Origin of the sequence: Streptomyces sp. WM6378, from assembly GCF_001279695.1 — a bacterium.
Taxonomy (GTDB): Bacteria; Actinomycetota; Actinomycetes; order Streptomycetales; family Streptomycetaceae; genus Streptomyces.
In genome coordinates this window covers 1-55,655 of the sequence record NZ_LGDD01000257.1, presented here as the reverse complement: position 1 = coordinate 55,655, position 55,655 = coordinate 1, and the positions used below count along the sequence as shown (strand labels likewise).

The 55,655-nt window shown below is 68.6% G+C and carries 52 protein-coding genes and 8 pseudogenes; 26 read left to right on the top strand and 34 right to left on the bottom strand.

The features are described 5' to 3' along the window. Positions 1 to 140 precede the first annotated feature (140 nt). Entirely contained in the window at positions 141 to 668 is a 528-nt protein-coding gene (locus ADK54_RS20360; protein ID WP_053727091.1) for a carboxymuconolactone decarboxylase family protein, read from the bottom strand. A gap of 120 nt (positions 669 to 788) precedes the next feature. After that, entirely contained in the window at positions 789 to 1,712 is a 924-nt protein-coding gene (locus tag ADK54_RS20355) for a S41 family peptidase (protein ID WP_053727090.1), read from the bottom strand. A 57-nt stretch (positions 1,713 to 1,769) separates the two neighbouring features. On the opposite strand from ADK54_RS20355, the gene ADK54_RS20350 reads away from it, so the two are divergent. The 3 genes from ADK54_RS20350 to ADK54_RS48565 all read left to right on the top strand — a co-directional run bounded on the left by ADK54_RS20350 (position 1,770) and on the right by ADK54_RS48565 (position 3,403). Further along, positions 1,770 to 2,312: an ArsR/SmtB family transcription factor gene (locus ADK54_RS20350; protein WP_053727089.1), complete on the top strand. Its 543-nt coding sequence runs from the start codon at positions 1,770 to 1,772 to the stop codon at positions 2,310 to 2,312. 169 nt (positions 2,313 to 2,481) lie between these two features. After that, positions 2,482 to 2,736 (top strand): helix-turn-helix domain-containing protein, encoded by a 255-nt coding sequence (locus tag ADK54_RS48570; RefSeq protein ID WP_324610182.1) that lies wholly within the window; start codon positions 2,482 to 2,484, stop codon positions 2,734 to 2,736. Positions 2,737 to 3,265: 529 nt separating this feature from the next. Beyond that, complete coding sequence (locus ADK54_RS48565; RefSeq protein ID WP_324610181.1) at positions 3,266 to 3,403, top strand: hypothetical protein; 138 nt, start codon at positions 3,266 to 3,268, stop codon at positions 3,401 to 3,403. 204 nt (positions 3,404 to 3,607) lie between these two features. On the opposite strand, the gene ADK54_RS20335 is transcribed toward ADK54_RS48565, so the two are convergent. Together ADK54_RS20335 and ADK54_RS20330 are read right to left on the bottom strand one after the other, a co-directional pair. Continuing rightward, on the bottom strand, positions 3,608 to 3,967 hold the full coding sequence (locus tag ADK54_RS20335; protein WP_053727087.1) for a nuclear transport factor 2 family protein: 360 nt from the start codon (positions 3,965 to 3,967) through the stop codon (positions 3,608 to 3,610). Between the two features lie 25 nt (positions 3,968 to 3,992). Next, positions 3,993 to 4,778: an SDR family oxidoreductase gene (locus tag ADK54_RS20330; RefSeq protein ID WP_053727086.1), complete on the bottom strand. Its 786-nt coding sequence runs from the start codon at positions 4,776 to 4,778 to the stop codon at positions 3,993 to 3,995. Positions 4,779 to 4,886: 108 nt separating this feature from the next. Here ADK54_RS20330 and ADK54_RS20325 point away from each other — a divergent pair, with 108 nt between their 5' ends. Next, positions 4,887 to 5,393, top strand: coding sequence for a winged helix-turn-helix transcriptional regulator (locus ADK54_RS20325; protein WP_199827003.1), 507 nt, complete (start codon positions 4,887 to 4,889; stop codon positions 5,391 to 5,393). Between the two features lie 2,232 nt (positions 5,394 to 7,625). Here ADK54_RS20325 and ADK54_RS20315 read toward each other — a convergent pair. Both ADK54_RS20315 and ADK54_RS20310 read right to left on the bottom strand, forming a co-directional pair. Then, on the bottom strand, positions 7,626 to 7,964 hold the full coding sequence (locus ADK54_RS20315; RefSeq protein WP_053727084.1) for a hypothetical protein: 339 nt from the start codon (positions 7,962 to 7,964) through the stop codon (positions 7,626 to 7,628). A gap of 67 nt (positions 7,965 to 8,031) precedes the next feature. Next, entirely contained in the window at positions 8,032 to 9,096 is a 1,065-nt protein-coding gene (locus ADK54_RS20310; protein ID WP_053727120.1) for an aldo/keto reductase, read from the bottom strand. A 115-nt stretch (positions 9,097 to 9,211) separates the two neighbouring features. On the opposite strand from ADK54_RS20310, the gene ADK54_RS20305 reads away from it, so the two are divergent. After that, positions 9,212 to 10,045, top strand: a complete 834-nt coding sequence (locus tag ADK54_RS20305) for a helix-turn-helix transcriptional regulator (protein ID WP_053727083.1) — start codon at positions 9,212 to 9,214, stop codon at positions 10,043 to 10,045. Between the two features lie 682 nt (positions 10,046 to 10,727). After that, positions 10,728 to 10,934 (top strand): annotated as a pseudogene (locus ADK54_RS47630) (MarR family transcriptional regulator); the annotation flags it as partial. Positions 10,935 to 11,122: 188 nt separating this feature from the next. On the opposite strand, the gene ADK54_RS20295 reads toward ADK54_RS47630, so the two are convergent. Continuing rightward, positions 11,123 to 12,730: an MFS transporter gene (locus ADK54_RS20295; protein WP_053727082.1), complete on the bottom strand. Its 1,608-nt coding sequence runs from the start codon at positions 12,728 to 12,730 to the stop codon at positions 11,123 to 11,125. Positions 12,731 to 13,422: 692 nt separating this feature from the next. On the opposite strand from ADK54_RS20295, the pseudogene ADK54_RS48840 reads away from it, so the two are divergent. From ADK54_RS48840 to ADK54_RS47620, 5 genes and pseudogenes are all read left to right on the top strand, one after another. Continuing rightward, positions 13,423 to 13,666: pseudogene (locus ADK54_RS48840) on the top strand (type III polyketide synthase); the annotation flags it as partial. 33 nt (positions 13,667 to 13,699) lie between these two features. Beyond that, positions 13,700 to 14,908 carry a cytochrome P450 gene (locus tag ADK54_RS20290; protein ID WP_053727081.1) on the top strand — a complete coding sequence of 403 codons (1,209 nt, stop codon included), beginning with the start codon at positions 13,700 to 13,702 and terminating at the stop codon, positions 14,906 to 14,908. Between the two features lie 21 nt (positions 14,909 to 14,929). After that, a complete protein-coding gene (locus ADK54_RS20285) occupies positions 14,930 to 15,481 on the top strand; it encodes a cupin domain-containing protein (protein WP_053727080.1) in 552 nt (183 codons plus the stop codon). A gap of 333 nt (positions 15,482 to 15,814) precedes the next feature. Beyond that, positions 15,815 to 16,864 (top strand): quinone oxidoreductase family protein, encoded by a 1,050-nt coding sequence (locus ADK54_RS20280; protein ID WP_063802017.1) that lies wholly within the window; start codon positions 15,815 to 15,817, stop codon positions 16,862 to 16,864. Between the two features lie 41 nt (positions 16,865 to 16,905). After that, positions 16,906 to 17,126: pseudogene (locus tag ADK54_RS47620) on the top strand (IS630 family transposase); the annotation flags it as partial. A gap of 58 nt (positions 17,127 to 17,184) precedes the next feature. Here the strand turns inward: ADK54_RS47620 and ADK54_RS47615 are convergent. Further along, positions 17,185 to 17,816, bottom strand: a pseudogene (locus ADK54_RS47615) (class I SAM-dependent methyltransferase); the annotation flags it as partial. Between the two features lie 296 nt (positions 17,817 to 18,112). Between ADK54_RS47615 and ADK54_RS20270 the strand changes: the two are divergent. Beyond that, positions 18,113 to 19,117 (top strand): DUF1259 domain-containing protein, encoded by a 1,005-nt coding sequence (locus tag ADK54_RS20270; protein ID WP_053727077.1) that lies wholly within the window; start codon positions 18,113 to 18,115, stop codon positions 19,115 to 19,117. A 494-nt stretch (positions 19,118 to 19,611) separates the two neighbouring features. Here ADK54_RS20270 and ADK54_RS47610 read toward each other — a convergent pair. The 3 genes and pseudogenes from ADK54_RS47610 to ADK54_RS20260 all read right to left on the bottom strand — a co-directional run. After that, positions 19,612 to 19,821: pseudogene (locus tag ADK54_RS47610) on the bottom strand (DDE-type integrase/transposase/recombinase); the annotation flags it as partial. Between the two features lie 256 nt (positions 19,822 to 20,077). Then, on the bottom strand, positions 20,078 to 20,383 hold the full coding sequence (locus ADK54_RS20265) for a hypothetical protein (RefSeq protein WP_053727076.1): 306 nt from the start codon (positions 20,381 to 20,383) through the stop codon (positions 20,078 to 20,080). 665 nt (positions 20,384 to 21,048) lie between these two features. After that, on the bottom strand, positions 21,049 to 21,504 hold the full coding sequence (locus ADK54_RS20260) for a VOC family protein (RefSeq protein ID WP_053727075.1): 456 nt from the start codon (positions 21,502 to 21,504) through the stop codon (positions 21,049 to 21,051). A gap of 242 nt (positions 21,505 to 21,746) precedes the next feature. Here ADK54_RS20260 and ADK54_RS20255 point away from each other — a divergent pair, with 242 nt between their 5' ends. Further along, positions 21,747 to 22,271, top strand: coding sequence for an alpha/beta fold hydrolase (locus tag ADK54_RS20255; RefSeq protein WP_053727074.1), 525 nt, complete (start codon positions 21,747 to 21,749; stop codon positions 22,269 to 22,271). Between the two features lie 87 nt (positions 22,272 to 22,358). After that, positions 22,359 to 22,526: a hypothetical protein gene (locus ADK54_RS46120; RefSeq protein ID WP_159047852.1), complete on the top strand. Its 168-nt coding sequence runs from the start codon at positions 22,359 to 22,361 to the stop codon at positions 22,524 to 22,526. A 2,150-nt stretch (positions 22,527 to 24,676) separates the two neighbouring features. Here ADK54_RS46120 and ADK54_RS20250 read toward each other — a convergent pair. From ADK54_RS20250 to ADK54_RS48835, 3 genes are all read right to left on the bottom strand, one after another. Next, the gene (locus ADK54_RS20250) at positions 24,677 to 25,594 is read right to left on the bottom strand and encodes an NADP-dependent oxidoreductase (RefSeq protein WP_053727073.1); all 918 of its coding nucleotides are present in this window, start codon (positions 25,592 to 25,594) and stop codon (positions 24,677 to 24,679) included. A 557-nt stretch (positions 25,595 to 26,151) separates the two neighbouring features. Then, positions 26,152 to 26,700 (bottom strand): hypothetical protein, encoded by a 549-nt coding sequence (locus tag ADK54_RS43595; RefSeq protein WP_267887023.1) that lies wholly within the window; start codon positions 26,698 to 26,700, stop codon positions 26,152 to 26,154. A 63-nt stretch (positions 26,701 to 26,763) separates the two neighbouring features. After that, positions 26,764 to 26,964 (bottom strand): hypothetical protein, encoded by a 201-nt coding sequence (locus ADK54_RS48835; protein ID WP_063802016.1) that lies wholly within the window; start codon positions 26,962 to 26,964, stop codon positions 26,764 to 26,766. 176 nt (positions 26,965 to 27,140) lie between these two features. Between ADK54_RS48835 and ADK54_RS20240 the strand changes: the two genes are divergently transcribed. Beyond that, positions 27,141 to 27,356, top strand: coding sequence for a hypothetical protein (locus tag ADK54_RS20240; protein WP_053727072.1), 216 nt, complete (start codon positions 27,141 to 27,143; stop codon positions 27,354 to 27,356). Between the two features lie 18 nt (positions 27,357 to 27,374). On the opposite strand, the gene ADK54_RS20235 is transcribed toward ADK54_RS20240, so the two are convergent. After that, entirely contained in the window at positions 27,375 to 27,803 is a 429-nt protein-coding gene (locus tag ADK54_RS20235; protein WP_053727071.1) for a hypothetical protein, read from the bottom strand. Between the two features lie 467 nt (positions 27,804 to 28,270). Further along, positions 28,271 to 28,420, bottom strand: coding sequence for a hypothetical protein (locus tag ADK54_RS46115; RefSeq protein ID WP_159047851.1), 150 nt, complete (start codon positions 28,418 to 28,420; stop codon positions 28,271 to 28,273). A 71-nt stretch (positions 28,421 to 28,491) separates the two neighbouring features. Between ADK54_RS46115 and ADK54_RS48830 the strand changes: the two are divergent. Then, a pseudogene (locus tag ADK54_RS48830) lies at positions 28,492 to 28,764 on the top strand (transposase); the annotation flags it as partial. Between the two features lie 89 nt (positions 28,765 to 28,853). Here ADK54_RS48830 and ADK54_RS20230 read toward each other — a convergent pair. Then, positions 28,854 to 30,443 (bottom strand): putative glycoside hydrolase, encoded by a 1,590-nt coding sequence (locus tag ADK54_RS20230; RefSeq protein WP_063802022.1) that lies wholly within the window; start codon positions 30,441 to 30,443, stop codon positions 28,854 to 28,856. A gap of 178 nt (positions 30,444 to 30,621) precedes the next feature. Here ADK54_RS20230 and ADK54_RS20225 point away from each other — a divergent pair, with 178 nt between their 5' ends. Both ADK54_RS20225 and ADK54_RS20215 read left to right on the top strand, forming a co-directional pair. Next, on the top strand, positions 30,622 to 31,659 hold the full coding sequence (locus ADK54_RS20225) for a polysaccharide deacetylase family protein (RefSeq protein ID WP_053727070.1): 1,038 nt from the start codon (positions 30,622 to 30,624) through the stop codon (positions 31,657 to 31,659). Between the two features lie 336 nt (positions 31,660 to 31,995). Further along, positions 31,996 to 32,520: a hypothetical protein gene (locus ADK54_RS20215; protein WP_053727068.1), complete on the top strand. Its 525-nt coding sequence runs from the start codon at positions 31,996 to 31,998 to the stop codon at positions 32,518 to 32,520. 290 nt (positions 32,521 to 32,810) lie between these two features. On the opposite strand, the gene ADK54_RS20210 is transcribed toward ADK54_RS20215, so the two are convergent. Then, the gene (locus ADK54_RS20210) at positions 32,811 to 33,221 is read right to left on the bottom strand and encodes a winged helix-turn-helix transcriptional regulator (RefSeq protein ID WP_053727067.1); all 411 of its coding nucleotides are present in this window, start codon (positions 33,219 to 33,221) and stop codon (positions 32,811 to 32,813) included. 100 nt (positions 33,222 to 33,321) lie between these two features. On the opposite strand from ADK54_RS20210, the gene ADK54_RS20205 reads away from it, so the two are divergent. Next, positions 33,322 to 34,179 carry an alpha/beta fold hydrolase gene (locus tag ADK54_RS20205; protein ID WP_053727066.1) on the top strand — a complete coding sequence of 286 codons (858 nt, stop codon included), beginning with the start codon at positions 33,322 to 33,324 and terminating at the stop codon, positions 34,177 to 34,179. A 202-nt stretch (positions 34,180 to 34,381) separates the two neighbouring features. On the opposite strand, the gene ADK54_RS20200 is transcribed toward ADK54_RS20205, so the two are convergent. Both ADK54_RS20200 and ADK54_RS20195 read right to left on the bottom strand, forming a co-directional pair. Next, positions 34,382 to 35,512, bottom strand: coding sequence for an NAD(P)-dependent alcohol dehydrogenase (locus ADK54_RS20200; protein ID WP_053727065.1), 1,131 nt, complete (start codon positions 35,510 to 35,512; stop codon positions 34,382 to 34,384). Positions 35,513 to 35,585: 73 nt separating this feature from the next. After that, entirely contained in the window at positions 35,586 to 36,056 is a 471-nt protein-coding gene (locus ADK54_RS20195) for a DUF4334 domain-containing protein (RefSeq protein ID WP_053727064.1), read from the bottom strand. 329 nt (positions 36,057 to 36,385) lie between these two features. Here ADK54_RS20195 and ADK54_RS48560 point away from each other — a divergent pair, with 329 nt between their 5' ends. Beyond that, complete coding sequence (locus ADK54_RS48560; RefSeq protein WP_078966492.1) at positions 36,386 to 36,964, top strand: alpha/beta hydrolase fold domain-containing protein; 579 nt, start codon at positions 36,386 to 36,388, stop codon at positions 36,962 to 36,964. A 237-nt stretch (positions 36,965 to 37,201) separates the two neighbouring features. Here ADK54_RS48560 and ADK54_RS20190 read toward each other — a convergent pair whose 3' ends face one another. The 4 genes from ADK54_RS20190 to ADK54_RS20180 form a co-directional block, all read right to left on the bottom strand. Further along, positions 37,202 to 37,702: a VOC family protein gene (locus ADK54_RS20190; RefSeq protein WP_053727063.1), complete on the bottom strand. Its 501-nt coding sequence runs from the start codon at positions 37,700 to 37,702 to the stop codon at positions 37,202 to 37,204. A 424-nt stretch (positions 37,703 to 38,126) separates the two neighbouring features. Beyond that, positions 38,127 to 38,297: a hypothetical protein gene (locus ADK54_RS46110; protein ID WP_420717340.1), complete on the bottom strand. Its 171-nt coding sequence runs from the start codon at positions 38,295 to 38,297 to the stop codon at positions 38,127 to 38,129. Positions 38,298 to 39,107: 810 nt separating this feature from the next. Further along, positions 39,108 to 39,548 (bottom strand): TetR family transcriptional regulator C-terminal domain-containing protein, encoded by a 441-nt coding sequence (locus tag ADK54_RS44970; protein ID WP_107090579.1) that lies wholly within the window; start codon positions 39,546 to 39,548, stop codon positions 39,108 to 39,110. A 210-nt stretch (positions 39,549 to 39,758) separates the two neighbouring features. Next, positions 39,759 to 40,607, bottom strand: a complete 849-nt coding sequence (locus ADK54_RS20180; protein WP_053727062.1) for a helix-turn-helix domain-containing protein — start codon at positions 40,605 to 40,607, stop codon at positions 39,759 to 39,761. A 139-nt stretch (positions 40,608 to 40,746) separates the two neighbouring features. Here ADK54_RS20180 and ADK54_RS20175 point away from each other — a divergent pair, with 139 nt between their 5' ends. The 3 genes from ADK54_RS20175 (at position 40,747) to ADK54_RS20165 (ending at position 42,643) form a co-directional block, all read left to right on the top strand. After that, positions 40,747 to 41,490, top strand: a complete 744-nt coding sequence (locus ADK54_RS20175) for an SDR family oxidoreductase (RefSeq protein ID WP_053727061.1) — start codon at positions 40,747 to 40,749, stop codon at positions 41,488 to 41,490. Between the two features lie 31 nt (positions 41,491 to 41,521). Further along, entirely contained in the window at positions 41,522 to 41,878 is a 357-nt protein-coding gene (locus ADK54_RS20170; protein WP_053727060.1) for a nuclear transport factor 2 family protein, read from the top strand. Between the two features lie 195 nt (positions 41,879 to 42,073). Then, a complete protein-coding gene (locus ADK54_RS20165; protein WP_053727059.1) occupies positions 42,074 to 42,643 on the top strand; it encodes an SET domain-containing protein in 570 nt (189 codons plus the stop codon). On the opposite strand, the gene ADK54_RS20160 is transcribed toward ADK54_RS20165, so the two are convergent. Further along, positions 42,589 to 43,887 (bottom strand): peptide ligase PGM1-related protein, encoded by a 1,299-nt coding sequence (locus tag ADK54_RS20160; protein WP_053727058.1) that lies wholly within the window; start codon positions 43,885 to 43,887, stop codon positions 42,589 to 42,591. The two genes, ADK54_RS20165 and ADK54_RS20160, sit on opposite strands and share 55 nt — an antisense overlap. A 390-nt stretch (positions 43,888 to 44,277) precedes the next feature. On the opposite strand from ADK54_RS20160, the gene ADK54_RS47600 reads away from it, so the two are divergent. Next, on the top strand, positions 44,278 to 44,928 hold the full coding sequence (locus ADK54_RS47600) for a DUF6193 family natural product biosynthesis protein (RefSeq protein WP_234392143.1): 651 nt from the start codon (positions 44,278 to 44,280) through the stop codon (positions 44,926 to 44,928). Here ADK54_RS47600 and ADK54_RS20155 read toward each other — a convergent pair. The 6 genes from ADK54_RS20155 to ADK54_RS20130 form a co-directional block, all read right to left on the bottom strand. Beyond that, entirely contained in the window at positions 44,910 to 45,098 is a 189-nt protein-coding gene (locus ADK54_RS20155) for a hypothetical protein (protein WP_053727057.1), read from the bottom strand. The genes ADK54_RS47600 and ADK54_RS20155 overlap by 19 nt on opposite strands. 454 nt (positions 45,099 to 45,552) lie before the next feature. After that, positions 45,553 to 46,197: a response regulator transcription factor gene (locus ADK54_RS20150; RefSeq protein WP_053727056.1), complete on the bottom strand. Its 645-nt coding sequence runs from the start codon at positions 46,195 to 46,197 to the stop codon at positions 45,553 to 45,555. Further along, the gene (locus ADK54_RS20145) at positions 46,149 to 47,450 is read right to left on the bottom strand and encodes a sensor histidine kinase (RefSeq protein ID WP_234392142.1); all 1,302 of its coding nucleotides are present in this window, start codon (positions 47,448 to 47,450) and stop codon (positions 46,149 to 46,151) included. Before ADK54_RS20145 ends, ADK54_RS20150 begins: the two co-directional genes overlap by 49 nt. After that, positions 47,447 to 48,271 (bottom strand): CPBP family intramembrane glutamic endopeptidase, encoded by an 825-nt coding sequence (locus ADK54_RS20140; RefSeq protein WP_053727055.1) that lies wholly within the window; start codon positions 48,269 to 48,271, stop codon positions 47,447 to 47,449. Before ADK54_RS20140 ends, ADK54_RS20145 begins: the two co-directional genes overlap by 4 nt. Before the next feature lie 324 nt (positions 48,272 to 48,595). Beyond that, positions 48,596 to 49,273, bottom strand: coding sequence for a LuxR C-terminal-related transcriptional regulator (locus tag ADK54_RS20135; protein WP_053727054.1), 678 nt, complete (start codon positions 49,271 to 49,273; stop codon positions 48,596 to 48,598). Further along, positions 49,261 to 50,505, bottom strand: coding sequence for a sensor histidine kinase (locus tag ADK54_RS20130; protein ID WP_199827002.1), 1,245 nt, complete (start codon positions 50,503 to 50,505; stop codon positions 49,261 to 49,263). Before ADK54_RS20130 ends, ADK54_RS20135 begins: the two co-directional genes overlap by 13 nt. 112 nt (positions 50,506 to 50,617) lie before the next feature. Between ADK54_RS20130 and ADK54_RS20125 the strand changes: the two genes are divergently transcribed. Then, positions 50,618 to 51,517 (top strand): CPBP family intramembrane glutamic endopeptidase, encoded by a 900-nt coding sequence (locus tag ADK54_RS20125; protein ID WP_053727053.1) that lies wholly within the window; start codon positions 50,618 to 50,620, stop codon positions 51,515 to 51,517. Between the two features lie 327 nt (positions 51,518 to 51,844). Here ADK54_RS20125 and ADK54_RS47595 read toward each other — a convergent pair. Beyond that, a pseudogene (locus ADK54_RS47595) lies at positions 51,845 to 52,077 on the bottom strand (hypothetical protein); the annotation flags it as partial. Positions 52,078 to 52,798: 721 nt separating this feature from the next. Next, positions 52,799 to 54,595 carry an alkaline phosphatase family protein gene (locus ADK54_RS20115; protein WP_159047850.1) on the bottom strand — a complete coding sequence of 599 codons (1,797 nt, stop codon included), beginning with the start codon at positions 54,593 to 54,595 and terminating at the stop codon, positions 52,799 to 52,801. 437 nt (positions 54,596 to 55,032) lie between these two features. Here ADK54_RS20115 and ADK54_RS47590 point away from each other — a divergent pair. Next, positions 55,033 to 55,194: pseudogene (locus ADK54_RS47590) on the top strand (phytanoyl-CoA dioxygenase); the annotation flags it as partial. A gap of 250 nt (positions 55,195 to 55,444) precedes the next feature. Here ADK54_RS47590 and ADK54_RS20110 read toward each other — a convergent pair. Beyond that, positions 55,445 to 55,655 (bottom strand): LLM class flavin-dependent oxidoreductase (locus tag ADK54_RS20110; RefSeq protein ID WP_159047849.1); only part of this gene is annotated, 211 nt, incomplete at its 5' end.

Here is a 55,655-nt window from a genome sequence, read left to right as displayed (position 1 = left end):
CGGGCGGGTTGGCCCGGAACACCCACGACACCAGAGCAGCAGTCGGCTTACCTGGCGAGTTCGGCCGGTTCGTCCGGTCCCGTCAGCTTCCGCTGGCGATCAGGACGACGTCCGGCTCGCGGTACGGCAGCTCGAAGACCTCACGGAGCACGAACGTAGCCCTCCGAGGTGATCCCATGCGCCGTGTTGCACCTGGCCGCCGGGTTGGCGAAACCGATGAACACGGTGAGCTCGACCAGCGCCGCCGGGCCGAGTTGGCCGAGCAGACGCGCCGACAGCTCATCGGTGACGGTCGTCGGCGTGTTCGTCATGGCCTCGGCGTACTCCATCACCTCCCGCTCCAGCGGCGTGAACACCTCCGACTCCCGCCAGCGCGGCACCTGGCTCGCCTTGGCCAGGTCCAGGTTCTGGTTCAGTGCCGCGAAGTAGTTGATGTCGAGGCACCAGCTGCAGCCGACCTGTGCGGCAACAGCCATGTGCGCGAACGTCTTGAGGCTCGCGTCGACCGCGTCCCAGGTGGCCACCTGGGCTGAGAACTCCTGGTTGGCCTCGGCGAGCTTCGGGTTGTTCCACAGCACCTCGTTGGGCTCGGGCACCGAACCGAGCTGCTTGATCAGAGGTTCGCGGAGCTCGGCGGGGAGCTCGGCCTTCGGGACGCGTAGCGCCACGGTGTTCTCCTTGGACGACGTCCGCCTGTTTGGCATGAAGACACCACCGGGTCCACGAATGTGACACCCCCGTCGCCACTGCTTATGGATCGTCAGCGCGCACGCCGACCCTTGGCCACGTCAGACAGCGGTGACCGGAAGGTCATTCAGCCGGGCGAGGGCCAGCGTGTGTGCGCGGTCGAGGGAGTCAGCAGCGGGGCAAGGGATGTCCGGCTGCACGCCGATGCCCTCCCAGTTCGTGCCGGAGACGGGGTTGATGGCACGGCCCACAGGGATGCTGGCTTCCAGGTGCGGGTGCACGGTCCAGCCCTCACGCGGGTGCGCGCCGCCGCGGGTGCGTTCGCCGACGACTACGGCGCGGCCGAGCTGCTGCAGGTCGTACGCCAGCTCCTCGGCGGCGGAGAAGGTGCTGTCACTGGACAGCACGTACAACGGCTTGCTGCCGCCGAAGCGGGCGCCGGGGACGTGCGGCAGGCTCCAGGACTGCTCGCTGCGCTCGCCAGCGCGCCAGTACATGGTGTTGAGGTGGGTGCGCTCGTCCAGTAGGTAGCTGCAGACGAAGGCGACCGTGTCCGGGTCGCCGCCCCGGTTGGCGCGCAGGTCCACGATCAGCGCCTGGGCGCGGGCAGCCAGGGTGAGCGCGGCGCTCAACGGTTCGGCGGCCCACTCCAGCGGAAACAGCATCGGCGCCAACTCCAGTACGGCGACCCCTCCGTCGAGCAATTGCACCCGGGGTGCACCGCCCAGCGAGGTGTCGAAGTCCCGGCGGACGGCGGCCAGGTTGGCCGCCCCCTGCTTGGGGGGCACCGGGTCGGTGTGGTGCTTCAGGCTCAGGTGCCGGTCGCCGTTGACGGACTGCAGGTCCGCGGTGACCAGCCGGGCGAGCTCCTCGGCGTCGTCGACGTCATAGGTGCCCTGGGCGAGCCGTCGTTGCAGGAGGCCGGTCAGCTGCTCGGCGATCTCGGGGAAGACGTAGTGCTCGGTCAGCAGCCGGGCTGTCTCGTCGATGACAGGGGCCGGTTGAAGCTTCGTCAGAATCGTCATGGCAGGAAGTAGAGCACCGCCCTTGCGGAAGCGTCAAAGAATTTAGACACTTTCGGTATGCGCGATCAGCCTTCCTACCCGCCGCCTCCTGAGGACGTCCTGGAGATCGGTGCGCCTGAGCAGTTCGCGGCGCTCTCCCACCCGTTGCGCCAGCGGTTGCTCTTCGCCCTGGGCCAACGGCCCGCCACCATCAGCCGGCTCGCGGCGCAGCTCGACGCGAAGAAGGGCAACGTGGCCCACCACCTCAAAGTGCTCCGCGAAGCAGGCCTTGTCCACATCGCCGAAACCCGCCAGGTCCGCGGCGGCACCGAGCAGTACTACCAGCGCACGGCACGCCACATGGTCGTCGCCGAACCCCAAGCGGCAGGCACCGCCGCGATGCTCGCTGCGGTCGCCCATGAGCTGGACCGCTCACCCGCCGAGACCCACCTGACACTGCGTCACCTGCGTTTGAGCCCCGCGAAGGCAAGAGAACTAGGTGAGGCCCTCGCTCAACTGGTCGACGAGGCCGAGGAAAACACGGAGGACCAGCCCGTGCATGGCGTGTTGGTAGCGCTCTATCAGCAGGCTCTGCCGACCAGCGTCACCGGTTCCGCCTAATGCTGCGACCACGTAGGTTCGCCGGTTTGGTGATCGTGACGGTTGGACGTGCGGTGACGTTCGATCCGACCGCTGGAGGCGCGGTGGCCGAGCCTGTCCGTATGCGCAGACCGACCAGGAAGGGCAGAAGCTGCGGCAGTTTGTGCGGCGTGGCAGCAGCACCCGCGCGGTGCGCTACTGGCGCGCGATGCTGCTGCTGGCGTCGGCTGGCGGGAACCGCGTGTCGGTGATTGCCCAGTGGGTGCAGGCTGACGAGGGCACCGTCCGGGATGTGATCCACCGGTTCAACGAGATCGGCCTGGCCTGCCTGGACCCTAAGTGGGCGGGAGGCCGTCCCCGCCGGCTCAGCCCTGACGACGAGAACTTCGTCATTGCGACGGCCACCAATCGCCCCACCAAGCGCGGTCATCCCTTCACCCGCTGATCACTGCGCAAACTGTCGCCTATCTGCGGAAAGCCCAGGGCCGAGCGATCCTCATCGGCCGCGAAAGCTTACGTGGCCTGCTCGCCCGCCGCGGCGTTACCTTCCAGCGCACCAACATGTGGAAGGAGTCCCCCGCCCTGGACAGCGAAGCGAAGCTGGACCGGATCGAGGAGGTCATGGTCCGTTTCCCGGCCGGCGCTGCGGGTCTTCGCCTTCGACGAGTTCGGACCGCGCGGTATCGGCCCACCGCTGGCTCAGGCTGGGCCGAACGTAAACACCCTGACCGGCTGCTCGCCACCTACCACCGCACGCACGGCGTGCGCTATTTCCACGGCTGCTACTCGCTCGGAGACGACACGCTGCGGGGCGTCAGCCGCCGCAGGAAGGGCGCTACCAATCCGCTGTCCGCGGCTGAAGTCGATCCGTGCCTCCCGGCCCGACGGCGCCCCGATCTACGTCATCCTGGACAATCTGGCCGCCCACAAAGGCCCTGGCATCCGCCGCTGGGCGAAGAACGCAAGGTCGAGTTGTGCTTCCCCCGGCCTACGCATCCTGGGCCAACCCGATCGGCGCCCACTTCGGATCACTGCGGGAGCTCACCATCGCCAACTCCAATCACCCCGACCACACCGTGCAGACCGGGGCCGTGCACGCCTACCTCCGGTGACGCAGCGCCAACGCTCGCTACCGCGATGTCTTGGCCGCCGAACGTGAGGAACGCGCCCGCATCCGCAGCGAGAAGGCATCCGCTGGGGCGGACGGCCACTGCGATTGGCGGCCTGACCTGACCTGCCAGGAAGGTGAGTCACCGAGAGCGCGGGGCGAGCGGGGCTTTTCGCCCGGGGCGGCAACGGGTGGCGCCGGCAGGGTCTCAGGGTTCGATGACGAGGCGTTCGATGAGGCCGTCGCCGAGTGTGAACTGGTAACGCAGATCGATGGTCCCGCCAGGGAAGTTGCCCTCAAGGTGGTGGGTGGCGATGTAGCGGGTTGCGTCGGTCTGCTCGGCGCCGGTGAGGTGGATGCTGTAGGTGAATTCGGTGGCCGATCGGCTCAGCCACTTCCCGATCGCCTCGATGCCCTCGTAGGTGTTGCCGTCGTCGATCACTGTGGCTTCGCGGGTGAACGCCGTGATTGCGGTTGCGGTGTCGTGGGCGCGGTGTGCTGTCAGGTAGCGGGTGATCACCTCGGGCAGGGTGTCCGTGGTGCTGGTTCGGGGCTGGTTGTCCTGCATGACGCTCCTTGGGGTGGTGGCGGGTTCAGACGGTGGGGGTGGTGCCGCCGTCGATGACGTGTTCGGCGCCGACGATGGCCGAGGCGCGGTCGGAGACGAGGAAGGCGACGAGCTCGGCGACTTCCTCGGGCCGGTTGGGACGGCCCAGCGGGATGCCGCCCAGGGAGTCCATGAGCCGGCCCAGCGCCGCTTCTTGCGTGATGTCTGCGTCGTGGGCGATCCGGGCGACGAGGTTGTCGGCAGCCGAGGTCTGGATGAAGCCGGGCGAGACGGTGTTGACGCGGACGCCGTGCGGGGCGACCTCGTTGGCCAGTCCCTTGCTGTAGGTGGTCAGGGCGGCCTTGGCGGCGGCGTAGGCAAGGGTTCCGTTCCACAGCGGCATGCGGCGCTGGATCGAGGTGACATGCACGATCACGCCCTTACCTGTGGCGATCATGTGCGGCAGGAGTGCGCGGTCCAGCCGGACGGCGGCCAACAGGTTCGTGTTCAGTTCCCTGACCCAGTCGTCCTCGCCGAGCGCGGCGAACCCTCCGGCCGGCGCCTCGGACCCGCCGAGGGTGTTGACCAGGATGTCGACACCGCCCACGCGGGCGTCCACCTCGGCGGCCACATGAGAGGCGCCCTGGGCGCTGGACAGGTCGGCGGTGATAAACGCCTTCTCCTCGACGTCGTCGGGGCGGCTGCGGGCCGTTACCAGCACGGTCGCACCGGCCTGGGCGAGACGCCGGGCGATGGCGGCTCCGGTGCCCTTGGTGCCGCCGGTGACCAGAGCGCGTCGGCCTTCGAGGGATTCGCTGATGGATGTGGTCACGGTGTGCTCCGTTCCCGGACGCGGGCACAGAAGGCGCCGCTTCCGTCATTACTGCTAAAATAGAAGCAACTAACTTCGACTTTAGCAGTAACTGAGGGGATGGCCACCATGGCAAGCCGGATCAGGCTGGAGGACCGGGAGTGCCCACTGTCCACGACGGTGGAACACGTAGGCGAGTGGTGGACGCTGCTGATCCTCCACGACGCGTTCGACGGCTACACGCGCTTCGACCAGTTCCAGGAGAGCCTGGGCATCTCCTCCAGCATGCTCACCACCCGGCTGAAAACCCTCGTCGCCGACGGACTGCTGGAGCGCCGGCCCTACCAGACCAACCCCGTACGCCACGAGTACGTCCTCACCGAACTCGGGCACTCCCTACGACCGGTGATCGTCGCCCTGGCTGCCTGGGGCAACTCCCGCCTCACACCGGCCGAACGCAGCATGATCCTCATCGACGCGCACAGCGGCGAGGAGGTCGAGCCCGTCGTCGTCGACGCCAAGACCGGCCGCCGACTCGACGACAGCGACACCTACGTCTTCACCGCGGGCCCCGCGGCCAGCGCCGCCATGCGCCACCGATATGCGACACGACCGACCACCCCCACGGAGGCGTAAGGCCGCCCCAAGCCGGCGCCGAACAGCCGCGTGCAGTACCGGACACACCTCGAACCTGATCGACCAGGTAACACCGGATCGGCGGCACCATCACGCATGCCGATTGTCCCGAGGCGTTGATAACTAGATCAAGTGAGGCGAGGAGCAACGTCGTTTTGTTCGAGTTGAGCGTGTTGATGCCGAATGTGCCCGCCAAGTCCTTGCCCTCCTTCGCATCTGTGGATCGCGGTCCGGGCGCCCGGAGTGTCAGTACGGACGGTGTGGCGCTGGCTGGCGCGGGCCCGTGAGGACCAGCTGGAACCGGTTTGCGGGCGTGGAGCCTTCGCCCTTGGTGACGTGTTGTGAGCCCGGCTCCAAGAACTGGGCGGGCCCGTGTCCGAGTTGTGCGGAGAGTTGGAACGAGCCGGTGACCGAGCCCCTTTTGAGGGACGGTTTCCGTCGTTCGCGACGTGGCATCGGACGGAACGGGATCAACTGCGCGTGGGCCGTGTGCTGGAGAACACCTAACGCCGGCGCGAATATAGGCAGATAAGTCGATCAGGACCGCTATGACCGCGCTATGACCGCGCTCTGGCCCAGCTCGCCCTGCCGGAACGGCGGACGGGACCGGACAGCAGACGGCGCTCTCGCCCACGCGGGTATCGGAGGCGGGCCACGGCAAGGCAGCGTGCCGTTCACCGGCTGGCTGCGGCTGTATGTGCCGGTCGCGGCACGAGGGGTGCTGTGTCCCTACGGGGACCCCGGCCATGGCGAGACCGTCGCGATATAGGGGGCGTTGCGGCTGCCCCCGCACCGCATGGCGGTCCGCCGGGCACTGGTGGTCGGGAAGCCGGCGCTCCCGTAGCTGCGGGCCGCGCTGCTGACCGCGTTCAGTTTCCCTCGCGAAGGCGCTCACGATAGGGGCGTTGGCGGCGCCTGGTGTGCGGGGGCTCGACGAGCGGGACGTGTCCGGTGTCGCCAAGTGGGTGCTGCTGCGGCCCGGTTCCTGATTTCCCGGCATGTGAGCCACTCAAATCACTACCGTGTGTGATGAAATACGGGCATCCAATTACCCTATGTGGTCGCTACTGTGCTGTTCCGCGCCGCGCACAGCGTCCCGTGTTCCCACGAGGAGTCCCATGTTCCGCAAGGGGATCCGCCGCAGGGGGAGGTGGACGTTCGCGGCCTGTGCCGCGCTCGTCGTCCTGTCCGCCACCGCGCCTGTCACGCTCGACCCCCACCCGGCTGGCTGGCGTCCGTTGGGCCTCCGGCGGGTCCAGGGTGCCGATCCGGTGCCGGAAGTGGTCTGGCGGCACGGCCAGTTGGGACCGTGCGGTCACCAGGGCGGCGCCCGGTCCGCCGTTTACGGGCAGCGTCCGCACCTGCGCCTCGTTTTCGACACGTTCGATTACGTCGAGCACGCGCCGTGTGCTGAGCGGGTCCCACGGCAGGACGTGGGCACCCTCCGGGTTTTCCACGGCCGGGACGCCGCTGAGGAAGCACAGGATGCGAAGGGCGGGCAAGTCCGAGCTGACGAGCACGTCCGGGGTGAGGAGACGCGTGAAGGCAAGCGTGATGGGGAGCGGGTGGGCGGGGTGCCGGCCGACGAAGGCCTGTCCGTCCGGGAGCCGGCCGCGCACCTCGCGAGCGGCCCGCGGCACCAGCGAGTCTTCCCGGCCCCGGGCGGCCGGACGACGGCGGACCTGCCGGAGCCGGGCTCGGGCCGCGTGAGACGGACCGTCAGGCCGACGGCCGGCGCACCTCACCCGACGAGTCCTCGGCGGGGCGCGGGCGGCGGCTCCGCCGGCGCGGACAGATCCGGGGCAGCCGCCGGGGTCCCGACGTGGGGCAGCCACGATGGCCGCCCGGCCTCACCCGACAGCGGCCCGAGCGCCCCGGCGAGGAGCCGCGGCGAAGGTTCGCAGAGTCGGCCGATGCGGCCGGTCTACAGGGTGCCGATGGCTCCGGCGTACAGTCCCGGCCGCTCGCCCAGCTACCCCTGGGTGGGGCAGCCCCCGGCGTGGGGCCAGGCCACGGCCACGGCGACGTCCACGGCGACGGCGTGGAGCGGACCGGTTGCGCCCCGCTGAATCGCCCCAGGGCGCCCGGCCATACGGCGCCGGATCGTCCCGGTGCCGGACGGTGCGGGGCGGCGACGCACATCGACCCCATGGACTGACTGATCATTCCTGTTCGCCGATCCCTGAAGGCCCGCGCTCGGCACGGGCCTTCAGGGATCGGCGAACAGCGGTGTTACGTCGGCGAATTGGCGTGATCGGCCGGCACCGGCTGTCTCAGGATCGCCGTGCGGGCCAAGCCCGAAGCAGCTGCCATGGCGATGGCGGAAAGGGCCAGTGCGGTCCCCGGCCCCGATTTCTGGGCCACCAGACCGCTGATCGCCGTGCCGGCGGAGCCGCCCAGGGCCATGAAAGAACCGATCCATGACTGCGTCTCGGCCGCCATGTCGGGTGGGGCGAGATCGCCGACGGTGCTGTAGGGCGCGACGAAGGTAGGCCCCGAAGCCAGTGGGTGCGGCTCGTTTTCAGTGAGGGATCCGCCCAGCTCAGCGAGGTTGCTACGGACGAGCCGCACCCAGCGCGCTCAGCGTTCGATCCTGGCCGTTTCGCCCCTGGCCCCGCCCTCGGTACTCGGACAGGGATCAGCGACGGGTTTCGATCTTCAGGTCGCCTGCGGTCACGGTGCGGATGTGGTCACTGGCGAGCAGGTCGTGCGGGTAGCCGAGGTCGATCGCGCTGACCTCGTCGAGGCGGGCCAGCTGATCGGCAGCGAAACCGACCTCCAAGGCACCCAGATTTCCCATCAACTGCTGGGGGGTGCGAGCGCCGATGACGGGTGCCGTTACGTCCGGGTTCTGCAGGGTCCAGGCCAGGGCGACCTGAGCGGGTGTGCGTTCCAGCTCCGCGGCCACCTCCCGCACGACGTCGGCGATGGCGAGGGTGCGTTCGGTGACCATGCCCAAACCGGCGTTGAAGCTCTTGCGGTTGCTTTCACCGGAGTCAGCGCCCGTCGCGGTCAGATCGGCGCGGCTGTACTTGCCGGAAAGCACGCCGCCGCCCAGCGGTGAGTACGGGGTCACCCCCAGCCCCATCGCCCGTGCCATCGGGATCAGGTCACGTTCTCCGTCTCGGTTGATGAGGCTGTATTCGATCTGTAGCGCGACCAGCGGTGACCAGCCGCGCAGGTCGGCGATCGCTTGCATGCGGGAGATCTCCCAGGCCGGAGCGTTGGACATCGCCACGTACAGGACCTTGCCCTGCCGGACCAGATCGTCCATGCCACGCAGGATCTCCTCGACCGGTGTCGTGAAGTCCCACACATGCAGGAAGAGCAGATCGATGTAGTCCGTATTCAATCGCCGCAGGCTGGTATCCACAGACGCGAGCAGGCTCTTTCGGTGAGCGCCCCCGGAGTTGGGGTCCCCGGGTCGGCGCTGCGTCGTGTATTTCGTTGCCAACACCAGGTTGTCGCGGTTGTCGCGAGTGAATTCGCCCAGCATGCGTTCGGAGCTGCCGTCGGTGTAGGTGCCGGCGGTATCGATGAAGTTGCCGCCGCGCTCGACATAGAGGTCGAACAGCTTGCGCGCATCGTCCTGCTCGGCGCCCCAGCCCCACTCTGTGCCGAAGGTCGCCGTGCCCAGGGCCAGCGGTGAGACCCGCAGCCCGGAGCGGCCCAGCAGCCGGTAGGTGTCGAGGGAGAGCGACATCATGTCCTCCTGTGCTCGTGAACGTCGTCAAGCACAGCCTGCGACCACCCAGAGCCGGGGGTAAGGGAAGGAAGTTCCTGGGAACACCAGTCCTACCCGGGCTGTTGGACCAGCCATGATCCCTGGCACGGTGGACGTGACACACGAACTGGCCGTATTCCTGCGGACCCGACGCGAACGCCTGGACCCACGGGATTTCGGCCTACCGGCGCGTCGGCAGGCCCGACGGACCCCGGGACTGCGCCGCGAAGAAGTCGCAGAACTGGCCGGGGTCAGCACTGACTACATCGTGCGGCTGGAACAGGCCCGCGGGCTGCGGCCCTCAGCGGAGGTGGTGGAGGCGCTGGCCCGGGCACTGCGCCTGACCCCCGACGAACGCGCCCACCTCTTCGGACTGGCCCGGCAGCGGCCCCGCAGTGCCGACAAGCTCGCCACCGTCGCAGAGCCGCTGCTGGCCCAGCTGGTCGCCGATCTGTCGCCGCTGCCGGCGATGCTGATGAACCACCGCTACGACATCCTGGCCTGGAACAGCGAAATGGCGAAGCTGCTACCGACCTTCGACACCTTGCCGCCGCAGCAGCGCAATGCGATGTGGCTGTGCCTGATACATCCGGAGACACGGGACTTCTACGTCGACCGCGAACGTGTCGTGCGAGAGGGGATCGCCCACCTGCGCACTGCGTGGGCCGCGCATCCAGAGGACCAGGCGTTGACCGACCTCATCACCCAATGCATCACTCACGACCAGGAGTTCGCGCGATTGTGGGCCGAGCGAGAGGTCAAGGTCAACGGCCGCGGACGCAAGACGATGCGGCATCCCGAGGCCGGTGTGATCGCAGTCCACTTCGAAACGCTGACACCGCTTCAAGATCCGGACCAGCTGTTGGTGATCTACCGCGCCGCCGACGATGAGAGCCAGTCGGCATTGGACCGGCTGTGCACACGGTGATGGCGAACCGCCCATCGTTCACCGAGACCGAACCGCCGCAACGGCGTGGCTTCGGGATCCACCGATGAGATCCGAGCCGGAAGCATGCCGATCCGCCCCACCTGCGACGACGTCAAAACCCGCCTCCAGCGACTGCTGTTCGCCAAGCTGACCACCTGACACCGGAGCCTGGCGTCTGTCGCGTGACCTGCACCTGAGCAGGGGCTCGCTACATCAAGGTCGACTCAACCCGGGTTGGGCGCGGCTCGTCCTCGGTGAAGCATCCGACCAGCTCAATGGGTCCTTACGGAGGAGCCACACCCAAAGCCAGTCCCGGAATGGCCGCTGCCGCGATGAGGATGCTCACGTACATCTGACTGGCCACTGCGACCAGGGCGGCTCCGAGAGCGAGGACGGTCAGTGTCACCGCGAAAGGTTCGGCTTCCCGCCCCAACGGGGCGGCAGCGCGCCCAGGACCACTCCGCCGATGACGCTTCCGATGGCCATGGCGCTCAGCAGGACCCCGCTCATCAGGCAGTCGACGCAACAGCAGCAGGATCGTCGCGCTGGTGGTGAGGAAGGGGGCGGCAGCCAGCCCTGCCCAGGGTGCCACCGGCTCCGCCAGGAATGCCGCCAGCATCGGCCCGGCGATGAAGCCGAGGTCGGCCAGGACGGCGTCCAGGATCCGCCTTCGTGCAGCTGGGAACGAGAGGGCTACGTGACCAGGCCTGCTGAGGCACCCGTTGGGAAGGTTCTTTCCACGCGGTTCACGCTTCGCGGCCGACGGAGCCCCGAGAAAGCGACCGTAGCGGTCCGGTCCGTCGAGGTCAGAATGCTGGCCGGCATGACCGAGACCGAGCAGTCAGGCGCGTTCCGGATCCTGCGGAGCGTGATCCATTCCCCGCGGGAATCGGCGAAGGAGAGCGCCTCCACACCCGGCTCGCCCGTGATGTCCACGTCCTCGCCGAGGACACGTACGGAGGCGAGGAAGGAGCCACGTTGACTCGTACGCGGACACTGCCCTGCAAGCTGCGCCGCCCAGCCACGGAACCGCAAGTCTCGGGGTGCGAACCCCCGTGCCGGATGCGGGCCCCGCGCTCACCCTTCGCTCCTCGCGCTCACCTTTTCCTGTTCGCGGGCGGGCGGCTCCTCAGGGGTGTGGCGCGGCAGGAAGACCAGCGTCACAATCGCACCGAGAGCGGCGACCCCGGCCGATACGGTGGCGGTGACGTGCATGGCATGGACGAACGCGTCGTGGGCGGGCTGGACCAGCGCCCTGCCCGCCGACCCCAGCTCCTGCGCGACCGCCAGGGTGGTCTCCACCGACTCGCCCGCTGTGCGCCGCAGGTTCTCGGACAGGTCGGGGACCGCCGCGAGATGGCTGTCGATGCGGCTGTGGTAGACGGTGGACAGCAGCGAGCCCAGTACGGCGACTCCCAGAGCACCGCCGACCTGCCGGAAGGTGTTGTTCACCGCGGAGGCGGAACCGGCCTTCTCGCGCGGCAGCGATGACATGATCATGACGGTGGCGGGTGGCATCACATGCGCCGTCGCCGTGCCCATCAGGAAGAACACCACCTCCAGTACCCAGATCGGCGTAGTAGTACCGAGTAGCAGGAAGCCGAGGAACGCGATCGCGTCCAGGGCCAACCCGGTGGCGCACACGGCACGTGCGCCGAACCGGGCGACGACCAGGCGGGCCCGCGGCGCGAAGGTCATTTGGGCGGCGGCGAGCGGGAGCATCAGTAGGCCGGTCTGCAGGGGGGTGTAGCCGCGCACGCTCTGGATGTAGAAGACACTGAAGAAGGTCACGCCGACCAGCCCGAAGAAGACGAAGCCGATGGCGACCACGGAGGCGGAGAAGCGCCGGTCGCGGAAGTACGCGATGTTGAATGCCGGGTGATCGCTTCGGTGCTCGTGGAGCACCCAGCCGCCCAGAACGGCGACACCGGTGACGATCGTCACCCACGACACGGGCGCGGTGAAGTCGGCGAGCTGGCCGCCCTTGATGATGCCGTACGCCAGCAGGACCAGACCGATGACGGACAGCAGCACCCCGACCGGGTCGAGCCGGCCGGGTAGGGGGTCCTTGGAGTCCGGGACGAGCGCGGCCATCGCGACCACGCCGATCACCACGATGGGCACGTTGATCAGGAACACCGATCCCCACCAGAAGTGCTGGAGCAGCACCCCGCCGACGATGGGGCCGAGCGCGATGGCGAAGCCGACCGTGCCGGTCCAAATGCCGATGGCCTTGGGCCGCTCGTCGCGGTCGAAGACGTTCGCGATGATGGCCAGCGTGCTGGGCATGACGAACGCGGCACCGAAGCCCATCAGAGCGCGGAACGCGATCAGTTCACCGGAGGAGCCGGAGATCGCGGAGAGCAGGGAGCCGATGCCGAAGGTCAGCATGCCGAAGATCAGGGTCTTCTTGCGTCCCAGCCGGTCGCCGACGAGCCCGGAGGTGAACAGCAGCCCGGCGAAGACCAGTGTGTAGGAGTTGATCGCCCACTGCAGCTGGCTCTGAGTGGCGCCGAGTCCAGTAGGGGGTGGCTGGGCGATGGTCTTCATCGCGACATAGAGGATCGAAGTGTCGAGCACGACAACGATCAGACTGAAAAGCAGCACGGCCAGGATCACCCAGCGGCGGGAATGTACCGCCTGGGGAATCTGTACGGCCGGAGACCGGGACTCGGGGGCAGACATGTTCCCACGCTAGAGTCACTTACCGACAGAAGCAGCACAGTTTCGCACCTGTCCCCCGAATGGCGGACATATCAGTCGTCACTCGTGATGCCTCCAGCACCCGTGATTCCTCACTTCAGGGAAACACCGCTCACTCACTCGACTGTGACTGAATAGGCGTCTGGGAGCGTGGGTTGTGCGGTGTGTTCACACCTGCGATGCCAAGAGGCAGAACCCGCAAGTCATTTCCTTACGGCTCCGGTGTCCACCAGCCCGGGCCGCCCCTCAACGTGCTGGTGGAGCGGTATGCGGGCTTCGGCGTGCGGGTTTCGACGGGCTGTCCTAGCGTGGAACGCGGCGCCCAACAGGACACCGTCCTTGAGGAGCAGATCCCTGGCCGTTCTGTGCAAACAGGAAATCGCGGTCCCTGATCACATCGCTCCCCTTGAGGAAACCCTCGAACTTGGCGCGGAGGATGCACCATGACCAAATCCGCGACGTGATCTCGCGCTCCGGCTGATCGAAAATACCGGAGTTCTCTAACGGCACAATGTCCAGCCTCTCGCGAGAGGTGTTGCACCATCCCGGAGTGGACGCCCGTAGTGCTGTCCACCAAGCGGAATCCAAGGCTCGTGCGGGTCACGTCCGCAAGCTGGACTTCTGCATTATCCACGCGGGCGTGCCGCCACTGCCCCGGAGCGCTGCTGCGGGCGGGCCCACGCATCCTCGCCGATCTGAGCCGCTTTCTGGGCGTCCCGCCCGAAGCCTTCCGGTTCAGCCGCGCCACGCTCACTGAGTACGGCAATAGCGCCGGTGCCGTGGTGCTCGACGCACTGGCACGGCTTGTTTGACGAGGCGTCGGCCCTCGACTCCCACGAGGAGTTGCCGGCCGGTATCGGTCCCGGCGTCACCGCTGAGATCTGCCTCGGCACTTGGCCCTTGGACCAGGCAGCTTGAGTCCGCGTCCGCACCGAGCAGGAGGTACGCATCATGAGCAGTCAAACGGATCGGCCACCGGTCCGCTTCTGGAGCGTTGACGACATCGAAGCCCTCGACTTCGACCCGGCGATGCAGGAGATGCTGGACGACGGCGGACTCGCCCGCATCCGGATGCCATACGGGGAAGGCGACGCGTGGGTGGCGACGAAGTACGAGGACGTCAGACTGGTCACCACCGACCCGCGGTTCAGCAGGGCGGAACTGGCCGGTCGCGATGTCACCCGGCTCGCCCCGCACTTCATCCCGCTCGACGACGCGGTGGGGTTCACCGACCCTCCGTACCACACGGGGCTGCGCAAGACCGTAGCGAAGATGTTCACCCGCCGGCGCGTCGAGCAACTGCGCCCACGCGCCGAGAAGATCGCCGAGGACCTTCTGGACGCGATGGAACAGGCCGGAGCGCCGGCCAATGTGATGGAGCACCTCAACACGCCCCTGTCGGTGGCCGGGATCAGCGAGCTGATGGGTGTGCCGCAGGAGGACTGGTCCCGGATCCTCGACTGGACCCTGCTGGTCATCTCGTCGGCGCAGGGCCGCCGGCGCAGCGAGCAGGCCAAGGAGGAGATCGGCGCCTACTTCGACGCGCTGGCCACCCAGAGGATGGCGGAGCCCCGCGACGACGTACTCAGTGATATGGCCGCCGCTGAGCGGGACGGCCAGCTCTCCCGAAAGGAGCTGGTGGCCTTCGCTGTGCTGATGGAGGTCAGTGGCATCAACTCGGTGCGGTTCAACAGCGCCAACATGGTCTACCTGCTGCTCACACACCCGGAGCACCATGCCAGGCTGCTGGCCGAGCCGGACTTGCTGCCACAGGCGGTGGAGGAGTTGCTGCGCTTCATCCCCCACCGCAACGCGGTGGGCATGGGCCGCATCGCCACCGAGGACGTGCAAGTCGGCGAGGTGACCGTCTGCCGCGGCGAGCCCGTCTACGCCTCGTACGTGGCGGCCAACCGCGACCCGGAGAAGTTCGACAACCCGCACAGCCTCGACTTCGACCGCGCCTTCAATCCACACCTGGCCTTCGGCAACGGACCGCACTACTGCGCCGGCCCCTGGCTGGCCCGGATGGAGATGCAGGTGATGCTCCGCGGACTGCTCGACCGCTTCCCCGACCTGCGGCTCGCCGTTCCGCCGAGTGATATCCGCTGGCGGCAAGGCGAGCTGATCCGGGGTCCGGTAGCGATCCCGGTGACCTGGTGACGAGGAACGGAGGACTTCCCGATGACCGATCTGACGACGTCGACGATGGACGGCCTGGTGCTCCCGCCGGGCGGAGGGCGGACCCTGGTGACCAGCGCCCAGGAGGTGACGATGAAGGTAACGGGCGCGCGCACCCAGGTGGGTTCCCTCTTCGAGGTGGTGGTGCCCCCCGGGTTCGACGTGGGCGCACACGCCCACGCCAACAGCGAGGAGGTGTTCTACCTCCTCGAAGGTGAGCTGGAGGTGCTCGCCTTCGAGCCGCGGGAACGCACGCCGGACAACTGGCAGCTGTGGGAGTCCCGTTCCGGCGAGGGGCCGGTGCGGGCCACCCGGGGCTCGGTGGTGCATGTGCCGCCCGGCTGTCCGCACGCCTTCGCCAACCGGACGGACCAGAACGCCAGGATGCTCGTGCAGGCGGCTCCGCCCCCGAACCACGAACGCTACTTCGAGGAGCTGCTGGAGATCCTGAACGCCGACGGCCCCCCGGACGAGGCAGCCGTATCCGCCCTGCGCAGGCGCTACGACATCCATCAACTGACCCCGTTGCGCACTCGGCTCAGCGGGCCGTCGTGATCAGGTCCCGCTCTCCGATGACGTGGTTCCAGGCGTTCAAGCTGGTGCGCTTGACGTCCGTCTTCTGACCTCGGCCGGTCCGTCCGCGCAAGTAGTGCGGGTGTATACGGCCGGGGTAGGAGGAAGCACGAATAGCGAACGCACCAGTAGGAGATCACAGCGGTTCCGCCGGGTGCGGTGGTTCATGCGCCCGACTTCACCGGTGGCGCATGCTGGCGCAGTTCAGAGAGTGCAAACGGTCATACCGGCACCTCTGCCGCCACACCATCCGGCGACACCATCCCGCCGACGGCGAACCGTCGGCGCCGCCCATCCGACGGGAGGTACGGACCGGTGAAAGCACTCGTCATAGAGGAGTTCGGCGGCCCAGAGGTGATCCACCTCGCGGAACTGGCCGATCTCGAACCTGGGCCCGGCGAGGTCCGGGTCCGGGTGTCGACGGTCGTTGTCGGCCGCACGAAGGACATCGCGACCCGGGCCGGACGTCCTCCTTTCGCGGGACAGGTGCCGGGATTCCCCCACGTACTCGGCAGTGAGCACGCCGGCGTGGTCGACGCCGTCGGTCCCGGCGCGGACCCGGCGCTGATCGGGAGACGAGTAGCCGTCTCCGCGGTACTTTCCTGCGGGAAATGCCGCGCCTGCCAAGCCCGCCGTGAGGAGGCGTGCTCGTCGTTCGGCCTGATCGGCATACACCGGCAGGGCAGCTACGCGCACTCGTGCGTGGCGCCGCAGTCCAACGTCTCGCTGCTGCCGGATGACGTCCCCTTCGCCCAGGCGGCGGCCCTGGCGGGCAACGGGCCCGTGGCCAGAGCACAACTCGAAGCCGGTCATGTCGGCCCGGGCAGCAACGTGCTGGTGATCGGTGCGGCGGGGTCGCTCGGCGCGACCGCCGCGTCGCTCGCAGGCTTTCGCGGGGCCCATGTCATCGGCGTCGACCGGCTGGCCGTCAAACCGGGCTGCATGGACGGCCTGCCACTGCGGGCGGCCCTCGACGGTGACGCGGAGGACCTCGCCAGCGCCATCCGCTTGGTGACCGGCGAGTGGGGTGTCGACTGTGTCATAGACAACCTCGGCATCCCGGCGGTCTGGCACAAGTACCGCGAAACACTGGCTGACATGGGCCGAATCATCGTGTCCGGAGCGATTTCGCACGAGCCGCTGCCCATGTCGCTGCTGCCGTTCTACCTCCACAGCCAATCGCTCATCGGGGTCCGCACCGGCAACCGCACGGAGATCACCGCCTTGTGGCGGGATGTGGCGAACGGCTTCCGCATCCCGGAGGCATTTGTGGATCCCAGACCGTGGGAATCCGTGAGTGATGCCCATCGTGCCGTCGAGGCGGGGGTCTCGCGGGGCCAGGCAGTGCTCGAAGTGGGGGACTAACCAGGCAGTGGATTCCGGGACAGACGAAAACGGACGCATAGGCGGCCTGGGCCGCGAACCCGATCGAGGCGGACGTGGCCGCTGCGACGGTTCACCCTCGCCAACTCCCGCTATCCCAACCACACCGTTCAGGTAGCGAGTTGCACGGCTGTCTGCGCTGGTGCAACCAGAACGCCCGGCATCCCGACGACGTGAACGCGCCCGCGTACGCAGTGAGAGGGGCATTCCGCTCGGCGGCCGCCCCATCGCCGGAGCGGTCTGACCGCCCTTCCGAATCCCAAGCCATTGGGCAGGTCACGGACGAGTGGCCACCAAGAGGCAAGGACAAGGAACGCTGAGCGACTGCTGATGTTGGCAAGGTGCGTATCGAGGGGGATCGTGCGACTCCAACGCACCTGGCGGCGGGCGACCCGGAGCCCAGATAGGCCGGCGAGGCGGATGGCGTCGCTGTGGTCGGGACGTACGCGAGACGTCGGCTTCACTCCGCAGTGGTGCTCGATCCGCTGGTGCTGCTCCCGGATCCAGGGCACGTCGAAGGCGGTGGTGTTCCACCAGATCGCGAGCGCACCGCCCGGAAGCAGGACGCGCAACGCCTCCGGGACCGAGCGGGCGGTGTCGGTCCACTGTCAGGACTGCGCGTAGGTGATGAGGTCGCGGGAGGCGTCCGTGAGGGGGAGGGCGTTGCCGTCACCTCTGACCCGATCGGCACATCCGGGAGCACGGTGCGGCCATGGCGTCGCCCGGCTGGACGCCGATCACATCAGCCCCGCGCTCACGCAGCAGAGCGGTGGCGATTCCGGTGCCCGCGCCGGCATCGGCGACGCGGGCACGTATCAGGGGACGGCTCGTGAGCCGATCGATGTGATCGAAGAGCACGGGCGGATACGAAGGCCCGGCTGGCCGCGTACTGGTCAGCGGCCGCGTTGAACGAAAGGGCGCGTGAGCTGGTCATCCGCCCATCAGCGCCCCCTGCCCCACTGATCACCCACCCCGTTCGTCGTTTCCGGTCACAGCGTGAGTGACGGTGTCGGGAGTCAATACAACGCGAGCATCTGGTTGTCCGGACGCGAGTGGGACAGGCACAGGAAGTGGGGAGAGGCAACTTTTGTCGGCCAGGTGGGCGAACGCGGGCGCGGGCGCACACATATCGTGCCGAACCGGGACAACATTCACGCAGTCACGCAGTGACGCAGTCATCGAGTCACGTAGGCGTAGGCGGGGACGCTTACCTGGACGAAGAAGGTTCCCATGTCTGCCATCCCACGCGGGCGCACCGGCACGCTGTCAGTCCTGGCCGCGCTCACCACATCCGCCCTCGCCCTGGCCAGTGGCGGTGCCGCCGTCGGGCACACCGCCAACAGTCATGCGGGAGCCCCGGGCCACCTGCACTGCCCCCGGCTGCAGCGCCCGATCGCTACGACGGAGGCCGACTGGCAACCCGTCGCCGAGGCGTTGGGCCGCACCGGCGCGTTGCGGGAGAACGTGGTCTACGGGATCTCGCTGCCCCGCAGGGATCTGAAGGTCACCAGCCGGGGGGTGAAGATCGGGGCGTCGCTCGCGCTCAACGGCAGCGCGGACTTCGCCCGGTACTGCGACGGCACCATGCTCATGGGCGACCTGGTGCTCACTGAGAACGAACTCCCCAAGGCCACCGAAGCCCTTCAGGAGGCGGGCATCGAACAGACCGCCCTCCACAAGCACCTGCCCGACCAGAAGCCCCCCATCTGGTGGACACACTTTCACGCCATGGGCGACGCGGTCACCCTCGCCCGCAAGCTCAAGGCAGTTCTGAAAGTCAGCGGCGACCCCATCGCGGTGCCGGCGCCGGCGGTCACCAAGCCCATCGACCTGGACACCGCCGAGATCGACGAGACACTGGGCCGCAAGGGCATCGCCGAAGGCCGGACTTACAAGTTCTTCATCGGCCGCGCGGAGACCGTCACCTCACACGGCCATGTGCTGCCCGCACCCATCGGTATCGACACGGTGATCAAGTTTCAGGCCCTCGGAAAGAAGCGGGCCGCGGTCACCGGCGACATCGTGATGACCGCACATGAAGTGCAGAACGTCCTGCGGATCCTGCGCAGGGGCGACTTCGAAATCGTCGAGCTGCACAACCACATGCTGGACGACCAGCCCCGGCTGTTCTACGTGCACTACTGGAAAGTCGGGGACGGCGTCGAGCTGGCGAGGGGCCTGCGTCCGGCCCTGGACGCCACCAACCTGGCGCCGCCGCCCACCCCGGAGTCGTGACCCACGCCGACGATGGGCTCGTGGGGCCGTTTTGAGATTTCGTCAGGGCTCGAACTGGCCCCGCAGCCGGTGCGGATACGGCCCGTACCCGCCCATTGGCGGCAACGGATCCACCAACGCCCACCGCGCAGTTCACGTCCAGCCACTCGGACGTTCCACCGGAGCATCGATCACGGCTCGGCACAGGCCCTAGGCGCTCGCGTGCTCCTCCGGTGGTGAGGTGGAGGTGGGGCGCCATGGTGGCTCTATCCCGATGAGCCTCAGACACGGGAGGCCGCGGCTCGCCAGCACGTGCAGGACCTCCAGTCTGAGGCTGCGGATTTGGCCCTCCGCTTGGAGAGGGCACGGGAGGATCTGTCGCGGTTGGAGATCACGCGGGAGACGCGGCTGCCACCATGATCGTGGACATCGGTTGTCATGCAGCGCCGGTCAGCGCAGCTGCTCTCTCTTCGAAGGCGACCAGGGCGAAGTGGCCGATCGTGGAGTGCCTGCAGGCCGCCGCGCGTGCGGACGGCCATGTCGAGGGCGTCGGTGACGAGCTCGGTGCGCATGTGACCGGCCATCGACCAGCCCAGCAGGCGACGGGAGTACACGTCGATGACCGTGGCCAGATACAGGAGCTTCCCGCCGACGAGGGGCAGGTAGGTGATGTCCCCTATCCAGGCGTGGTCGGGGGTGGACGCGGAGAAGTTCCGCCGGAGCAGACCGACTGGTCGGACTCCGTGCCCCTTGGGGGACTCTCTGACGTGATCCTGCGCCCGTTCAACGACTCTGTGCGGCCCCGGTTGTCTTGCATCCCCGTCCAGCCCCTTGCGGGCCTTGCACCGTGGTCCTGGCCATCCATAGCGGTCTGTTCGGCGTGCGCTGCGGAGCGGCGGTGGCCTGCCCACCGGCCCCAGGTGTGCGGACAGCCCCCTGCGTGGCAGGGGGCTGTGGGTCAGGCGCGGTGGTCGGCTGCCGTCAGAGGAGCTTCTGGGGGGCCTGGTACTGGTTGACGGGTGCGATGTTGCATGCGGCCTTGGGGCCGCCGAGGCCGTGTCCGCCGATGCCCTCGCCCTCCGGCAGCGGCACCAGGCAGCGTCCGTCGACGTTGACGAGCGGGGCGCCGTAGGTGTTGAGGATGCCGCCCGACTCACCGGCGATGACGGTGTTGCCGTTGCGGGTGCCGAAGTCCGAGGCACCCTGCGCCGAGGCGGGTGCGGCGACGGCCATCATTGCGGCGGCGGTGAGAACCGCTCCGGCGAGAACCTGCTTGATCACGATCATGCTCCCATTCGGTGGATCGGCGAGGGGTGACAGGGCTCGCCCTGCGGTAAGCCTGCTGCCCCTGGGCAGTGTCCTGTGGATCACGGACAGGTCGCGGCCTCCGGCACGGCACCTCGCCGCGTTGCCGAGCAATCCCCACGGCTCCTCCCTCAAGCCCTCAAAGGCCAGAGGGGACCCCATGAAGAAGCTCCAGCGCCTTGCGATGCACCGCACCAGACGCTGCGACCTGTCCGACTGTGATCCACCAGACACTCCAGGAACGAGCAGCGTGCACAACAGGTCACAAACTGCGCCCATTTAGTCTAAAAAAGACACGGCCAGGGGCTGGGGCTGGTGCGCCTGTTGTCCGCCAGCGGCCTCCCGGGCTCTCGGCGCAGCCACAAAAGGGTAGGCCGCGGCCCTACTTGAGCGGCCGTGGTTGCGCAGCCCGATCCCGGTCACCCGACAGGAGCCACACCTCAAAGCGGACGTCGTGACCGTCGGCGCCACCGGTGTGCCAGGTATGCCGGTATGGATGATGTGTAGGAGTGTCCCAACGGCAAGGCGCAGCCACTGCGTTGCCCACAGCCCAGCCCGGCGAAGCCATACGCCACCTGGGGGAGACCGCGACACGAGGTGCCGGGGGCCTGCCGACACCGTTCGAGGCTGCATCGTGTGACGAGAGCTCAGCTTCTGGACGTTTCGTCGATGGCGGGCATCGGATTCCCGCCCGGATGCCACCCGTTGAGGAAGCTGGCCTGCCTGCCGAGGTCTACGAGTTCGATCCGGGCGCCGATGCTGTCCATCTGGTGATAGGCGAACGGCCTGCCATAGGGACAGCCGGAGAAGTCCACGGGCATGCCCTCTTTCTCCAAACGCTGGGAACCGTGCCGCACATCGCTGGTCCAGAAGCCGATGTGATCGAACCTGGCTCCCCTGGACGCGTCCCAGGGGCTGCCTGACGGCCCTTCAATGAGCTCGATGAAGGGCGGCCCGCCTGCGGTGAAGACGATGCGGTAGTCCCACTCACCGAGCCGGTCGGACACGGGATCACTCCACTCGACCCCGGCCGCACGCTGGAAGTCCTGCATGGCTTGCTCGATGTCCGGGACCACGAAGCACACATGGTAGAAGGCAGTCATCCACCCATGATCGGAGCAAGTGTCAAGAGCTGTGGATCGGTTGGGTTCAGTGGCGGCTGGCCGGAATCACCGCGGTCAGGTTCTGCGCGTTGTTTGCCATCCCGCGATCAGGGCGCCCAGCGCGTCAGCCCAGATCAGCGTGCTGTCCGGCTGCCGGCCCGAGGCCGCCTCCGATGTCGCCAGTCGGAGGTCCAGCGCGGCGAGTCCCTCGCACAGGCAGCTGATCTCCGCGGAGGTGCGTCATGGCAACCACGACCGATCTGAAGACCGGCCTGGCTTACGGCATCGAGGGAACGGGCACGCCCGTCGTCCTCCTGCACGGGATGACCTTCGACCGACGTAGATGGCGGCCGATCATCGACGAGCTGGACGGCGCCGTCACGACCATCACCATCGACCTGCCGGGACACGGCGGCAGCAGTGGCGAACCGACACGGCTGGAGGGCGTCGCCGAGCAGATCCACCGACTGCTGGAGTCGCTGGCCATCGAACGCCCGGTCGTCGTCGGGCACTCGATGGGCGCCGCGGTGGCCGCGCTCTACGCGTCCACGTACCCGGCGCGCGGCATCGTCCTGGTGGACCAGGCGATGGAAGTGATCCCCTTCGCCCGGATGGTCCATCAGATCGCACCGATGCTGCGCGGACCCGCCTTCAACGAGGTCTGGCCGAACATCGAGAACAGCCTCGGGCTCGACCGCATCCCCGAGCCGACCCGCGCGCTCGTCCTCGGCACGCACAAGGTCGAGCAGGACGTCGTGCTCGGATAGTGGGATGAAGTCCTGACCACGGACCCGGCCGAGCTGCAGGCCCGGATCGACGCGAAGACGGCCGGGATCAAGGTCCCCTGCCTCGCGGTGTTCGGCCGGCTTGCCACCCACGGGGAGCGCAAGCGGCTCGACGACATGCCGGACGTAGAGATCGAGGAGTGGGTGGGCGACGGGCACTTCGTCCACCTCGTCGATCCCAGGCGATTCGCGACCAGAATTCGCACCTTCGTCGACTACTGCGACCAGGCAACCTGACCAACGAGCACGGGACCGCAGCTGAGGCGTAGCAATTGTCATTCCTGAAGGGGCGGGCTCTGTCAACGGTGGGTTTTCTGCTGGTCGTTGGTGGGTTCGGGCACAGCCGACCTGCTCGTGGCCGGCGTGAGGCCGGGCGGTATGGGTGAGCATGAGGTGATGGGTGTCGCTGTTCTCCAGCCCGCGATGCGGGTGGGCAGGGATGTACTCGACCGGCGGTCATTCCGTCGCGGCGCCGAGCCGCATGGAGCGATACGACGTGCGGCAGACGGGGCCAATCAAATCCATGGCCCCGCCGTTGAAGGGGCCAGATAATTGTCCGGCCGCGAGCCCGCCGCCACTGAGCTGTTCACGTGGAACGTCACGTAAATTACGTGACGGACGACAACTCCAGCCCGAGGCGTGCGGGCTACGGGCTGGGGTCGGCGCTGGCACCGGTGACGGGTGAAAATTCTGGGGTGTCCCGTACACCAGCCCCGTAATCTGCCTATATGGCCAGCGCTGATCGTGATCTGCTTTCCCGGACCGCCCGTAACGCCGTCCGGGGACTGATGAGCGGTCTCGTGGTAGGGGCGATCGGCGAGTACCGGGAGAACGAACACTTCGCGCAGGACCCTGACACCACGCCTGTCGAGGGTGATGTTCGCAAGCAGCTCTTCGACTCCTACGCCGGGTGTTCGAGAGCATGCTGCTCCGCCGCGACCGGGAGCGCCGAAGCAGCGAAGACGGCCTGCCTGCCGACGGGTGACCGAGCTGGGGGGGCGTTCGCGCGGGGCGGCTGCCGCCTGGATGGCGAGCTGCGGCTGCACACTGTGCGTGCTGCCCGCGCTGCCTGCGCCGGTCAATGATCCGGACCGGATCACCCGCCTCGACGTCCGTCGGCACGATCGACTCGGCGGAGCCCTCCATGAGTATCGTCATGACGAGTCCGACAGTGGTGGCCAAGCCGATGATTCCGACAATCCACTGTGCAATCGGAACCTTAGACCCTGGTCAGGTTGTCCATTCAGCTACTCATCGGGTGGGATTAAGGCTTCCGGAGTAATTCGGGCGGTGCTGGTCAGAAAGTGAAATATGAGGGGGCGCACAGCAGGGTGTTTCTGCTCACCCGTTCGAGTGGTCGGTGCATGTCTACCCGTCGAGTCGGGCAACCATGCGGTAACTCGAACAATCCGCTGGGCCAAGCCCCACTGATGGACAGTAAGGGAACCTCATGCGCCGTATCGCCGCAGTTATCCTCGGAACTGCCTGCATCGTTGGGCTCACAATCACCACCGCAATGGCTGCCCCTTCCGACGGGCCCTTCGGTGACGGCGGTGACACTGTGCTCATGCTTCCCGGCTTTCATGGCGTCCGGTAGTTCTGAAGCGCGGGCTCGATTGATGTTCAGTCGGTCGAGGATCTCCCAAGCCTTCGTGAGTGCAGGGTCGTTCGGCTCAGACTTCGACGCCTCCCGGTACTGAGCGTGCCGATAACTCCATGCGGGGTGTGACCTGCTGCGTCTGGTCTACCTCAGCCTCGGTCACCTGTTCGCCGCGATGCGTCCGCTTGGCCGGGATGCGGACGACAGGGGTACGGAGGTCCTGGTGCTGCGCTACCAACTCGCGGTGCGGGAGCGGCAGGTGGCTCACCCTGTCCCAGGCGCACCGGCCGGATCCTGCCGGCGGCGCCGCTGCGGCATGTACCCCGGGCTCGTCTCCGTCGGCCGCACCTGATCGTCTCTCTTGACACAGTGCTGCGCTGGCACCGCGACCTGCTGCGCCGCCGCTGGGTGGCACGCTGCCGGGCCGGGCGAACGGGCCGTCCGCCGACCCGCCGGTGCATCCCGATGCCGCATTCTGTGGGAAGCCGCTTGGGACACGCCGGTAGACTCTCCGAGCCAGCGGCTCAGCGCCCGTTCACCGCCGAGAAGATCATCGAGCAGGGCCCCTGGACCACGCGGCTTACCCACGGGCAGCGTGATTGAGAACGTGCGCCGCCGTGCGACGGCGGTCGCGGTGTGTGCCCGCAGCCCGAGGATGCCGTCCACCATGCCTGCCAAGGCCAGGCACAGGACACGGTCGACGACTGCGGACAGGTGAGGGTGGCCGATGTACACCCTGCGTTGGGTTCCAGGGTGGCTGTTCGCTGGTTACCCAGGACAGCCGGGACTATGGCCGGAGCACGATCTTGCCGTGGGTGTGCCGCTGTTCCAGCTCGTGGAACGCGTCTCGCACCCGGGCCAGGGGGTAGGTGTGGGCGATGGGCACCTCCAGTTCCCCGCGTGCGGCGAGCCGGGCGAGTTCACCGAGCACGACCGCGCACGCTGCCGAGCCTTCCCCGTAGGTCCGCGCACCGACCCTGGCCGCGGCCTGCCAATCGCGGATCGTGTTGATCCGCTCGGGCCGCACCCCCAGCTCCACGGCCAGATCCACGTAGCCGTCACCGAACGTGTCGATGAACGCGTCGACGTCCCCGCCGGAAACCTGACGGATCCGATCGGCCACACCGTCCCCGTACACGACCGGGAGCACACCGCGATCCTTCAGCCAGGCGTGGTTGGGCTCGCTCGCCAGCCCGATCACCGTGGCGCCACGTCGCCGCGCGAGTTGCACGGCGAGGGACCCGACGCCTCCCGCCGCACCGGACACGACCACCGTGTCGGCCGGTTGGGGGTCCACCGCGAACACGGTGGCGTACGCAGTCGTGCCCGCCACGTACAACGACCCGGCCACGTCCCATGACAGCCCCGCTGGGCGGGACACCAGATTCACGTCGTCGACCACGACGAACTCCGCGTGGCTCGCCCTGTTATGGGTGAAGCCCAACACCTCATCGCCCACCGCGAAGCCGCGCACCTGCGAACCGACCTCCACCACGACGCCGGCCAGATCGCTGCCCTGTCCGGAGGGGAACGTCGCCGGCCAGCGTTCGTGCAGTGCGCCCGTACGGATATTCACCTCGCCGGGCTGGATTCCGCCCGCCCGGACCTCGACCAGCACCTGGTCGGGGCCGGGCACCGGCCGCTCCACCTCCTCCACCCGCAGCACATCGAGCCCGCCGTACTCATGGAACCGCACAGCCTTCATCGCGTGATCACCGCACTTCGTCGTTCGGACAAAACCTTGGGCGGCCACGCGCCGGACGACAACGCCTCGACCGTGACATCGCCCTCAACGATCAGGAACACATGTGTCTTCCCAGAAGCACCACCGCCAGGGCGGCATTCTGCGGGCTCTGGCGACTCCAACTGGCTTCATTCCGCAGATGGTTGGTGAAGTCCGGGCGATGTGAAGCGGCTCAGGAGGGCGCCGCAGGTGGTACGAACTGAGCGAGCGGACGTTTGCTGATCTGCATTGTCGGGCGGAGATCCGGCGGAGATCCCCGGGGGACAAGGCGCGGGCCGATCTGCCGCTGGTCGCAGGCCCGCGACGATCCGATGTGGCCGTCTTTTCCCTTCGCCGAGCGACTGGCACAACGCAGGCGCTCGGTCGGGGCTTCGGTACGTCTGATCACTTGCCACGATGCCGGCCACCGCCCACGCTTTCCCGGCGAGAGCCCGGGGTTGGCGTCCCCGCGCTTCCAACACGGAGGCACACAGAGGCATGCTCGAAGCTGACGCGCTTTTGGAGACTGCTGCCTGGCCCTATGTCCTCGTCGAGCTCCGCAACAGCGGTTGACCCTCCCTCAGGTTGACCGCGCGCGAAGCTCGGAGAAGGTCTTTATCGGGCGGCCCCCGAACGGCGGCCCGGCCACGTTTGTCCGCAGGAGGCCAGGTGCTCCTTGCAGGCAGCCCAGGCCGCGCGGCATCAGTTCTGCGAGGGGTTTGGCCGTGTCCGGGGAGGGTGCGGACTGCTTCGGCGATGGCGGGTCGGAGCTGTCCGAGGGTGTGGTCGGGGCCGAGGATCACGCGGCGGAACTGGGGCATGGCGCGGCTCCAGCCGACCAGGACGAGGGTGCAGAACAGTCGGCTGCGGGCCTCGCAGTCCGAGGTGGTTTGGGTGGCGCCGGTCTTGTCCTCGTAGTGCTGGGTGCGGGCTTCCTCCCCGGGGACGGGGCGGTCGCCGAGTTCGAGCGCCGCCCACATGAGCAGGCGCAGGGCTTCGGGGTGGGCGCGGTGGTAGTCGAAGAGCTGCTCGGCGTAGGCGGGCGGATCCTCGTCGCCGGGCGGGACGGCCTGGGCGAGGTCGGCCAGGAGGTGTTCCAGGACGGCGGCGAAGAGTTTGTTCTTGTCGCCGAAGTAGTCGTAGATGGCGCGCTAGTTGGCCTTGGCCTGGGTGGCGATGGGGTCCACGCGTGCGCTGGCCACGCCGTGCTGGGCGGACTCCGCGGCCGCTGCTGCCAGGATCCGCTTCAGGAGAGTGCTGGAGAGCGCCGTGAACCAGAGCCGGTCCGCGGTCTCGTAGCGCACGGGTGGGGTGAACTGCCTGCGCAGCACCGCGTTCTCATGCCACAGCACCAGCAGTTCAGCATCCTTGGCGGCGGTCCGACCGGCACAGGGCCGAGGAGGGGTTGCGGGTACTCACCGTCGGCGACCCGGAGGCCGTTCGGGTCGAATCGCCGGCGTAGGCGCTCGGCGTCAGAAAGGGCGGTTTCTGCGGGTATTTCGACAACCGGGCCGCGCTGCTCGACGAGATGCTCGACACGGGGGAGCAGGAGGAGGCCGAGGCGGTGATCGAGCAGGTCGAGAGCGGCGAGGGGGATGCGCGGGCCAAACTGGAGCGGCCGTCTGTGATCGCCACGGCGAGCCGTGGCCCTGCCATGGGTGCCGATGCCGCCGCCGGGCACGCTGGCTGGCCGCAGCCGCGCGGAGGTGATGGAGCTGACCCGGAGAAGTGGCTGCTGCGGTAGCCCTCCGATGGGCGGCGGCTACTGGCCCTGGCGCACCTTGACGCCGCCGACCAGCGAGTACGCGCGCACCTTGACCACCGCGCCGCCGGGCTCGCCCGCCAGGCTACGGCTGCGCCCGCCGACCAGGGAGAACCCGCTGACCTCGACCGTGGTGCCGGCCGGAACCGTCAGGTCGACCCCGCCGAACACCGAGAAGGCGTCGACCTCGGCACAGGCGCCCTCGGGGTAGGCCAGCTCCGCGCCGCCGACCAGGGCCGCCTTGACGAGGTGGGTCGGACCGGCCGGGAGCGTCGCGTTGGTGTGGTCGAGCTTGGCTCCGCCGACGGCGGCGACATGCACGGTGCGCTCGCGTGCCTCGAAAGCGTCGCGGTGCTTGAGTCCGCCGAGGAGGGACAGGCTCCACTCGGTGCGGAGGGACGGGGACGCGGTGTTCTTCGTGATCTCCATGTCCCCAAAAATACGGCTGCGGCCTGACGCGCCATCAGTGTCCGCGGGCATCAACTCCGCATGACAAACGTCATCGTGCGCAGATGACGCGGGTCGACACTCCTGGACCGTCGGCCATACAGGGGGAGGGACCAGGCCGCCGACCCGCCCGCCGGTCAGGTGAGGTTCTCCTGCGGTCAACGGCAATGCCGCCGAGCCTGGCTCCCGCCACACCGCTGTCGCCGGTCCGGACGGGCTGGCCGACCTCGTGGTCGGAGCCTTCGAGGCCGATCCGATCTCTTCCTCGACCATCCGCGCGACGCTGGTCGAGCGGTTGCCGGTCGTGCTCGCTTCTCGGAAACGGCCCCAGCACTACGTTGGGATGCATGTCCGAGTCTTCCGTGCGGGGTCTCTACGACGATTTGGCCAGCGGCGGCTGGCACGGGGGCCTTCCCATCTCCGCGACCTCCGTTCTGCGCGCGGTCCGGCTACGGTGTCGCTCTTCTGGGACCCATGAGGCCGATCACCCCCTCGCGCCACCGTCCCGGCTTCACCATCTGCCGAGCCTGCGAGGACCGGCCACCCTGCACCAGCACCAGCACCAGCACCAGCACCAGCACCAGCACCAGCACCAGCACCGGCGGCCGGGGCCGCCACCTGTTCCTGATGCCCCGTTCCCTGCAGGCGATCCAGAACCGAACCCGCACGGAAACAGGAAATCCCCGACTGGCAGGCCCGCGAGCCATTGCGCGCGGGGTGCGAGGCCATCGTCTCCGAGACCGTCTATGCCCATGGCCCGCGCCACTGCCGCTATCGAGGGCCGGCGACGGTGGACGTTCAGTACGTTCTCACCGCCGCCGGCGCCAACATCGTCCGTCTCAGGGAATGCTTCCCACCCGGCACCATGCCCTCACACACATCACGGCTGCTCACCCCGTTCCAGCAACTGTGCCGGGACACCGGCCCTCAGACCGGCAGTTGACTCGCGGAGATCGCCATCAGCATCCCGAATGTGAGACAGGGCCGTTCTCTTCACAGTCCTTGTCCTCCTGCCGGGGATCCAGGCTCTTGTCACCCCAGGGTGGTCAGCGCCGCCCCTTGATACGAGGCTCCGGCGTTCCAGAGCAGGAAGGAGTTCATGCCGTCTTTGGCCGCCGCTCTGATCTGGTCGGCGACTTCGGTGGGGCCGTAGTGGACGCCCAGGGAGAAGTCCTGGAGCCAGGGGACGACCACGGCTCGGGTGCCCTTGACCTGCTTGGTGAAATCGGCCAGCGACCGGTTGACGATCTCGTACGGGCTGGCGTTCGGACTGGCGACCCCGTACTCACCGACGGCCCAGTGCGAGGGGTAGACCATGGGAGCGATGTAGTCGGCGTGTTGGGCAATGGCGGGGATGTCCTGGGCGATTTCGGTGGGCCGGGTGGCGGCGATGCCGAAGACCGAGACCCCGAGGTATTTGCCTTCGGGCTGGACGCGGAGCTGGGTTTCGGCGACGAAGTCGGCGATGGACTTTTCGGGGGTCTTGTCGCCCAGGCCGGGGAAGCGCAGTGTCGAGAGCTTTCCGTCGGGGCGGCGCACGTAGTCGTACAGGATGTCGTCGAAGCCCAGCTTGGCCGCTTCGGTGGCCAGGTCGATGTTGTACTGGCGGACCTCGGGATCGGCGAAGTTGGTGAACGAGAGCGTGCCGTAGTGGCCACCGTCGTACGGGCTGCCGTCAGGCGCCAGGACCAGGCGGTTGTCCTTGCCCTGGTGGTGGGATGCCTGGGCCAGGATGGGGTCGCGGAAGGCGACGATGCGGCCGATGACGCGGGCTCCCATGCCGTGCAGGGTGTCGATCACCTTACGTGCGTCGTAGCGGTTCTTCACGGCGCCGATCTCGCGGGCCAGCGGCACGGAGGAGTCGTAGCCGACCTCGCCGTTCTCGTCCTTGATGTCGAGCTCGACGGCGTTGAGCTTCTTGTCTTTGACGAGCTGGAGAACCGGGTCCCGGACCTCGGACGAGGACCAGCCGATGGCGGTCAGGTGCGCGGCCCGGGTGAGGGGATAGGGCGCGACCGCGTTCACGTGCTCGCGGGTGACGTTGCCGGCCTGGTCCGTGGCCGTCACCTCGATACGGGCGGGGGGCTTCTCGAACCGGCGGGAGAAGGTGCCGTCGCTGCCGACGGGCACGGGCGTGCCGGCTATGGAGACCTTCACCTGCCCGGCGTCCTCGACCCGGCCGCCCACCGTCATCGGTGCGCCGGGCTTGGTGGTTTGGGCGGGGGACAGCCGCAGTTTCGGGGCGGTGGTGTCCACGGTGAACGTCCGGGATATGTCGTGCAGGAAGGACAGGCCACTGTGGGATGTGGCCGTCAGTTCGTGCTTGCCCTCGGCGAGTGAGGGGGTGTCGATTGTGAGGCGGTCGTCGGCCCGGTGGGTGCGCACCGGTTTCCCGTCGAGCAGCACCTCCAGCTCGGCCAGGTCGGCTCCGTCCTTGGCTGTGATTGCAAGGCGCAGGTTGCTGACGTCGGCCCGGCCCAACGCGTCCTTGCTGCTGAGCCCTTCGACCTGGAGCTGGCGGGAGGAGGACTGTATCGCGAAGGCCCCGAGCGCCGCGCAGACCGGCACCAGCAGGGATATGGCTATGACGGCGTATCGCGTTCGGGGTCGTTTTCCGCGCATGTTCACTCTGCCGTTCTCGAAAGAGGGTTCCTTGCGATATGACATAGCCGCCGCGCGGTCCGCCCAAGAGGTTTCGAGCGGGTAATCATGCATTCGGCCCATCAAGCCGGGGTGTGGGGCGCATTGTTGCCCGAGGCTGGAGGCGACGGGAAGCGTCTCGTTCACCTCCGGAGGCATCATGCGTCAATCCCACCGAAGCGGCGGCGCGGTCGTCGTCGCATCGGCCATCCTGCTGCTCACCGCCTGCTCGGCAGCCCAATCCCCACCGGAAGGGCGCCAGGACGGGCCGTCGGCACCGGTGCGCAAGGCCGCCGGGCGGGCAGCGGTTGCCGACCCGGCGACAGTGCAGGCCAATGAGCTCGGGGCGGTCCCGGTGCTGATGTACCACCAACTGGTGGCCGAGCCCAAGAGTGTGTACGACCGCACGCCGCAGGACTTCCGCGCCGAGCTGGAACGGCTGGCAGGGGAGAGGTACGTACCGGTCACCGCGAGGGAATTCAGCAGTGGGAAGATGGACATTCCCGCCGGTACTCACCCTGTGGTGCTGACCTTCGACGACTCGACCGTCTCCCAGTTCCGGCTGGGAACGGATGGCCGCCCCGCGCCCGACACCGCGGTGGGCATCCTGCTGGACACCGCCCGGAAGCACCCCGGATTCCGCCCCGTGGCGACGTTCTTCGTCAACGCCGACCCGTTCAGCGAGCCGGGCGGCCGAAAGTCGTTGGACTGGCTCGCCAAACACGAATTCGAGGTCGGCAACCACACCCTGCGGCACACCGCGCTGGGGACGGTGGACGACGACACCGCCCAGAAGGCCATCGCCGACAACCAAAAGGCGATCACCCAAGCCGTGCCCGGCTTGTCGGTGGTATCGCTGGCACTTCCCAACGGTTCGATGTCCCGCTCCCGGCAACTGGCGCTGAAGGGAGCCGCCGACGGCGTGAGCTATCAGCACGAGGGCGTCTACCTGGTGGGAGCCGACCCCGCCCCTTCCCCCTTCTCGACCACCTTCGACCGGGGTGCCATCCCGAGGATTCGCTCCCAGGCGGCGACCGGCCCCGAGGCCCAGTTCACCTCGACGGCTTGGCTGGACAAACTCCGCGACGGGACGGTCAAGCGTTACACCTCGGACGGCGACCCGAAGAAGATCAGCTTCCCCAAGTCCGAGGAGGCCCGCCTCGCCCCGGCCCACCGGCAGGCCGCCCGGCCGTACTGAACGGGGAACGGTTGGGGGACGGTTTACGAGACCCGAACCCCATTAAGGATCTTCAGCGGTGATGCTTGAGAGTGAAAGCACGACCTTTGGGCAAGGCCAGGCGGCACGGTGTGAACATCCATGCCGTTAGTCGTGCGTTTCCCGATCACCGACCCGGTCGCACCCGGCGATCGTGCCGTCCACCAGGACATAGTCGAACCAGGACCGGCGCAGCGACCGGGTCGGGGGCAGGGCCCGCGCCGCGAGCAGGTTGCAGGTTGGTGACGCTGCGTACGTGGGCGCGAGCGGTGGCCGGACCCTGCTGCGATCTTCGCGAGCGCCGGACAGCTCCTCCAAGTGGCTCGCCTCGCCACCCAGACGGCACACAGCGCGGCGGGCCACTTCTCTTGCGAGGGCAAGCTCGGCGAACGCCCCGCGAGTGTCGACCGCACGGACTGGACACGGCGGCCCGTCGCCCAGGCGGCAGGCACCTGCGCCGGCGTCGTCAACGTCCGCGAGGCCGCCCGGCTGACCGTCACAACAGTCACTGAGAAGCCCTCCGGACGCGCGCTCACCGAGCAGTGCTCGCTGGAGCGGGGCGAGTTGGGGCTCTTCCACATGACCGCGTACTACAGGCCGTCAGCCGAGCAGGAGATGTCCCTCGACGGCCGGTACCCTGGCACCGCGAAGGACTCCTACAAGCACTCGGTGCCGTGCAAAGATGCCATCGGGACCGCGCACTTCAAGCTCGTACGTACCAACGATCGCGCCCCGGACGGCACTTCGGGGGCACACGGCACGAGCGACCCGGCCGCGCTGAACCGGCTGCTGGATTCCTTCGTCACCGCATCGAGCGGCCGGCACGGCTGCCCCACAACCTGACCCGGGATATTCCCCTGCCGGGTGAGGCGTGATGAATCGCGACGGCTCGGCTGACTGAGAAGCACGGTGGCCAGGTGCCCTCGACGGCCGACTTCAGGATCGTGGAGTGCTTCGGGCAGAACGGGGAGATGCCGTCGTCGGGCACCGTCGTCCCGTCGTCGTTGACCAGCTCCTTCGTCGGCGGTCACTGCGCCGGTGACATCTCCTCCATCTTCTACGTGGTACCCGGGCGGCGACGTCGGCCGCATCGAGTACCCGAGCCACCAGTACTGAGCGCGGAACCGGGCTGCCTAGCGCTCATCGGCCTTCTGGTCGGCGGCTTCGTTGGCGCGGTCGATCTCGGCCATGTGCTCCTCCGCCCAGGTCCGCAGCCCCGCAAGCGCGGCTTCGAGGGACAGCCCGAGTTCGGTGAGTCGGTAGAAGACCCGCGGCGGCACGGTCGGTTCGACCCGGCGCGACACCAGCCCGTCGCGGGTCAGGCTGCGCAGCGTCACGGACAGCATCTTCTGCGAGACGCCCGGCATCCGGCGTCTCAGCTCCGCGAAGCGCACCTCGTCCGGTGCGGCATCGGCGAGCGTCTTGACGGCCATGGACGTCCACTTCGTACCCACGCGGTCCAGCAACTGCCGCGTCGGGCACTGGGGATCGAACAGATCGCCGCGCACCCCGCGACCGGCGGCCCGGGCTCCTCGGGTGGTCACCTGTGGCTCACCACCTTCCCTGAAAGTGCCGTCTAGGAAGCGGCTGGACAGTTACTTATCGTTCTGTGGTCACCAATGGTAACCATTCGGGGGAGCCGCCATGCCCGTCACCACCGCACACCAACTACGCCGCGTCGCGACGAACGGCGTCCAACTCAATGTCGCAATCGCCGGGGCCGGACCTGCGGTTCTCCTGCTGCACGGCTTCCCGCACACCTGGCAACTCTGGAGCGGCATCATGGGCCGGCTCGCCGGGCAATACCGGGTCATCGCTCCGGACCTGCGAGGCTTCGGTACCAGTTCACGTGCCGTCCATGGTTACGACGCAGGCACCCTCGCGGCCGACGCCGAAGGGCTGCTCGACGCACTCGGTGAACCTTCGGCAGCAGTTGTCGGCATCGACGCGGGCACCGCCCCCGCCGTCCTGCTCGCTCTGCGCCGGCCCGGCCTCGTCCGGCGGCTGGTCGTGATGGAGGCACTGCTCGGCCGCCTGCCCGGAGCGGAACACGTCATCGCGGGCGGCGCCCCGTGGTGGTTCGGCTTCCACGCCGTCCCCGGCCTCGCCGAGACCGTCCTGGCCGGCAACGAGGCCCCGTACATCGACTGGTTCCTCGACTCGGGGACGCTCGGGCGAGGAGTACCCGACGAAATCCGTGCGGCCTTCGTCCACGCGTACACCGGGAACGAGGCCCTGCGCTGCGCGTTCTCCTACTACCGGGCCCTGCCCACCAGTGCGCAGCAGATCCAGGACGCCGTCGCGACGGCTCGGCTGACCATGCCCACCATGGCCGTGGGCTCTCACCCCGTCGGCACCGGGCTCGAACGCCAACTCCGTCCCATCACCGATGACCTGGTCGGACACCACCTCCGGGACTGCGGCCACATCATCCCCCTCGACCGCCCCGACGCGTTGTTCGCGCTCCTTGCTCCCTTCCTCGCCACCGATCTGCCGAAGTGACCGGAGTAGCACCGGGCAGGACGGTGAGAGGCGTTCTGCCACGCGTGAGTACGTTCGGCATGCCAACGCCGACTGGCCTGCATGGATAGTCGCCGGTGCGTTTCCCCTCTCGGTCCCTCACTTCGCGCTGCCTGCCTCCTTCCCAGGAGGCCGACCATCCAGGCACGGCAAGAGGAGCGTGCTGACTTGGGCCTCCCCGAGCTCATTCTCCTTCTGGGAAGGTGAGGACGGGCTTGATGACGTGGCCTGCTGACGCGGCCTTGGCGGCGGCTTCGATGTCGTTGAAGGGGAACTCGGTGATGAGTTTGTCCAGGGGGAGTTTTCCCTGCCGGTGAAGGGTGATCAACTGTGGGATGGCTTCTGTGGGTACGACGTCGCCCTCGGTCACCCCGCGGATGGTGAGCCCTTTGGTTATCGCGGGCATGGTGTCGAACTCGGCCGTGCCGAGGCCGACCAGGGCGAGTGTGCCTCGTTTGCGCAGGGCGCTGATGGCCTGGGAGACCACAGCAGGCCGGCCGGTCGTGTCGATGGCGTGATGCGGCCCCCCGTGCGTGAGGTCGCGGATGGCCGCTGCCACGTCGTCCTCCGCGGTGGGGTCGATGACTGCTGCGGCGCCGAGCTCCTGAGCCATGGCGCGTCGAGCGGTAACGGGGTCGATGGCGATGACGGTGCAGCCGTCGGCGACGGCTGCCATGACGGCGCTCAGTCCGACGCCGCCGGCGCCGAAGACCGCGAGGGTCTCGCCCGGTGACGGACGCAGGACGCTGCGGACCGTACCGACGCCTGTCTGGACGCTGCATCCCAAGGGTGCGACCACAGCTGGGGGTAGGTCTGCGGGGATCTTGATGGTGTTGCTCTCGTAGGTGAGGCAGTGCGTCGCGAACGCGGACTGGCCGAAGAAGTTGCCGTAGACCGGGGTCCCGTCCAGGCGGGAGAGGGGAGTGCTGCCGTCGGGGCGGGAGCCGCTGAAGTTGAGGATGCCGGCGCTCTCGCAGTAGGCCGGGGCTCCCGTCACGCACGGTTGGCAGGCGTTGCAGCTTCGGATGCTGAGGCACACGGCGTCGCCGGGGACGACGGTGGTCACCGCGTCACCCACGGCCTCGACGACACCGGCGCCCTCGTGGCCGAAGACCATGGGCAGACGTTCTTTGGGCCAGATCCGTCGCGTGCTGAGGTCGGTGTGGCAGATGCCAACGGCAGTGGTCCGCACCAGGATCTCGTCCGGCCGCGGCTCGTCGAGGTTCAGATGATGGATGGTGAAGGGGCCGCTGGGGGACTCCACCACTGCTGCTTGTATGCGCACGCGTGTCTTCCTTGTGCTGTCAGCCGCCATGGCGCCGCGGCCGGGACGGTGGACGGATGTTGGTTGGGGGCGGGGCGGCGCCCGTGTGCAACTGACGGTGTTTTCAAGCGCGTTCGAGGACGAAGTAGAAGTGGCGCCCCTCATCGAGGACGTTCTTGCCGTTCATCACGCCCAGGAGGGTGTTGGTGTCGACCCGCTTGAAGTGGTCGAGCACGGGCTGTCCGTCATAGACCATCGTGGCGGTCACCTCCCCGCGGAACTCCACCATCCACAGGCTTGCCTCGCCCTTGGCCAGGACCGCATTGGAGAAGAGTGTGCCGTGCTCGTCACGGCAGATCAGGGGTTCGACGCGGGAGACGGAGTGGAAGGTCTTGCCGTACCACCTGGCCTGGGTCAGCAGGTTCTCCACCCGGTGACCGGTGGCGATCCCGGTGCCTTTCCAGGTCCCGAGGATTTCCTCCGGGCGTACGGTTTCCAGCGCCGCCCACAGCTGGTCCAGCTCACCGGTGTCGCGCACGGTGCCATCGGCCGCGTGGATCGCGGCAATACGGGTGCGCGCTTGCTCGACATCCATGAAGCAATCACTCCTTGCTCGGGTTCTGACACACTAACTCGCCTGGTGCTGTGGGCTGTTGGCGGCAACCCGCTCACCAGCGGCCCCTGCGATGGGCTGTCCGGCCCTCCGCACGAGGCCTCGGCGGACTCCGGGGCGACAGTTCCGTGACGGCAGCCTGCGTGTCCCCAGCTTGTCTCATTCAGGTGCCACGGCAACGTGTCTCACGGTCTTGTCCCTTTGCCGGTGTCCGCCTCAACGCGGTTCAGGTGTGACTCCAGGGCGTGCAAGGCCGCTAGGTTGCTCAGGACAACCGCAACTACCTGAAGGACAAGGTGGGGTGGGGTGGGATGAGCGAGCGCGGCCGACGGCGGCGGCACCGTACTGTGGACCGGGTCGTGTGGATTCTGGAGGCCGCCGCACCATGCAGGGGTTCTGGGACGCCTACGCCGCCTACCGAACCCATGCGACACGACCCGCATACAGCCCCGTTGTGGGCCAGCGACCGGCAGCTCACGGGGCTGCCACCTGTCTTGGTGATCACGGCCGAGGCGGATGTTCTGCGCGACGAAGGTGAGGCGTACGCGGAGCGGCTGCGCCGTAACGGGACCCGGGTGAGCGCCGTACCGTATCCAGGAATCCCCAGCGACTTCCTGTCCCGCAGCAACCTCTACGCCTCTCACGCCGCTCACCGAGGCATCCACCGGGTGATCATCTACCTGGCTGCGGGCCGGGCGTCGCCCCGGCAGCCACCCCCCATCGTGAGTCCGGGGCGACGCCCGGCCCGCACGGGCATCTCCTCCATCAGCCGCCAGCGGATGCCCGCATGCCCCTCGGTGCCCGATCCTGCGGCGTCCCGGTCGGCTCGCTACCGAGTTTTGTGGCGACGGCCTTCTTCGCTGACCACCTGGTGCCGTCGTCATCTCTGAATTGCTGCGGTGGCCAGAGTGGCCAGCAGGCGTGACCGGGCGCTATCGGTGGATGGTGGATGGGGCAGAGCAGTGGCTGGGTGAATGGCGAGGTCACTGCCCGAGAATCGGCTCGCCGTGGCGGGCCGGTCGGAATCAGAGACATGTTGGCGAGGACGTTCTGCTGCCGGCGCAGGGAAGGCGGTGCCTATGCCCACGAGGGGTGGCTCCCTGCCGTACTCGACTCCGGATCGTCGTTCAGGTTGCGGATCCGGCCGCGGCGCCCGTTTTGAGGTCGGGACCCCAGCGCTTGAGCGATTCTTCGAGGTCGAGTGCGCCGGCGCTGGCCTCTTCGGTCGCGGATGGCCAGTCCTCGCGAGGCACGCGCCACATGATCTCGAATTCGTTGCCGTCGGGGTCCTTGGCGTAAAGGGATTTCGACACCACGTGGTTCGTTGATCCGACCAGGGCGCCGCGCTTGTTGATCTTGACGGCGATATCGGCCAGCTCGCCGAGAGTGCCTACTTCCCAGGCCAGGTGGTAGAGGCCGACGCTGCCTTGCTCGGGGCTTGGTGCCTCCGGCCCGACGGAGAAGAGGCCGAGGTCGTGGTCGTTGAGCGTGCCCTCGGCGCTGAGGAATGCCGCGCGGCCGGGGATGTCGACGTCGACCTTGAAGCCGAAGACGTCTGTGTAGAACTCGACGGCTCGTGCGACGTCTCGTACGTAGAGCACCGCATGGTTGAGGCGGCGTACAGGCATGGGGTCTCCCTGGGCTGCGAAGTGTGAGGCGGTGGCCTCTCTTGTGACACTAAACAATGTGAGACTTCAAGTAAATCCCCCGGATCTGCGAGCGTCACGATGAGATGCGGGCGAGATATCGGACCGACTGGGTGGATTGGGAGGTTTTCGCTGCCCGAACATGATCCTTTGGTGTGGAGCGGTCTACATCAAACCAACAGGCCGGTGCGTCGTGGGTCGCGCCGTGGCGGGGGGCAAGGGTCGCCAACAGGCGGTCGATGAAGACCAGTTGGTGCTTCGCTCCGGCAGTCACTGATCAACGATCAAGGTCCCGACGGCCCCCCCGCCGGCCATGCCCGAGCTCGTTGGGCTGGCCTGCGTGTTTGCCGGCAGCTGTGGCCGGGACGTGATCGGGGTGGCTGCTGCGGTGCTCATGGCCACCGGTCTACTTGGCCTTGGACAGGCGTGCTCCGAAGAAGCCGGAGAGCTTCGAGACTGCTGGGCTGACGTACTGCTCTTTGTCGTAGAGGTCGACGTGGCTGGCTCCGTCGATCCAGTACAGCTCCTTGGGGCTGCGGGCGTTCTGGAACGCCTCCGCGGCCATCCATGAGGTCACCGTCGGGACCCATCTGGAGACCCCAGCCGGGGCAACGGTTCTGGACGGCACCGGGCGCACCCTGCTGCCCGGCCTCATCGACGCCCACACCCACACCTCCGACACCGCGCAACTGCGCTAGGCGCTCGTCCACGGGATCACGACCGAGCTCGACATGAGTGGCTCTGCCGAAACAGCCGTCGGATGCTGCCGCCGCCAACGAGCGGGACGACCTGGCCGGCGTAAGCGTCGCCACCACCGGCGCGACCGCTCCCGGCGGCCACCGCTGCCAGCTGGTCAGAGCTCGGCATGGTCGAACCGTTCCCCACGGTCGCCGGACCGGACGAGGTCGACGCCTTCGTCGCGGCCCGGGTCGCCGACGGCGCGGAGCATCTCAAGATCTTCATCTCGACGTTCCGCACTCGCCGCAGGTCGCCTGCGCCTCTACACCGCCACGCCCCACGGCCTGGACGCCGAACGCATCGAGTGCGACTCGCCCTGGCTCAGCACTCGCCCCGCCCCCGAGCCGAAACCGGCCGATGACGTCGCCACGAACGGGACTGCTGCGACGCTGTACCTGCTGGCCAGGATCACGGCTGTGCCCGGCCGCAGACCTGCTGGCCACGCCCCCGCACCCGGAACCGCTCATCCCGTGCCCCCGGCCCTGACCCCGTCCGTAGGCACGCGGCAGTCATCACTGACCCCGGCGGCCGCCCGCAGCGGAGGTCAGGGGCCCATGCTGCTCAGCAGGACAGGCAGGGGCCGCACTCGGCAGGGCCGACGGCCCCACCGTGCCCTCCGCGGTCGGCATGGGCGCGGCCGCCACCATGATCACGCGCGCGCAGCGCCGCCGAGTGCCAGGGCGAGGGAGGAGGGGCCGCCGACCAGCTGGTCCGCATCGACCGGCGTCACCAGGTGGCGGCCGACCAGGAGACCGGGCAGGAGTGTCATGAGGACGGTGGCGACCTGCTCCGGGTCCGCCGTGGACGCCAGGGTGCCCTCGTCGCGCCAGCGGCGGGCCAGCTTGCTAAGGCTGCTGCGCACGGCCAGGTAGAGGGTCCGGGTGCGTCCTTCGAGTTCCGGACTGCGCAGTGCCTCGCCCCATGCCTGGATCGCGATGCAGCTCAGGGCATACGGCCGGCCTTCGCCCCGGTCGCGGGCTTGGGCGGCCGTGGCCCGGAGGACCTCGGAGGGCGAGGGGGGTGGGGCGTTGCTCCAGCAGCCGCTGGCAAAGGTCTCCGACCAGGGCCAGGGCTTCGTCCGCCGCGGCATCGATGACGTCGTCCTTGCTGCGGAAGTAGCGGTAGACGGCACTGGAGGACATGCCGGTCGCGGCGATGACGTCATCCATCGACGTGGCATGAAAGCCGTTGCGGGAGAAGCAACTCCAGGCGCTGGTGAGGATGTGGCGCCGCCGCGCTTCGCGGCGCTCCTCACTCAAGCGGGGCATACGCCCAATCCAAACAAAAACGATGGTTTCCGTTACGAAGGAGCGCTGAGTACCTGCTGATCCTCCAGGGGCCGCACTGCACAGAGCAACGCCAAACGGTCGGCGTCCTCGCTGCCGGGCTCGGCGGTGCCGACGAGCAGGCTCTGGCCTGGCGCGTCCTGCACCTCGAACGTTTGGTACGAGAGCGTCATTCGGCCTGCAACGGGGTGGTGGAAGGTCTTGAAGCGGCTGCCCAGCCGAGCGACGTCCTGACGCTCCCACAGCGCCGTGAACTCCTCGCTCCCGGCGCGGAGTTCGCCGATCAGGGCCGCGAGGTGGGGGTCGTGGCGCTCGTGGCCGTAGGCGAGCCGCATCGCGGCGACGGTGTCACGCGCCACTGTGTCCCACTCCACGAACAGGGTGCGCGCGGCAGGGTCGCGGAAGAGGGAGCGGACCATGTGGCGTGGGTCCGCCAGCGGCGACATCAGCGCGGTGGCCGGCGCGTTCGACGCGAGAACGTCGAGGCGGCGGTTGACCACATACGCGACCGCCGCCGGAAAGGCGTCCATCAGACGTTGCAGTTGGGGCGCCACGCGCTCCGCGTCGGGGCCGGGGGCGTCATCGCAGGGGACCAGGCCGGCCAGACGGTAGGCGTGCCAGCACGCGTCGGAGTCCAGGTTCAGGGCTCGGGCGAGGGAGTCGATGACCTGGCCGGAGGGGTGCCGTTCGCGGCCCTGTTCCAGGCGGGCGTAGTAGTCGGCGCTGACGCCGGCAAGGACGGCGACCTCCTCGCGCCGCAACCCGCTCACCCGGCGGCCCGTGGAGCGGGGAAGCCCCGCCTCCTGCGGACTGACCCGGGAACGGCGCGCCAGCAGGAATTCGCCCAGTTCATTGCCGCTCATACCCAAAAGCCTACGCCGCCGCTTCCTAGGTGTGCGGCACCCAGGAAGAGCCCTCCTGCCGCCTGCGCACGATCGGGCACATGCTGAGGGAACCGTACGGCCCGCCATCGAGGCCGTCGCCCTGACGAAGGAAACGAGCATGACGCACCCGTCCACCACGGCCGCCCCGAAGACCGTCCTGGTCACCGGGGCCAGCAGCGGCATCGGCGAGGCCACCGCCCGGCGCCTGGCCGCAGCCGGCCATCACGTGGTCCTCGGCGCCCGCCGCGTGGAGCGCCTCGCGGTCCTCGCCAAGGAGATCGAAGGCGGTGGCGGCAGCGCCCTGCCGCACCCGCTGGACGTGACCGACCCGCTCAGCATGCGCTCCTTCGTCCAGGCCGCCCTCGACCGGTACGGCCGCATCGACGTCCTGGTCAACAACGCCGGGGTGATGCCCCTGTCCCGCCTGGACGCGCTGCGGACCGACGAGTGGGACCGCATGATCGACGTCAACCTGCGCGGAGTCCTGCACGGCATTGCCGCCGTCCTGCCGACCATGCAGGCACAGGGTGCCGGGCACATCGTGAACATCGCCTCCGTGTCCGGCCTGCGGGTCGATCCGACCGCCGCCGTCTACAGCGCCACCAAGCACGCCGTCCGCGCCCTGTCGGAGGGCCTGCGGCAGGAGAGCCGTCACCTGCGGGTCACCGTGATCAGCCCCGGCCTGACCCGCAGCGAGCTAGTCGACACCATCGCCGACCAGGACACCAAGGAAGCGGTCACGGGCCAGATGGCCCTCGCGATCCCCGCCGCCGCGATCGGCGAAGCGATCCACTACGCGATCACCCAGCCCGCCGACGTCGACGTAAGCGAACTCGTCATCCGCCCCACCGCCCAAGGCTGAGCGGCGCTCCCCGTACAGAAAGGCAACTGTCATGGTGACCGAAGACCAGGTACGCACCTGGGTCGAGGGATACCTGCGGGCCTGGGCCAGCAACAGCAAGAAAGACATCGCCGCCCTGTTCGCCTCGCAGGCCGAGTACCACGAATGGCCCTACGAGACCGACTGGATCGGCCGCGACGCCATCGTCGAAGGCTGGCAGGGCCGCGCACCCTGGCAGGAGGGAGGGTGGGACTTCGACTGGTCCCTCCTCACCCTCAACGGCGACACGGCCGCAGTCGAAGGCACCGGCCGTTATAAGGAACTGGGTACGTTCGCCAACCTGTGGACGGTGACGTTCGACAAGAACGGCCGCTGCACCATGTTCCGCATGTGGAACAACGAGATCTGATCGGAGATCCCGACCCCTGGCCGGCCGCCGCACGGCTGCAGGGAGGCCGCAGAGCCGCTGTCCTGGCCGGCCCCGGCCGCGGGGGAGCAGTGTCGACCGGATGGGATGGCTGAGAAGTGTTCCTAGCCGCGTCCGTTCCGGGGCCGCTAGCGTCCCTCTTCTTACGGCCCAAGGTTCTTTCGGGAGAGGCTTCGGATGAACGAGGACATCACCGTGGCTGGCTTCGCCGCGTTACCGGCGCAGGAGGCGGCGTCCCATGGGCTCGGGCGGCCGATGCAGGACGGGTCACTGGATGCACTGTCCGGCGGGGTCGTCGTACGGGAGGCCGGTGGCAAGGGGTTGGGCGTCTACGCCGATCGGCCGTTCGCGGTCGGTGAGTTGGTGGTGCGGGGCCGGGTTGAGCGCGCCGCACCTCACCGTACCCGGCACTCCTTCCAGAAGGACTGGGACCTGCACGTCGAACTCGACGAGACGGCCCGCAGCATCAACCACTCCTGTGTGCCCAATACGGGCGTCGTCGACAACACGCTCGGCGGCTACGACTTCGTCGCCCTCGTACCGATTCCTGCCGGGCAGGAGATCACCTGGGACTACGAGACGACCGAGTACGAGAGCATCGCGGTCGAGGACTGCCTGTGCGGCAGCCCCGAGTGCAGAGGCCGCACTCGGGGCTTCAGGTACCGCACGGATCCGATCCGCTACCTGGCGGCCTACCTGCGCAGCCGCCCACACCCCGTCCAGACGGCCACCGCAGGGCCGGCTTGAGGGGCCGCGGCACCCTGCTGCACAACTCCCCGTACGCTCAGGTTCGTTAGCCGTCTATCCAAGGCCTGGGCGCTTTCCAGATCCGGGGCCAGTGCGGCGTACTCGACGGTTCCTTGGTTCAGGGTGTCGTCGCCGGTGGTCACCACCCCGGACCCGGTTGTCGGGTTGAAGCTCAGCTGGTCGCGGTCCATGGCGTTCAGGAGTGCGCGGATGCTGGCGGTGGGCGGGTCGTTGTGCGAGACCAGGACGTGGCTGTTCTGCCAGTGGGGGCCCAGGAGTTGGGTGGCGAGGTGGTGTAGGTGGGTGCAGCCGCCGAGCCGGGCGTTGACTTCGTTGAACCACACGTGTCCGGCGGAGTTGATGATGGCGTCGCTGTTGACCGGTCCGCGGTAGCCGAATGCGCTCATCGCGCCGGTCAGCCGCAGGGTGTGGCCGACCACCTCTTCAAGTACCCGGGAGGGGATGGACTGGGCGGGCATGATGAAGCCGTTCCAGATCGGTTCCATCAGCATCTCGCCTACGTTCAGCAGCCGAGGAGGGCCGGAGTGGGCGCCGGGGCAGTGCACTTCCAGGCACAAGGAACGGCAGTCGGGATGGTAGGTCTCGGGGACGACTTGCCCGTGGGGAGCGAGGCTCTGGGCCAGTCCGGTATGAGCGATGATCGCCCGCCGGTCCTCGTCGGAGTTCAGTGGGTGGGTGCCGACGGCGCCGGCCGCCGTCATGCCCGCATCCCTGTAGCACAGCAGGTTGCCGGCTCTGCCGCCGCTGCGGTCGGCTTTGACGATGACCGCCCCGGTCGGCACGGCCAGTCGCTCCAGTGCCCGCTCCAGATCACCGCTGGTGGCGCACACTGCCCCGTCCGGAACGGGAACACCGATACCGGCGGCCAGGGCTCGGAAGGCAACCTTGCTGTTGAACAGCTCTGCCCCGCCCCGTGTATCGAAAGCGGACACCGCGGCCCCGGGCAGGCCGATCTCCAGCGCCAGCGCGGAGACCCCACGGTCCGGCAGATAGGCCCGGATCTCCCACTCGCCGGGGACGGCCACGAGCTTCTTCAAACGAGCCAGCATCTCCGGCTGCCGCAGCACCTGTTGGCTCAGCACCCGCACACCGCGGTCCTGCGGGTCCAGCAGGTCCATACGTGCGGGGCCGAAGTCCATCATGGCCCCGACGTGGGCCACGTACGCCGCGTCCACCGGCTGCGGCAGCACCAGCGCGTCCCCCTCGCGCAGCAGCCACACCATGCGCGACGCGACGACCGGAGTACCCAGCGCCTCCCTGGGATCCAGATCTCCGGACGGTTCACCATGTACTCGCTGTTGCAGTTACCCACCCACAACCTGCGCACATCGCCTCCCACCGGCACGTGATGATCGCTTCAGCCTGTCCCGCACGCATGGAGACGAACCATGCCCGGCCCACTCTCGCGTCTTGCTGACGGCCTGGCCGGCTCGCACCTTCTTCCGCTCGTCGTCGACGGCCCGGGCGAGGTACCCGTGCGGGTCCGGGCGAGCAGGGAAACCGGGGCCGCTGGCAGCAGATCCCACCATCAGGTCGAAAGGGTCAGTCAGATCGGCTGACCACTGCCCACTTCTCCGCCGAGCTTGCCGAGCTGCTTCTGCAGCCTGCCGTCAATGGAAGTCCCACTGCGCGGGGCGGTTCGCACCATTTGCTGTCCGGCCCTCGCCTGGTGGGTGGTTGGCCGAGGACCTTGTCGTCCAAGCACTCCTGCAGGGCAGGCACCGGCATCGGAGGGGCAGTTATGTGTCAGATTCAGGACCGGAGCGCTACTTCGACGTCGAGACTCGAAGTTTGAACTGGTCGGCCCCGATCCTGTGCGCCGGGTGGAAAGCGAGTGGCAGCACCTTCGCCTGGAGGCGAGCGAACTGTCCCACCCCTGGGCGCCCGCCTACCGGAGCCTGATCGAAGCCGCGTACGCCGAGCTGACCCTGCGCACCCTGTACCCGTTCACCAGCCACTGGGCACTGCGCTTCTCGACCACCACGCGCCCGGACCTGAATCCGACAGGACCGTGCCTGACGGCGAACAGCGACGGCACATTCGGGGTGGGAAGGGGCTTCCTGACTCCGGATCTCGGCCTGTTCGCCACTCCTGGCGAGGCTGTGGCACGGGCCGTACGCGAGCTATCGCCTGGGCCGAGCCAGCTGACCGACCGATTACGGGCACGGCAGCGAAGCTCCGGGACGACGCAGTCCAGCTCACCCACTCTGAGCACCTCACATGGCGAACGGTGCCAACTGCGCTCTCAGTCACAGCACGTGTGACTGGTCGTGACGACTGTCACCTGAAGCACTACTAGGCGGTCGTACTCCGCGTCATGCAGCGCGCCGGTGTAGCCGTAGGACTTGGCGTTCGCCGCCTTCTCCGCGCCGGTGATGCTGGCGGCCGGCCGGAGCGTCGAGGTGTAGCCGGACTGGCAGATCGTGGTCTTCAACGTCGCGGTGGTGACCTTCGGGTTGAGTGCGCTGGGCGTGCACGTCTTGTCCTCCAGCGGCTTCTTCGACGCCGTGTATCCGAAGTGGCGTGCCCTGGCAGGCGGCTGGCTGGGCCCGGGCCTGCACCTGGTACTTCGCTTGTGGAACAGGCCCGTACTGCAAGGGCGCGCCGGGGCCGCTCGCGCCCGGCGCCGAGCTGCCGGACGCACTCGGCGTTGGCGCTTACGGATGCTTCCCGCTGTCGGAGGATGTACCGCCCGAACAGCCAGCCGCCGTGACGGCGAGCAAGTAGTCAGGCAGTGGTGACGGCGATACGGCGGACAGCCATGCGGCCCCAAGGGCGACGACACCGTGAAGGCACCGCCTGTGCCCCAACTACCGGTCGGTCAGGGGGCACAGTCCGCTCGATCGAAGGCCCGCCGTCCATTTGACACTCCGTCGCGGACCGAGCCGTTAGCGCTTGAGGTAGGTGAGGACGGCCAGGACGCGGCGGTTGTCGTCGGCGGAGGGCTCGATGCGGAGCTTGGTGAAGATGCTCGCGGTGTGTTTGGCGACGGCGCTTTCGCTGATGTGAAGGGTGCTCATGATCGCGGCGTTGGATCGGCCTTCGGCCATGAGTTCGAGGACGTCGTGTTCGCGCGGGGTGAGGTCGGCGGTGGTGCCGCGGGCGTCGCTGCGGGCGAGGAGTTTGGCGATGACCTGGGGGTCCATGACGGTGCCGCCGGAGGCGACGGTGCGGAGGGCGTCGATGAACTGAGCGGTGTGGGTGACACGGTCCTTGAGCAGGTAGCCGATTGCGCCCTGGCCGCCGGCGAGGAGTTCATGGGCGTAGAGCTGCTCGACGTACTGGGAGAGGATCAGCACGGGCAGGCCGGGGCGTTCGCGGCGGGCGGCGAGGGTGGCCTGGAGGCCCTCGTCGGTGAAGGTCGGGGGCAGGCGGATGTCGACGACGGCGACGTCGGGTTCCAGCTCGCGCAGGGCGCGCAGGAGTTCGGGGCTGTTGTCGACGGCGGCGACGACCTCGCAGCCGTGGTCCTGGAGGGTTCGGATCAGGCCGTCGCGGAGGAGGAAGAGGTCTTCGGCGATGACGACGCGCACGGTATCTCCAGGGTCACGATGGTGGGTCCGCCCGGCGGGCTGTGCAGGGCGAGGGTCCCGTCGAAGGTACTCAGCCTGCGCCGGATGCCGTGCAGGCCGCTGCCCCGGGAGGTGTCGGCGCCGCCGTGGCCGTCGTCGGTGACCGTGACGTGCAGGGCGGCGTCCGCGTGGGCGAGGCGTATGCGGACCTCGCGGGCGCCGGAGTGCTTGGCCGCGTTGGCGAGCAGCTCGCCGACGGCGAAGTAGGCGGCGGACTCGACGGGGGTCGGGAGCCGCCCGGGCAGCGCGGACTCGACGTGGACGTCGAGGTGGCTGTCCAGGGCGAGGGAGCGGACGGCGTCGCCGAGGCCGCGATCGGTGAGGATCGGCGGGTGGATGCCGTGGACGAGCTCGCGGAGGTCCTGGAGGGCGCGGGCAGAGGTGGCCCGGACTTCGAGGAGGAGTTCGCGGCCGGCCGGTGGATCGGTGTCGAGCAGGCGGGTGGCCTTGTCCAGGGTGAGGCCGAGAGCGACGAGCCGGGCCTGGGCGCCGTCGTGCAGGTCCCGTTCGATGCGCTGGAGCTCGGCGGCCTGGGCGTCGAGCGCGTCGGCCCGGGTGTCGGTGAGGTGCTCGATGCGGCGGACGAGTTCGGCGGTGCGCGGCGCGGCGAGGACCCGGCTGCTCCAGACGGCGTGCAGTTCGAGTGTGGTGGGCGCGAGGAGCAGCCCGGCGGCGATGAACCCCAGACCGAGAACGGCGGCGACGAGCATCGTGGCGACGGAGTCGACGGGGACGAAGGCGTACCAATTGTCGGGGCCGATGAACGGCCAGATGAACGGCTGTACCAGCACACCGAACAGCCCGTAGCCGACGAGTGCGAGCGGCCCGGCGACGATCAGCCCGCCGACCAGCGGCTCCAGCCAGGCCCATCGGAGGTCGTGCCAGAAGCCCTCGTCGCCGAGGACGGCGGCCGCTCGCCCGCGGCGGCTGCCGGTACCGGTGTGGGCTAGCGGTTCGGGTGGGCTGACGGGTGTGGCCGTCCATCGGGTGACCCATGCGCGGTAGCGGTCGGAGAGTTGGCGCAGGGCCGTCGCCGCGGGCGGCAGTAGTGGGAATCCGACGCCGATGGGGAGGAGCAGCAGCGCGCAGACCACGAGCGAGCCGACGGCGCAGACCGCGAAGGCGTTCAGAGAGAGCAGCTGGCAGCGGCCGAGGGCGATCAGTCGGCTGAGGAGTGGGGGTGGGTTCCCGTGTGGTGTGGTCGTGGTCGTCACGTGTGTTCCCCCGCGTCAGCGCGCGCCCTGTGCGCCGTCGGCAGAATCCTAATCGTCGGTGCCCGAAGCACCCACGGGACCATCGCCAGCAGGGCGGCGAGGCCGAACAGCATCATGGACAGGTCCGCGCCGGACTCGTCGTTGAGGAAGAGCAGCATTCCCAGGTTGATGAGGGTGTGGAAGCCGCCGGCGAGCAGCAGCCGGTTCGTCCGGGTGCGCTCCTGGCTGAGCCCGAGAACGACCGACATCGCCACAGTGGCCAGCAGGAACCCGGCCGCGTACGCCGGGGCGTGGGTGAAGACCTGCACGTGCCACAGGCCCCACACCACGCCCACTGTGATCGAGGACATGAGCGGGCCGAACCGGGTCCGCAGGAGAGGCTGGAGCAGACAGCGCCAGCCGATCTCCTCGCCGCACGCGCCGATCAGTTGCGCGACGACGATCAGCGCGAACGGGCTGCCCAGGGTGCTCGGGTCAGTGATCGGGAGGGTGCCCTCGACCCATGCGTAGGTGCCCGCGGTGAGCGCGATGATCAGCGGTGCGGTGAGGAGTATCAGGGAGGGGGCGGGGTTCGGGCAGTGTGCGCCCGGCTCACTCGGCCGGCGGGAGGGCAGGGTGCCGACGAGCCGGTGTCGGATCCGGGACGGCCACAGCAGGGCCACCGCCGCCACCCCCAGGGTGGGGCCGAACTGCGTCAACTGGAGGACGACGGTCGGGATCCCCGTCGCGCCCTGCGCCGCGCCCAGTGCCCCTGCCGCCACGAACGCGACGGCGAGGAACACGCCCGCCTCCGCCTTCCACGCCTTCTTCTTCGTCTGCATGCCGCCCGTCCCCTGTGGTGATCGTCGTTGCCGTGGTGTGCCGTACGGGCGCTGGGCCCGTCGGTGTCGGGTACGACGATTCCGGTTCGGGGGCGGGCGGCCATTGCGTGTAGCTGCCCGACCGGGGTGTATCCAGCTGCACCCCAAGCTGCTCTCAACGCTGCGGCGGGATTCGGTCCCGACGGCGTGCAGTGATCTCCCAGTCCAAGGCCCGGCGCGAGGTGCACCGTCGAGAACGACCCAGGGCGCCCCTACGGGCGATCTTCAGTCCCCTGCGCACCCCATTTCGGCGCGCGGGGCTGAGATCGCCCGGCACGAGACGAGCTAGCAAGCGGCTTCCGGTCCAGGCCGTCGGGATCGGCGCTGAGGGGCTCCGAGGTGGGTGAGGACTGCGAGGACGCGCCGGTCGCCGCTGTCCTGGGGCGGGAGGTCGAGCTTCACGAAGATGTTTCCCACGTGCTTGTGCACGGCCCGCTCGGTGACCACGAGGCGATCGGCGATCTCGGAGTTCCCGTATCCCTGGGCCATCATCGCGAGCACTTCGCGTTCGCGCTCGGTGAGCCGCGACAGCGGGTTGCCGCGCGTCGCGAGCAGCTGCCGGACCACGTCGGGATCCAGCGCCGTGCCGCCGCCCGCCACCCGGTGGAGCGCCTCCAGGAAGTCGTCGACGCGGGCGACCCGGTCCTTGAGCAGGTAGCCGACGCCGGTGCCGTCGGCGAGCAGTTCTCGGGCGTAGGTGTCCTCGACGTACTGGGAGAGTACGAGTATCGGCAGGCCGGGCACACGTTCCCGGGCGCGCAGCGCGGCCCTGATGCCCTCGTCGGTGAAGGACGGCGGGAGGCGGACGTCCACCACGGCCACGTCCGGCCGGTGGGTGACGGCGGCCGTCACGAAGGACTCGGCGTCCTCGGTCGTGGCGAGCACCTCGTTCCCCAGGGCCTCCAGCAGCGCGGTGAGTCCCTGCGCGAGCAGCGCGTTGTCCTCGGCGATCACGATCCGCACGGGCACTCCACGGTGATCACGGTGGGCCCGCCCGGCGGGCTCTGGACCCGCAGTACGCCGTCGACTGCCTCGACGCGCTGCCGCATCCCGCGCAGCCCGGTGCCGCCGCCCTCGGCTGCCCCGCCGCGGCCGTCGTCCGTGATCTGCGCGCGGAGCGTGCCGCCGGCCCTGGCCAGGGTGACCGACACGGAGCGGGCGTGGGCGTGCTTGGCCGCGTTGGTGAGCGCCTCGGCGATGGCGAAGTACACGGCGACCTCGATCTGGGCCGGTACGTCGCCGAGTTCGCCGAGTTCGAGGGTGGCGGGCACCGGGCAGCGGGCGACGACCGCCGAGACCGCACCGGCGAGGCCCCGGTCGGCGAGGATCGGCGGGTAGACGGAGCGCAGCACGTCGCGCAGTTCGGCCATCGCCTCCTCGGCGCCCTCCCGTGCCCGGGTCAGCAGCGGGCCGACCGCGGTGGGATCGGCGCTCAGCGTCCTTTCGGCGAGCCCGAGTTGCATGGCCAGGGACACCAGCCGGGCCTGGGTGCCGTCGTGCAAGTCCCGTTCGATGCGGCGCAGTTCGTTGCCGTGCGCGTCGATCGCCCCGGTGCGTGTCCGGTCCAGCGTCGACACGCGTTCGGCGAGGACCGCGGCGGCCGAGGGGGCGAGCAGCCACCGGCTCACGGACGCCGCCAGCCTGGCGAGCAGCGGCGGGCCGAACAGGGCGAGCAGCACGCTCAGCAGGAACTGCGGAACCCCGGCGTAGACCGCGGATCCCCAACTGTCGATCGGGACGTTCAGGATCAGCCTGATCGGATCGTCCGCGGGGAACAGCCACCACAGGCCGCCGAGCACGAGCACGGCCGCCGGGAACAGGAACAGCACCGTGCCGATGAGCCCGAGTACGGTGCCGGCGACCGTCATGGCTGCCGCCCACCGCAGGTCGCGGCCGGTTGCCGGATCCGACAGCACCGCCATCAGGCGCCTTCGCGCGTGCGGTCCGGCCGGTGGCGTGGGCGCCGCCGCCCACCGTCCCAGCCGGTCACGTTCGCCGTCGGCCAGCCGGCGCAGCAGCCGGAGCTCGTGCGGCAGTATGAGCAGACCCACGCCGACCAGGCAGAGTACGGCCGAGTACATGAGGACGGGCACCAGTACGACCAGGGCCAGTCCGCGGCCGAACACGGTCGCGCAGTACCCGGCGGCACGGGCCGAACGCGCCGCGCTCGCTCGCGTCATCGATATGTCGTTCACGGCGGCCAGTCTTCCCCTCCTCGGCCTCCCGGCGCAGTGGAGCGTGCTACACCATCGGCCGGCGAGCCTGCACGATCGCCCCGGTCGCCCTGCGGTTCGTAGCGTCAGGGCCATGAAACGAACGAGCACTTCGGGCGGCTCCCGCTCCGATCTCATCCTCTTCCTGTCGATCAGTTTCGTCGGTGCGTGGGTCACCATGATCCCGCTGTGGGTGGACGGCCTGCGCCGGACGAGCGCCGCGCAGGGGACGCCGCGGCTCGCGGCGCTGTGCATGATCCTGATGATGCTGGTGCCGGCGCTGGCCGCGTTCGGTCTCACCGCGCGCGGCCGGGGGCCGCGCCAGGCCGCGCGGGTCCTCGGACTCGCCAGGGCCACACCGTGGCGGCACGAAGTCCGCTCCGTCGCTGTCGCCCTGACGATCCCGCTCGGCCTCACCGCCGCCGGGTTGACCGTGGCCACGCTCGTCGGCTGGTACACCCCCGCGCACCTGCCCGGGCCCGCCACCGTCGCGCCGCTCGTGCTGAGCGCGCTGCTGTCCGTTCCGCTGTACTTCGGTGAGGAACTCGGCTGGCAGGGCTACCTGTTGCCCCGGCTGCTCCGCTACGGCAGGACCCGCGGCCTCCTGATCGGCGGCGCGATCTGGGGGGCGTGGCACGTCCCGATGACGGCGCTCGGCGGAAGCTACCCCGGCCATTCGGTGCTGCTGGGCATACCCGTCGCCGTGGTGACCGCGATGCTGCTCGGAACGGTGATCGCCACCGTCCGGTTGTCCACCGGATCGGTGTGGGCGGCCGTCGCGGCGCACCTGTCGCTCAACGAGTTCACACTGCCACTCACCCGCGAGGTGTCGGGCCGCCTCGTCGACCCGCTGCTCGCCGGCCCGCTGAGCATCTCGACCTGGCCGGTCACCGCGCTCGCCGTGCTGGCCATCTGGCTGGCCTACCGACGGCGCGCCGGGCGGGACCAGCCCCTGCCGGCGCTGGAAGGCCAGCTGACCGCGTCCCGCCGCTAGACTCAAGGCCGTTGCAGAGTCCGGTGATCTTGTAGTTGCGCTGGTCAGACGATGCCCAGTAGGGAGGCCGGGATCGACCCCGCGCTCGAATGGAGCTCCAGCACGTGGGCCGACTTCTTGCGCTCCCAAGCCGACGCCCCCTGTTGGCCTGCGACTTCTTCGAAACGGTCACCCTGACCGGAGCGAGGCTGTAGGTATTCGCCGTCATCGAGCACGCCATCCGTCGCATCCGGATCCTCGGCGCCACCACGTATCCGACCGCGTCCTGGGTGGCGCAGGCGGCAACCGCGTCACGGACCTTGAGGACGCCGGCTGCCGGGCGCGCTAGTCGGCCACGACCGCCCGGCAGGGAAAGCCGGCCTGTTTGCCCTCGGCCACCAGGGCGGCGGCCAGCTGAGGCTTGGTGCGGAAACCGGGATCACGCTGCTCGCGCAGCAGCGTCAGCCGCCGGTCGTTGACCTGCCCGGCGTCCCGGGGGGGGACTCGGACAGGAAGAAGAGCAGGCGCTGCACCGCGGGATGCCGGGCACCCACCACCGGCTCCGTACCGGCGTAGGACGTGTCGATGGGTGAGGCATGCGGCGAGACCGAGGAAGGCTTCGTGGATGTCGTGCGGGTCGCGAGGAACCGCGGTTCGGGTGTGATGGTCGAGCAGGTGGCCACCGGCTTCGGAGTCCACGCGATGACGCTGTGGAAATGGATGCCTCGCGCGGACATCGACGACGGGACGAAGCTCGGAACGTCCAGCCAGGAGAGGGCTGAACTACGGGAAGCGCGCCGTCGGATCAAGCTGCTGGAGCAGGAGAACGAGGTGCTGCGCCGGGCTGCGGCTTACGGCAGGAGCATGGGCGCCGTAGGGAGTTCAGTGGACAACATCGCGGCGGAGAGCTGGATCGAGGCTGTGAGGCGGGAGACGCTCAAGGGCGCGAAAGCGCGGCTTCCCCCCGCCACACGAGGCTCGCGGCGTTCCGCTGGGCGAGCCGATACAACACCGTCCCAGGCAGCGGAGGCGAAAAGCCCCCGCCGGCCCGGAGGCCGGCAGAGGCTTCGTGGCGGGGATCAGTGGCCGAAGACGACTCGGCGGTGGTGCCGTGCCCACCGCTACGGCACAGGGCGGTAAACAGGCCGGGTGGTTGGCCTCCGGGGAGTCTCGGGAACCGCAGGTCCCCGGCCTGGGCGGGTGTTTCTGCGCAGGCCCGCCTGGCACCCCCGTTCGCTACGCGCCATCCCACCCGTGCCTCGCCTCGGGTGCTGCCTGGTGTGCCGGAGCAAGGCTGCTGGATCAGCCCACGGCGAGTGAGAACGGTCCGGCCAGCACCGAGTAGCCGTCATTGGCCAGGTAGTACACGTCGTAGTTGCCCGGGCCGCTCAGTTTGCCGGTGGAGAAGGTCGCCGCGCCGCTGGAGTCGGGTGCGTAGGCCCAGGCCAGGGACGACTGCTTGCCGGGGGCGACACCGGCCGGGTAGATGCCGATCCAGTTCTTCGCGTTTACCTGCGCGGCGGACGGCACCGAGTACCGGAAGGTGACGTTGCCGCCGTTCGCGACCGAGTTCAGGTCGCCGGTGAGAGTCGGCGTCGTCCCGTTGTACGGTGCGAAGGCCGTGTTGAGCGGCGTTGCGTAGGTGTCATTGGCAGTCAGACCGGGCAGGCCGAGGGCCGCTTCGATGGTGCGGGCGATGCCGTAGTGGTCGTAGTGGGCGGGACTGGTGGTCGCTGCCGGAACGGTGCCCTGGGAACCCACGAGCGTGGTCACGATGTGGTTGTACGCCTCATTGTTGCTCTCGTCCCAAGTCAGGACGAGTAGTGAGCGCTGCTGGGTCCAGGCGGGAGAGGTCAGGACCGGGGCGAGGGTCTGCTTCAGCCAGCCGTCCTGGGTCTTGAGGCTGGTGACGTTGCCGTTGCCGGAGGCCTCGCCGTCGTAGTAGTCGTCGGCGGCGATCCAGGAGAAGTTCGGAGTGGTCGAAGCCGAACTGAGGTCGGTGGCGAGCTGCGTGGTGTCGAAGAGGTGCGCGGCACAGCGTGACGCGTTGCCACTGACATTGGTGTAGTTGATGAACGGCGCGTCGTCGGGCTCGTAGTAACTGTCATTGTTGTTCTTGGTGTTGCAGGGCGTGCCCATCCCCTGTTCGTAGGCCTTCCAGCTCTTGCCGGCCGCCTCCAGGGTGTCGCCCAGGTGGCGTTGGGGCGAGTTGATGTTGGGCCAGTAAGTGGCGCCCTTGGCGTAGGTGTCGCCGCCGGCGACGGCGAGGTAGTTCTCGTCGCTGGGGTGGTAGACGCCGTGGAAGTCGGTCATGGTCGCGCCCTGATCCATGAGGCTGTGCAGGTAGGGCGTGTCGGTCGGATCGTTCATGATGGCGGAGTAGTCGGTGTTCTCCATCATGACCATGAACACGTGGTCGTAGCCCGGCACTTTCGACACGGGAGGAGTGAGCGGGGCCGGCGCAGTGACCGGTGTGTTCAGGGTGAGGGAGAGGTTGTCGACGTAGCCGGTCTCGTGTGACGTCGACAGGAACTGCACCTCGACCTGGATCGAGCGGGTACCCGCAGGTACCGGACCGGTGGTGCTACGGGCGAGGAACTTGGTGGCCAGGGCCCGGTCGGAGGCGGAGACCGTGGGCAGCTTGGCGATGCTGCCCAGCGGACGGCCGTTCGCGTCCTGGAAGTGCAGGCTCACGGCGGCGTACCCGCTGTAGGTGGTCCAGCCGCCGAGCCAACCGGAGAGGTTGTAGCTCACCCCGCCGCCGTCCACCGCCGCGGCCGCCGAGGAGACGTCGACGGTCTGCGACATCGAACCGTCACCGAAGTTGCCGGGCCCGAAGAAGGCCTTGCCAGGAGCGTTGCCGTCGCTGGGCAGCCCGAACGAACCAGCGGTGTGGCACATCACGTTCACCCCGCCGGCCTGAGCGGTCCAGCCGGGCACAGTGGTGGCCGCCGCCCAGTCGTCAGTGCAGTAACCCCCGGCCTCCGCATCGCCGTTGACGATGAGATTGCCGCTGCCCCCGGCCGCGTGGGCCGGGGGAGGGGAGAAGATCAGCAAGCCGAGGAGGGCGAGCCCCCAGCTGAGGAGTCTTCGGCGCAAGTGCATTTCTGTACCTCGTCCCGTGTGAAAAGGGTGGGTGTCATGAGGGAGCGGGCCGTTCGGCCCCGGCCGTGCACGATGAACGGGACATGGATATCGATCCCCGCCGTCAGACGGAAGAACCAAGTCCAAACTTGATTAGACAAGTTGGCATGGTGATGGTCATGGCTGCCCTGGCGAGAATCCGTGCGGGGCTTCGCAGGCCGTTCTCGTCGCCGGTGGTGGCGATTTGCGGTACCAGGACTTCGCCGCATCTCTGTCTCCGAGCGGCAAGCGGATGTCTCCCGGGTGTTCACCGAGGCAGCACTGCCCGCGACGGCGGCCCGCCGGGCTCGGCGCTCGGCCTGGCTGCTCTCACCCCGGTGCTGCCCTGACCCGCGGCAATGTGATGCAGTGGTTCGATGTGCTCTCGGCGTTGGATGCGCAACTACGCAGCCGTGAACTGCGTGGCGGGCAGGGCACAGGGGCCGTTAGCCGCGGCACCCAACTCCCTGCCCCTCCAGCATGCGTACGACCTGCCCGGCCGCACGGGAAGTTGGGAGCCGCGCTACTCGCTGGGCACGTTCCCGCTGCGCTTCCCGCAGGAGGAGGAGCCGGACAGTCAGGTGTCTGTCCTCCCGCGCCGAGGTCGGTTCGGCGGCTGGCCTACTGCTCGTATGCCCGGACGGGGCGTGCAGAGTGGCCACGGGCGTGACCGGCCGTGGGCGCCTTGGTGAGGCGCCTTGGTGAACTGTCAGGAGGCCAGATCGTGAGCGTGCGTCCCCGGCGCTGAAGGTGGGGCCGCGCCTCGGCGCGCGGAGCCCCACCGGCCATCGCCGGGCGGAAAGCGGCGGTCCGGCGGGCCGACGCTCAACCCTGAGTCAAGGCGGGGATGATGTGCTGTCCGTAGGTGTCGATGACTTCCTCGCGGGCGTCGTGCATGGCGTACAGGGCGAACTGGTCGACGCCGAGGTCGCGCAGCGCCTTCAGCTTCTCGATGTGGGCCTGGGGCGGGCCGAGCAGGCAGAAGCGGTCGACGATCTCGTCGGGTACGAAGGCGGTGTCGGGGTTGTCGGTGCGG

Bases quoted from the DNA above. Each gene is read 5' to 3' on its own strand.
- ADK54_RS20295 (WP_053727082.1), bottom strand. From the start codon at position 12,730: ATGTCTGCCCCCGAGTCCCGGTCTCCGGCCGTACAGATTCCCCAGGCG.
- ADK54_RS20335 (WP_053727087.1), bottom strand. From the start codon at position 3,967: ATGCAGGACAACCAGCCCCGAACCAGCACCACGGACACCCTGCCCGAG.
- ADK54_RS20170 (WP_053727060.1), top strand. From the start codon at position 41,522: ATGGTGACCGAAGACCAGGTACGCACCTGGGTCGAGGGATACCTGCGG.
- ADK54_RS20260 (WP_053727075.1), bottom strand. From the start codon at position 21,504: ATGACTGCCTTCTACCATGTGTGCTTCGTGGTCCCGGACATCGAGCAA.
- ADK54_RS20285 (WP_053727080.1), top strand. From the start codon at position 14,930: ATGACCGATCTGACGACGTCGACGATGGACGGCCTGGTGCTCCCGCCG.
- ADK54_RS20325 (WP_199827003.1), top strand. From the start codon at position 4,887: ATGGCAAGCCGGATCAGGCTGGAGGACCGGGAGTGCCCACTGTCCACG.
- ADK54_RS20180 (WP_053727062.1), bottom strand. From the start codon at position 40,607: ATGAGCGGCAATGAACTGGGCGAATTCCTGCTGGCGCGCCGTTCCCGG.
- ADK54_RS20250 (WP_053727073.1), bottom strand. From the start codon at position 25,594: ATGAAGGCTGTGCGGTTCCATGAGTACGGCGGGCTCGATGTGCTGCGG.
- ADK54_RS20225 (WP_053727070.1), top strand. From the start codon at position 30,622: ATGCGTCAATCCCACCGAAGCGGCGGCGCGGTCGTCGTCGCATCGGCC.
- ADK54_RS20240 (WP_053727072.1), top strand. From the start codon at position 27,141: ATGCTCGACACGGGGGAGCAGGAGGAGGCCGAGGCGGTGATCGAGCAG.
- ADK54_RS20265 (WP_053727076.1), bottom strand. From the start codon at position 20,383: ATGATCGTGATCAAGCAGGTTCTCGCCGGAGCGGTTCTCACCGCCGCC.
- ADK54_RS44970 (WP_107090579.1), bottom strand. From the start codon at position 39,548: ATGCCGCGGCGGACGAAGCCCTGGCCCTGGTCGGAGACCTTTGCCAGC.
- ADK54_RS20230 (WP_063802022.1), bottom strand. From the start codon at position 30,443: ATGCGCGGAAAACGACCCCGAACGCGATACGCCGTCATAGCCATATCC.
- ADK54_RS20355 (WP_053727090.1), bottom strand. From the start codon at position 1,712: ATGACGATTCTGACGAAGCTTCAACCGGCCCCTGTCATCGACGAGACA.
- ADK54_RS20205 (WP_053727066.1), top strand. From the start codon at position 33,322: ATGCCCGTCACCACCGCACACCAACTACGCCGCGTCGCGACGAACGGC.
- ADK54_RS20125 (WP_053727053.1), top strand. From the start codon at position 50,618: ATGAAACGAACGAGCACTTCGGGCGGCTCCCGCTCCGATCTCATCCTC.
- ADK54_RS20305 (WP_053727083.1), top strand. From the start codon at position 9,212: ATGATCCCTGGCACGGTGGACGTGACACACGAACTGGCCGTATTCCTG.
- ADK54_RS20195 (WP_053727064.1), bottom strand. From the start codon at position 36,056: ATGGATGTCGAGCAAGCGCGCACCCGTATTGCCGCGATCCACGCGGCC.
- ADK54_RS20165 (WP_053727059.1), top strand. From the start codon at position 42,074: ATGAACGAGGACATCACCGTGGCTGGCTTCGCCGCGTTACCGGCGCAG.
- ADK54_RS20310 (WP_053727120.1), bottom strand. From the start codon at position 9,096: ATGTCGCTCTCCCTCGACACCTACCGGCTGCTGGGCCGCTCCGGGCTG.
- ADK54_RS20350 (WP_053727089.1), top strand. From the start codon at position 1,770: ATGCGCGATCAGCCTTCCTACCCGCCGCCTCCTGAGGACGTCCTGGAG.
- ADK54_RS20160 (WP_053727058.1), bottom strand. From the start codon at position 43,887: ATGGTGTGGCTGCTGCGCGAGGGGGACGCGCTGGTGCTGCCGCAGCCG.
- ADK54_RS20140 (WP_053727055.1), bottom strand. From the start codon at position 48,271: ATGCAGACGAAGAAGAAGGCGTGGAAGGCGGAGGCGGGCGTGTTCCTC.
- ADK54_RS20290 (WP_053727081.1), top strand. From the start codon at position 13,700: ATGAGCAGTCAAACGGATCGGCCACCGGTCCGCTTCTGGAGCGTTGAC.
- ADK54_RS20270 (WP_053727077.1), top strand. From the start codon at position 18,113: ATGTCTGCCATCCCACGCGGGCGCACCGGCACGCTGTCAGTCCTGGCC.
- ADK54_RS20255 (WP_053727074.1), top strand. From the start codon at position 21,747: ATGGCAACCACGACCGATCTGAAGACCGGCCTGGCTTACGGCATCGAG.
- ADK54_RS20175 (WP_053727061.1), top strand. From the start codon at position 40,747: ATGACGCACCCGTCCACCACGGCCGCCCCGAAGACCGTCCTGGTCACC.
- ADK54_RS48560 (WP_078966492.1), top strand. From the start codon at position 36,386: ATGAGCGAGCGCGGCCGACGGCGGCGGCACCGTACTGTGGACCGGGTC.
- ADK54_RS20190 (WP_053727063.1), bottom strand. From the start codon at position 37,702: ATGCCTGTACGCCGCCTCAACCATGCGGTGCTCTACGTACGAGACGTC.
- ADK54_RS20235 (WP_053727071.1), bottom strand. From the start codon at position 27,803: ATGGAGATCACGAAGAACACCGCGTCCCCGTCCCTCCGCACCGAGTGG.
- ADK54_RS20200 (WP_053727065.1), bottom strand. From the start codon at position 35,512: ATGGCGGCTGACAGCACAAGGAAGACACGCGTGCGCATACAAGCAGCA.
- ADK54_RS47600 (WP_234392143.1), top strand. From the start codon at position 44,278: ATGGAAGTCCCACTGCGCGGGGCGGTTCGCACCATTTGCTGTCCGGCC.